Below are 56634 nucleotides of genomic sequence, written 5' to 3' on the forward strand. Positions count from 1 at the left end.
GAGCCGTCCGTCCTCGGCCAGGCTGAGCACGCTGACGCTGCCCGATGCGTAGTTCGCGGTCAGCACGTACCGCCCGTCCGGTGTCACACACAGGTGGGTCGGTGCATTGCCCTGTACCGCAACGATATTCGCCACCGTCGGCTGGGCCGACCGGAGATCGACCGCGGTGACCGTGCCCGCACCGTCGCCTTCGTTCACCGCGTACAGGGTGTGCCGGTCGGGCGAGAGCGCCAGATACGACGGATCCGCCACGTCCACAACACATTCCACCGTCGGCCTGCCGGTGCCCGGATCGATGGTGGCGACACCGACGCCGGATCCGCCTGCGCCACCGGAGGTATAGCAACCGAGGTACGCGCGCGTACCGGTCGCCGCGTGTGCCACCGCGGGGCGCGCCAGTCCGCCTGTCATCGCGACGCCGACGGCGCCACCCATCATCCCGAGCAAACGCCGCCGCCCGAGCTCACCACTGCGCATCGGATTTCTCCTTCCCTCCCGCGGTCGTGTCCGCGTTCGGGTCAGGATGACCCAAGTCACATCGCATCGCAACTGGCGCAAGAACTATTGCGCCAGTTGCAATCTCGAATGATCGTCGTTGCGTATTTCTCGTCTATCCGGTCAGTCCGCGCCGGGCGAGCAGCGGCTCGATCCGCGGTGCGCGGCCGCGGACGGCTGCGAAGGCGGCCATCGGATCCACCGCTCCGCCACGCGCCAGCAACTGGCGACGGAACGTCTCGCCCTTCTCCCGGATCGATGCCTCGCCCTCCTCGAACCACTCCACGGTGTCGGCGTCGAGCACTTCGCTCCAGAGGTAGGAGTAGTAGCCCGCCGCGTAGCCGCCGGAGAAGATGTGCGCGAAGTACGCGGTGCGGTAGCGCGGTGGGATCACATCGTTCGCGAGCCCGGCTTTCCGCAGCGCGGCCTCCTCGAACTCCTCGGCGTCGGTGCCGATCGGCGCGTCGGCGCCGGGGACGCGATGCCATGCCCAGTCCAGCAGTGTCGCGCCGAGGGATTCGACCGTGCGGAAGCCATAGCCGAACCGCCCGGACTCGGCCAGCCGCGCCACCAGATCGGCGGGCATCGGCGCGCCGGTCTCCCAGTGCTTGGCGTAGTTCGCGAGTATCTCCGGCCGCGACATCCACATCTCGTTCACCTGCGACGGGAACTCGACGAAATCGCGCGGCACCGAGGTGCCGGAGAAGGACGGGTAGCGCACTGCCGAGAACAGCCCGTGCAGCGCGTGCCCGAACTCGTGGAAGAGCGTCCTGACGTTATCCCAGGTCAGCAGCGCGGGTTCGCCCTCGGGCGGCTTCACGATATTGAGGTTGTTGACGACGACGGCCTTGGTGTCCATCAACCCGGACTGGTAGACCAGTTCGTTCATCCACGCCCCGCCGCGCTTCGACGGCCGGGCGAAGAAGTCGCCGAGGAACAGACCGAGACCGGCGCCGTCCCCGTCGAAAACCTCGAAGATCCGGACTTCGGGGTGGTATCCGACCAGGTCGGTTCGCTCGCGGAGGGTGATGCCGTAGACCTGCTCGGCGGCGAAGAACACCCCGTCGCGCAGCACCCGGTCCAGTTCGAGGTAGGGGCGCAGCGCCTCGGTGTCCACCGAGAATCGTTCGGCCCGAACCTTTTCCGACCAGAACAGCCAATCCCAGGACCGCAGTTCGGCGTCGGCGCCCTTGGCTGCTCGCATCGCCGCGGTGAGCTCGGCCGCCTCACGCTCGGCATTGGCGACGGCGGGCGCGACCAGCTTGCCGAGCATCTCCTCGACGGCGGCGGTGGTCTTCGCGGTCTGATCCTCGACCGCGTAGGTCGCGTGATCCGGATAGCCGAGCAGCGCGGCGCGTTCGGCGCGCAGCGCCGCGATCCGCACGGCGAGCTCGCCGTTGCGGCCGTCCGGTCCGAATCCACGACCGAGCGAGGCCGACATCATCCTGCGCCGCACGTCCCTGTCGACGAGTTCGGCGAGAACGGGCTGGTTGGAGACGTTTTGCAGACTCAATGCCCACATGCCGGGATGTCCGAGTGAGCGGGCGTTCTCGGCCGCGGCGGCCACCGCCGCGGGCCCGAGCCCGGCCAGCTGGTCTTCCTTGTCGAGCACCAGCGCGGCGGCATTGGCCGCGGCCAAATTGTTCTGGCCGAATTCGGTTGCCGCGGCAGCTAATTCGGCGTTCAGCTCGCGCAGCCGGTGCTGTCCCGCGTCATCGAGCCGGACCCCGGCGCGAACGGACTGTTTGTACTGCTCTTCGAGCAACCGCAGCTCCTCGGCGTCGAGGCCGAGCTCGTCGCGGCGCTCGTACAGCGCCTCGACCCGCGCGAAGAGGGCCCGATTCAACCGGTGCGCGTCATCGTGAGCGGCCAACTTCGGCGCGATCTCGGCCTCGATCGCCTGGGTACCGTCGGTGGAATCGGACGAGGCGATGTTGTAGAAGGCGTTGGCCACCCTGGTCAGCAACGTCCCCGTACGCTCGAGCGCCACCATCGTATTGGCGAACGTCGGCGCCGCATCGACCGCGGTGATCGCATCGATCTCGGCCAGGTGCTCGGCCATCCCGCGCTCGAACGCGGGCAGATAGTGCTCCTCGCGAATCTCCGCGAACGGCGGCAACTGGTAGGGCAGGTCGCTCGGCTCGAAGAACGGGTTGCTCGTCACCCCACGTACTCTAGGACGGAATGCGCCGGATGATCGGTCCTCGCACGTCACGGATGCGCGGTCGGGTTGGTTCGAGCCGCGCCGCCGCGGGTGCCGGGTTAGGACACGGCGGGCGTCACTCGGCGACGGCGACCGAGCGTTCGACCGTGCCGTCGCGCTCGCCCGCTGTGGCGTCGCCCCCGTCCAGGTTCAGCTGTACACCCGCTAGTTCCAATGCCTCGCGCAGCCGGGTGCGCATCCCGTCGCTCAGGTAATTGTGGTGCATATCAAGGGATTTCAGGTGACTCAGTGGTTGGCCGTCGAGCAGGGCCGCCGCGCCGTCGTCGGTCAGCACGCCCATGGAGATGTCGAGGGTGTGCAGCCGGGCCACGATGGGCGCCGAGGCCAGTGCGGCGCAGATGGCGTCCTGGAACTCGCTGTTGCGCAACGCCAGGTGCTCGAGGCTCGGCAGCCGGTTCCCCGCGAGGATGGGCGCCAGATCCGCCACCTCGCTGTTGCCGCCGTACTCGGCGGTGCCGAGCCACAGGTCCAGATGGGTGAGGGCGGGCAGGTCGCTCGCCGCGATACCGCGCACCACCTCCACGTGCAGGCCGCCGGTCTGCGCGGTGAGCTTGCGCAGCCGATCGTGGCGGAGCTCCAGGAAATCCAGCTCCTCGCCGCCGCGCACCCCGAACTCCTCCAGTGCGGGAAACTCTTCCAGCAGCGGGGTCACCAATCCCTGGTTGATCCTGGAGATTTCGGACTCCGCGTCGACGATGTCGCCGAGGAACAACCCGCGCAGCTCCGGCAGCTGATCCTTGACGGCGATCAGCGCCTCGATCACCGCGTCCGAGTTGGTCTCGTTCACGTCGTTCCAACAGCCGACGATCAACGCCCGCACCTGTTTCACGTCGACGGCGGCCAGGAACCGGCCGAAGCAGTCCACCCACGCCTCGTCCGCGTCATAGGACTCGACACCGATGCGCCACGCCACCGACTCCGCCGCGGGCAGCCCCGACAGCTCCTCACCGGCATCCGGAAAATCGAACGCGGGCAACCCGCAGAATTCCGTTAGGTGCTCCCCAATGGCCATAGGTGCCCCTTCTCCCTGTCCTGATGGTTGCCGACAGGTGAGTTCTACCAAGTCGCACCGACAGCGTTCCCGCCGGGACTATCCCCGCTCCGCTCCACCAGGCCACACCACGACCACCGGAACATCCCGCTCCCGTGCGCGCGCGACCGCGGCGCCGGAAGGCGGCGGAGCGGCAGTCGTCGCAGGTCGCGAAGCGGACCTAGATGATGGCTACCGATTGGAAGGCGGGTGCGTCGCCGCCGGTTGCGAGGGGGGAGTGGGGTACTTCGTGGAGGGCGCCGGACTGGTCGATGGCGAATCCGTAGATGCTGGATTCGGCGGTGGGGGTGGAGTCGTCGCCGGAGGTGTAGAGATGGCGGCCGTCGGAGGTGATGGCGATACCGACTTGTGAGGTGCCGGGTTTGAAGGGGGAGTGCGGGACCGGGGTGAGGGATCCGTATCGGTCGACGGCGAATCCGTGGATTCCACCCGCGCCGTCTTTTTGGCCTGCCGCGTAGACGAAGCGGCCGTCGGGGGTGGCGGCAACACCCTCGGGGAAGCCGGGGGCGCGGAAGGGGGAGTGCGGGACCGGGGTGAGGGTGCCATCGGATTCGATTCGGAATCCGTGGATTTCGTCCGATCGCTGGGCGCCCACGTACAGGAAGCGTCCGTTGCGTGGGATTGCGATCATCGCGCCGGACAGCCCGATCTCGATCGGCTTCCTGCTCAGAAGTCGCAGTGAGCCGTCCTGCTGCACGGCGAGCACGGTGAGCCTGCCCGGTTCGGTGTCCGGCATCGGCCTGCCGTGGCTCACGTAGACGAAGCGGCCATCGGGGTGGACCGCGATTCCGCGCGGGCTGGTGGCGCCACTGGCGTAAACCTTTGGCATGGCGGGGATGCCGTCGGGGCGCAGGGTGAATACGCTCACCGCGTTCGACGCGATGTCGGCGACGTAGAGCCATCGACCGTCCGGCGCGACGGCGAGCCCGAACGGATCGTCACCGCCGGTGGGGATTTGGGTGCCCAGGCAGCTCAACGTGCCACCCGTGCCGACCCGGTAGGCCGAAATGTGGTTCGCCCCAGTATCGGACACGTAAACCGTGCGCCCGTCCGGCGCGGCGACAATCGCGCGAGGATCGTCCCCGCATCCCACAACCGGGTCCTGCACCACGCTCAACGCACCCCGGTCTCCGATGCCGAACGCGGACACACTGTTCGACTCGCTGTTCGTCACGTACGCGGTGTGGAACCGATTCTCTTCGAACTCCGAAAATATATGTGCCACAACAGATCTCCCTGCAGCTGAGGTTGCAGATACCTCCATGCTGGCCCGGTGTGGGCCACAGGTCAACGCGCGTTCGACTCACCGAACCGCCGTTGTGCTCCCGGGCGCGCGACCATCAGGAACTCACGTAAGTATTGCCCGAGAGGTGAGTACTGACCTGATCACCGGCGATCCGGGTACGGTGGACGGGAGATGCCAACGACCGGGACTCCTTTGTCATGGCGATGATCGGACGCGACCACGCGGCACTGTTGCTGCGGGATGTGTTGCGCCGCACCGTTTCCAGTCACGGGGCGTTGGTGCTGGTCGCCGGCGAGGCGGGAATCGGCAAGACCACGCTCGTCACCGAGGTGGTCGGTGAATTCGACGAGCAGCGGGCGCTGGTGCTCACCGCCACCGCGTGGAACGGCACCGGCACGCCCGGGTTCTGGCCGTGGGTCCAGGTGCTGCGCGGGTTGCGGCGGGTGGTCGCGTCCCGGCAATGGGCCGACGTGGACGAAGCACTGGAAACCGCGCTGTCGATGCTGTTCGGCAGTGTCGAGCAGGAGGCGCGGACGGGCAGTGATATCACGCTGTTCCGTATCGGCGACGCGGTGACCGAGGCGCTGGTCGCCGCCTCCGCGCTCCGGCCGGTCTTCGTGGTGATCGACGATCTGCATCGGGCCGATCCGGAATCGGTCGAACTGCTCGCGTTCGTCGCGCGACATTCGTGGTTCGAGCGGCTCGCGATCGTCGCGACGGTGCGCGACACCGAGGCGCTCGCCGATACGCATCCATTGCGAGATGCGTTGGGCGAGTTGGCGACCGGCGCCAGGAGCATCGACCTGACCGGCCTGTCCGAAGGTCAGACCGCGACGGTGGTCGCCGCCGTCACCGGCCGCCGTCCCCCTGCCGAGGTCACGCGAACCATGCATGTCCTCACCGGCGGCAACCCCTTCCTCGTCGAACAGGCGGCGCGGCTGTGGGATTCGGGCAATCCCCTTGATGCGCTGAGCCCCGGCGTGCGGCACACCCTCGATGCCCGGTTGGCCGTGCTATCTGCCGCCGCGGTGGACGCACTGACCACGGCCGCGCTCCTCGGCCGTGAGTTCAGCGCACCACTCCTGGCATCGGCCACCGGGCAGGAGGTGAACGGCCCACTCGCGGCCGCCGCCCGTGCCCGGCTGGTGACCCAGCCCGACCCCGATCACCACGCGTTCGTGCACGACCTGATCCGGGAGGCGCTGATCTCCCGCCTCAGCACGTCGGAGACGCGAAAACGCCACGCCGCCATCGTGTCCGCGCTCGAGCGGCTACCGGTCGAGCCGGGGACCATGCGCGATCTGGCGCACCATGCCTATCTGGCCGCCGACGCGATCGATGCCGAGCGGGCACTGCGCTACCTGCTCGACGCGGCGGCCAACGCGTGCGGCAGGCTGGCCTCGGGCGAGGTCGCACAGCACTACCGGCGCGCGCTCACCCTCATCGAGGAAGATCGGACCGAGTTGCGCGGCGAGGTCGGCCTGGGTTTGGCCGCCGCGTACATCAGAACCGGCAAGCTGGCGACCGCGAGACACACCTACGAAACCCTGCTCGTCCAGGCCAGAAGTACCTGCGGGGCAGCACTTTTCGCGCGCGCCGTACTCGGATTGCACGACCTCGGACTGCCCGATCCCGAGCACGATGCCGAGCGCCAGACCGAACTGATGGACCAGGCGCACCGCATGCTGGTCGCCGAACGCCCCCACAGCGATCCGCTGGCAGTCCAGGTGCTTGCCGCCGCGACCCGGGTTCGGGTGCACACCACCACCGCTCTGCGCAGACCCGAGGTGGGTGAGATGAGCGCCGAGGTGCTGCGCCTGGCCAGGCAATCCGGCGACAACGACACGCTCGCGGCGGGCCTGCTCGCCCGGCACGACGCACTCTGGCGCCCCGGCACCGCCGCCGACCGGCTCGCGCTGAGCGAGGAACTCGTCGGGCTCGGCAGGATGGCACGGCGTGACGAGGTCGAATTACAAGGCGAGCTCCTGCGATTCGTCGCACTGCTGGAGCTGGGTGATCCGCGCGTGCACGCCGAGCTCACCGCGTTCAGCGTGCACGCCGACCGGAGCTCGCTGCCTCGATTCCGATTCGTCGCGCTGTCTCGCAGCGGTGCGTTCGATGCGATGCTCGGCCGGTTCGACGATGCCCAGACGAAGATCGACGGCGCCTACGCACTGGGTGAGCGGCTCGGCGAAGTGGACCGGATACCGCTGTGGCTCGAACAGCGGTGGGCGCTCGCGCTACTGATGGACGACCCGGTCGAAATGGCACGCCTCGTCGAGCGCTATCGCGAACTGGCGGGCGAATACACCGTGGTCCCCGATCTCATCACCGCGTGCCGGTGCGGCGATGTTGCGCGAATCATGCTGCTGCTCGGCGATGTTCAGGCCCTCTTCGGCAGATACCCGCGGCACTTCCGCGCCGGAATACTGGCGGCGCTCGCCCATGCCGCGATCGTGGTGGACGACCCGGAACTGCGAAAGTCGGTGCGGGAGTGCCTTATCCCGCTGCGTGGGTTATGGGCGGTGGTCGCGGGCGGCGGCGCGTGCTACGGGCCCTACGGCTACTGGCTCGGCCGAGTCGCCGCGGCGATGGGCGATCTCGACACCGCCGCCGCCGAACTGCGCGCCGCGGCGGAATCGGCCAAGTTGCTGCGAGCGCGCCCGTGGCTGTCCGCCGCCGAACATCAGCTCCGGCTGCTCACCCACGGTCGGCCACCACCACCGCCACAACGGGCTGTTCCGCTGCCCGACAATGAATTCCGGCTCGACGCGGCAGTGTGGACTTTGCGCTTTGCCGACCGCACTGTCCGGCTGCCCGACGCCAAGGGATTGCGCGACCTGCATGTCCTTCTCGGCCATCCCGGTTACGATATTCCCTCGCTCGAGCTGTTCGGCGCAGCCGACGCCGCGACGCTGCGCGCGGCCCGATCGCTCGGCGCCGATCCGGTACTCGACGAGCAGGCGAAGTCGGCCTACCGCCGTCGCCTGAGCACCCTCGACGCCGAGATCGATCGCGCCGCCGAACTCGGCGCCGACGATCGGGCCGCCGAACTCGACCGCGAGCGCACGGCCCTGCTCGACGAACTGCGCCGCGCCGCCGGACTGGCGGGCAGACCACGGCGATTGGGCGACGATGCCGAGCGGGCGCGCAAGACCGTCTCCGCGCGCGTCCGCGATGCCATGCGCCGGATCGACCGACTGCACCCCGAGCTCGCCGAGCATCTGCGCGCGAGCGTGTCCCTCGGTGTGGTCTGCCGTTACGCACCGCATCGCGAGGTGCGCTGGGCGCTGTGATCCGAACTAGCGGTGCGAGATCCGATCTCGCGCCTTCCCGGTGACGGCCGGGTGCTCCGGCCGCAGCGTCAGGAAGGAAGAGTCATGAGGCAAGTCGCCGCCGATCTCTGGGAAACCGAGACGGAGAGCCCGTTCCCCGGTCTCACCACGCACGCCTATCTGTGGACGACACCTGAGGGGAATGTGTTGTTCTACAACACCACACACGCCGCGGAGATCGATGCGATGGCCGAACTCGGCGGGGTGGCGCACCACTACCTGAGCCACCGCGACGAGATCGCGCCGTCGCTGGCCACCATCCGGGAACGCTTCGGTGCGAAGCTACATATTCACAAGGCCGATGCGGGCGAGGTCAGCCAGACCATGGTGGACGATGCGTTCGACACCCGGCACACAGCCGTCGCGGGTCTCGAGGTGATCCCGGCGCCCGGTCACACTCCGGGCAGCGCCCTGTACCAGGCCACCATCGGCGGACGTCGCTATCTGTTCACCGGCGATACGCTTATCCACACCGAAGCGGACGCATGGTGGCCCGGCTATCTGGAAGGCCATAGCAACCGCGAAACGTTGTTGTCCACCCTTGATCTGATGACCGGGCTCACCCCGGAAGTGGTCGTTTCCAGCGCCTTCCAGGGCGACTCCGGCGTCACCGAGATCGCCGGAGGCACCTGGGCCGATGGCGTCACCGCCGCTCGCCGTGCACTGGCCGAGGCGGCTGGCTGATCAGAGGCCGGTGGTCAGCTTGACCACCACCTTCTCCTGGGTGACTTCCTGCACGGTGATGTTGAGGCCGTTGGCGGGCTGGGTTTCCCCGACCGGCACGTTGACCTCCTGGCCGCCGACGCGGAGCGTGACCGTATTACCGTTCACGGCAACGAGTTCCGCATCGACGCCGAGGATGTTGGCCTTGGCGTTCACGCCGCGGGTGAAGGTGACCGTGCAACCGCTGACGGCGCAGTCCGACTGGTAGCCGGGGCCCTCAGCGGTGCATGCGGCCGCCACGAGCGGGGTGAGCAGGGCGAATGCGCAGAGGGCTACCGTCCGTCGGAAAGGCATGCGGCCCAGTGTAGAGCTCAGCGCGCATCGGGCCGGTGCGTCAGCCAGCGCGAGGTGCTCGGCAGGAAGGCCAGTATCAGCGTGGCCACGTTGAATGCGACGCCGATGATGGCGAGACCGGTCAGATCCCAGGTCACCGTGACCGTCGCGTCGGCAGGGGCGCCTGCGGTGGTGTGGTTGTAGTTGGCGATGCTGATGCCGATCGACGCGATCAGCGTGCCGACACCGCCGATGCCGATCAGCACGCGCGAGATCTTCTTGCGGGTGAGCAACAGGATCCCGCCGATCAGCAGCAGCGCCGCGAAGGCCACCGACACGTAGAGCGCGATCTGGATTTTGCGCCAGAACCCGCTCGGGTCCCACTCGGGATTGCTGTCGATCAGCGGAATGGCGATCGCGCCGAACAGGCCGCGCAGGCCGCCGAGGATGGACAGCACGGCGGCGAGGATCGCGGTGACCGCGCTCGGCGACGGCCGAAACGGCTGCTGCTGTGGATAGTTCGGCCGTTGTGGATAGTTCGGATACTGCGGCGCCTGTCCGTATCCGGGTGGCGGTGGATAAGTGGGACGATGGAATTGTGGGTCGGTCAACTACTACTCCCCATTGGATACCCGACACACATCCTGCGGTCTCGATGCGTCATCGAGTCGATGCGCTGATTCTTGCGATATTCGTTTCCCCGCGGCGCCGAACGACGATTCGGCACCGGACCACTGCCGCACCATGATCCACGCGGCCTCCAACCGCACAAGCACAGTGCCAGACGCCGATAAACGGCGAATATGCGGCGCCGCAACGCCAGTGGGCGGCACGCGCCCCCGCCATCCTCGAATCGCGAGGTGGCAGGGGCATTTCGCGGCTCAACGCCGAGCGTTCTCCGCTTGCTCGGCGCCGTCGGATTTCTCAGCAGCGCTGTCGGATTTCTCAGCGCCGTCGGATTCGTCGGCCGCATGCTGATCGCGCAGCAGCCACCACGCCGCACCTATCAGCGCGACCACACCGATGAACAGCAGCACCGTGGTGTTGGAGATGGCGTCGCCGAACTCCTTCACCTTGTTCTCCAGCGCGAATTCGGTATCGGCGCCGAGTAATCCTGGCAGCGCCGAAGCGCCGTCGTACCGCAGGAAGAGCACACCAAGCAGGATGAAGAACAGTCCGGAGACCAGCGAGGTGGTGTGCAGCTGGAGCCGGCCGACACCGATCGAACGCCCGCGCAGCCAGCGCTTGCGGCCGAGATCGAAACGGTCCCACAGCAATGCGAGGACGAACAGCGGCACCGACATCCCCAGCGCGTAGACGGCGAGCAGAAAGCCACCGTGCACGGGTGATCCGCCGACCGCCGCCACGGTGAGGATCGAGCCGAGAATCGGCCCGGCGCAGAATCCGGCCAGCCCGTAGACCATGCCGAGCAGGTACACCGCTCCGGCCTGCTCCGGCCGCCCTTGCCTGGCGGCGGCACGCTGCGCGAAGCCGACGGCGAAACCACGGCCGACGATCTGCAGCACACCCATCGCGATGATCGTCCAGCCGCCGATGGCCACCAGCAGGTCTCGATGGCCGACGAACAACTTGCCCGCGAAAGACCCTGCGGCGCCGAGCGGAACGAGCGTGGTGGCCAGGCCGAGATAGAACAATCCGGTGCGGGCGAACAGCTTTCCGCGCGAACTGAACGAGTACGCGAAGAAGCTCGGCAGCAGCAGCGCGCTGCACGGGCTCAGCAGCGCGAGCAATCCGCCGAGGAACGCGGCGAAATACCCGATGCCGCTGGTCATTTCCCGACCGCCTCGCCACCCTTGCGCGCGGCGTCGATGAGCGCGCGGAACTGTTCGATCGGCTGCGCGCCGAGCAGCGGCCTGCCGTTGATCAGGAACGCGGGCGTCGAGGTGACGCCGAGCTGATAACCCTCGGTCATATCGCGCTGCACGGCCGCCTTGGCCGCATCGGATTCGGCGTCGGCGCGGAACTTGGCGATATCGGGGACACCCGCCTGTTCCGCCAGTTCGGCGAGCCGGTCCGGCGTCAGCACCCCGGTGTTCTTCTTCTCCGGCCGGTTCTCGAACAGGGTCTTGTGGAATTCCCAGAACCGGCCCTGCTGCCCGGCCGCCCACGCGGCCTGTGCCGCGCCCTCGGACTCCTTGCCGAAGATCGGGAAGTTGCGCCATTCGATCCGTAACGCGCCCTGCTCGACGTACTGGGTGATCAGCTCGGGTTCGGACTTCAGCGCGAACTGCCCGCAGTAGGGACATTGGAAGTCGGAGTATTCGATCATCACCACCGGCGCGTTCGCGGGTCCGATGGCGAGGCCGTCGTTGCCGTCGCGGCGGGCCAGCTTGGCCAGCTCACGGAACTGGTCGTCGTAGGCGGAGGCGGCCGGTTTCGCATCCTCGGCGCGCTTGGCGTCGGAGCGGCTGTTGAGCTGGATGATCGCGAAGACGAGCAGGACGGCGGCCGCGAGCAGCGCGGCGGCTCCCGCCAGCTTCCTGTTGCGCGAATTGGGGCGTGGCCTGCGCTTTTTCGAGGGGAGACGACGGCGTGCGGAATCGACTCGACGGGACATGGGTGCTCCTGACGGCCCACTGCCGATGTGGCGCGGGCTAGATGTGCGAAAGAAGGACGACAGACGACCGGGATCCGGCCGGGTCGTCTAAATGCGCAGCACCGTCGTCAGATGTGGCGCGGGCACCGGGTGGGGCGACCCGGTGTGTCCCTCGTCGGCAGACAGCGACCAGAACACCTGGTCGGTGCCGAGCCCCTTGGCACGCAACGCGGCGGGCAGTTGCTGCGTATTGTCCCGCTGAGCGGCGGCGGGCAGGGTCGGTGTTGCGGCGTCGTTCGGTCCCTTACGGCAACTCGGCGAGCCCTCGATGGCCCTCGGCACATCGGGCGCCGGTGCGGCGGCGGTGATCGGCATCCGTGCGATTTCGGACAAGCCGGACAGCGGCGCGCCTTCCGTCGATACCCCTTGTGGTAGTAGGCATCCGAGGATCACACCGGCAAGGCCGAGCACGGCGAGCATAATGACACCCAGTCCACAACGGCGTGCCCGCGCGCGATCGCGCGGCGTCACATCGGGCAGGGAGGTCACGCCCGCACGATACCGGATGCTGCTGAACGGTAGTAACCGCACTATTGCTGATCAGCGCCGATACCGCTCAGCGCAGGCAGGTCGGTATGCCTGCGCAGTGCGTCGAGCACCATCGTGACGGCGGCGCGCGGCGGCGAGCCGTGCCGGACGACGGCGGTGATGCTGCGAGTGATCGGATCGGCGAGTTCGCGGATGGTGACGCGATAGCGGGGATCGACGGCGAGGCCGGGCAGCAGCGCGATCGAAAGACCCGCCTCCACGTGCTGCAGCGTCATCAGATAGTTGTTGAACCGGCAGACCACGCGCGGCTCGAAGCCGGACTCGCGGCAGAGGCGAGTGGCCAGGTTGGCCATGTAGGACTGTGGCATGTCGAATGCCCACGGTTCCTCGGCATAGGCGGCGAGATCGGCGGGGCCGCGGGCCGCCCGATCCTGCGGGAGAACAAGGACGATCGGGTCGGTCGTGAGCGCGACGATATCGACATCGGGCCCGAGCGGCTGTTCGACGAAGTCGGTGGTGGTGATGACGATGTCGGCAGCACCGCCCCGTAGCGCGGGCAGGCTCTCGTGCGGCTCCAGCTCCAGCAGTTCGACCTCCAGATGCGGATGCCGGTCCGCGAGCCAGCGCACCGCGGGTACCGCCATGGGGTGGATGGCGCTCTGGAACGCGCCGACCCGGACCAGTCCGACCGGCTCGTCGCCGAGGCTGCGCAGCTCCGCTTCGACGCCGTCCATGTGGTCGAGGATCGCCCTGGCCCGGCGGGCCAGTATCAGCCCGGCCGGGGTGAGCCGGACCCGGCGGCCGGTGCGTTCCAGCAGCTGGGTGCGTGTTTCCGCTTCCAGCACCGCGAGCTGCTGCGACACGCTCGACGCGCTCAGGTTGGCCGCCTGCGCGACCGCACGGACGGTGCCGAGCGAATCGAGTTGGCTGAGCAGCCGCAGCCGCCAGGGGTTCAGCATGCCCCCATTGTTGTACGGCTCAGCCGAACAGCACAGCCGGAATTGTGAGATGGACGTGATGCTCGCGGCGCCCTTACCGTCGAAGACATGGCCGCTCCCATCGCTTCCTCCGCCACCGCCACCGAGGCCTTCTGGGCCGACGCCGATCGTCATCTCGTGCGCTACTCGGGCGCGGGCGATTTCACCCGCGAGATCATCACCCGCGCCGCGGGCAGCTTCGTGTACACCGAAAGCGGAAGGGAGATATTGGATTTCACCTCCGGTCAGATGAGCGCGATTCTCGGACACGCACATCCGGAGATCGTCGCCACCGTGCGCAGCCAGGTCGGCGAACTCGACCACCTGTTCAGCGGCATGCTGAGCCGCCCGGTGGTAGACCTCGCGCGCAGGCTGGCCGAATCGCTGCCCGATCCGTTGACGAAGGCGCTGCTGCTCACCACCGGCGCCGAATCTAACGAGGCCGCGCTGCGAATGGCCAAGCTGGTCACCGGGAAACACGAGATCGTCTCGTTCGCCCGCTCCTGGCACGGCATGACCCAGGCGGCGGCGAGCGCCACCTACAGCGCGGGACGCAAAGGTTATGGCCCGTCGGCGCCGGGCAACTTCGCCATCCCGGTCCCCAACGCCTACCGGCCCGACTTCACCACGGCCGATGGCGAATTCGACTGGCGCCGCCAGCTCGACTACGCCTTCGACATGATCGACGCCCAGTCGGTGGGCAGCCTGGCCGCCTGCCTGGTCGAGCCGATCCTCAGCTCGGGCGGCGTTGTCGAACCGCCGCGCGGCTATTTCGCCGCCCTGCAACAGAAGTGCCGCGAGCGCGGCATGCTGCTCATCCTCGACGAAGCGCAAACGGGCCTGTGCCGCACCGGATCCTGGTATGCGTTCGAGCGCGACGGCGTCGTCCCTGACATCCTCACCCTGTCCAAGACGCTCGGTGCCGGACTGCCGCTCGCCGCGGTGATCACCAGTGCCGCAATCGAACAGGAGGCGCACGAGCGTGGCTTCCTGTTCTTCACCACTCATGTCTCGGACCCGCTTGTCGCCGCCGTCGGCAACACCGTGCTCGACGTACTCACCCGTGACCACCTCGACGAGCGCGCCACCGAGCTCGGCCGGTTCCTGCGCGCCGGACTGGAGCGAATCGCCGAGCGGCACAGCGTGGTCGGCGATATCCGCGGCCGCGGCCTGCTCGCCGGCCTCGAACTGGTCGTCGACCGCGAAACCAAGCGGGGCTCCGACGAGCTCGGCGCACTGGTCACCCGCCGCTGCCTGGAATTGGGCCTGCACATGAACATCGTCCAGCTTCCCGGCATGGGCGGTACCTTCCGCATCGCCCCACCCCTCACCGCCACCGAAGACGAACTGTCCATGGGCTTGGCCATCCTCGACCAGGCGATCGGCGACGCCGTCATCAAGCTCTGACACGTTTTGTCACACAGGGTTTCGCGTACTTGCACGCGGTGCCGGTAGCGGGGAGCATGGCCATGTGGCTGCCACGCCGATCCCCGGTCCCCACGTCGACGGCGACGGCCTCGCCGACATCGTGGCCGCAGGCGGGCTGCACAACTATCAGCTGAAGCTGCACGCCGAGTACGGCCCAGTGGTTCTGTTCCGGCTGCCCGGCGCGGAGACGGCGGTGTCGATCGCCGACCCGGTACTGCTCGAGGCGACGGCGAAGCTCGATGAGCGACCACGGAAGCTGTTCGAATTCCTTGCCTCGATGCAGGAGTCGGGCAACCTCCAGACGATCCCCGCGCAGGAGCACACGCCGTGGCGACGGGTGCTGCTGTCGGTTCTGGCCGGACGTCCTTCGCACGAGGCGCATTTCGGCCGGTTCGTCACGCTCACCCGCGAACTCGCCGATGAGTGGGCCGACGCGGCGGCGTGCGGCCCGATCGCGTCGCAGCAGAGCCTCTCCGCGCTGTCGCTGCGTATGATCTGCGACTACGCGCTCGGCAGCGGTATCGGCTCCCCGGAACAGGCGGGGCGGATCGTTGCGGCGTTCGAGGACGTGCTCACCGAGCAACTGGGGCGGCTGTACGCGGCGGAAGCGCCGGGCACCTACGAGGAACGCGAGGACCGCGCGCAGCGGGCGCTGACGTATTTGCGGGCCACCGTGGACGATGTGCTCGCCACGCATCGGGTGGGCGATGGGCAGCCGAGCGAGGGTAGCGACCTGATCGCCGCGCTGGCCGCGGCGGGCCACTCCCCGCCGCGCATCCGCGATTCGGTGCTGATGACCATGCTCGCCGCGCACCACACCACCGGCGTCGCCGTCTCCTGGACGCTGTACCTGCTGGCGCTGCACCCCGACGCGGCCGACCGCGTCGCCGAAGAACTCGTCCGCGTCCTCGGCGACCGCCCCGCTCCCGACTACGCGGACCTGAAACACCTGACCTACCTGACTACGGTGCTCGAGGAATCGATGCGGCTCTACCCGCCGGGCCCCTACGGTGCACGCGAAGTCACCGAAGACCTTCGCGTCGGCGAATACACGATCCCCGCCGGAGCCACCATCTTCTACCCCATCTGGGCCGTGCACACGAACCCCGAATACTGGCCGGACCCCACGGTTTTCCGCCCTGAACGGTTCGCCACACACCCGAGCCCCGAACGCCCCAGGCTCGCCTACATCCCCTTCGGATTCGGCCCACGCAGCTGCGAAGGCGCCTCCCTCGCCATGGTCGAGGCCAAACTGATCCTGGCCGTCCTGGCCAAACGATTCCGCTTCGAGCCGGCCGACGATCACCCGGTGATCCCCGTCGAACGCTTCGTCCTGTGGGCCGCCGACGACATCCATCTGAACCTCACACAGCGGCGGATGCTCGACACCTGAATGTGCGCGGGCGGTGCACCCTCACCGGCCACGGTCGCGGAAGAACTCGAAATCGTTGGCGCTCACGATCACCGCCGCAACACGGGTGGCGCATTGCATCGGGTCGCAGTCCTCGTGGAAGAGCATTGCCCGTTCGGCGTTGCGTCGGCTCGACACCGGAAAGTGGGGGTTGTCGTGGCGCATCTCCGCACGAATGACCGGCGTCTGCATCAACCGGGCAAGACTGCCCTCCACATCGAACTCGACCGCACCACCAGGGCGAACCAGCGCCGTCGCGCTACCGATCCGCCGCCGCGCGAGCACGTTTGGGTGGGCTTGCTGGACAACAGGTTTCGGTCTCATCGCCACCCCTTCACGTCATCGCTGGCAGGCAGCTCGAGACCGGGAGGATGGTGTAACTCACCGGCCCCGAGCGCCAGATCTGAGGCTAAGGAGCAGAGGTCCCTGCCCACCACGATGTTTCTCGACGTTTCTCCAAGTCCTCCAATTCGTTGACCTGGTACTGCTGATTCATCGACGATTAGGGGCGGAGAAAACCCGCGCAACCTGCTGGACTGGAGGCGCTCATGATGCGTTTGAAGTTCCTCGGCAAGAACACGACCGGAACCCAATCACCCACGCTGTACATCACCGATAGGGGGACGTACGTCGTTCAAGGCTGGCGAACGCTCGACCACCCGGGCGTGATCGAGATTCCCCATCCCCTCCTCGCGTTCCTGGAGCCGGGAACCTGTCTCGGTGCGACACTGACCGATACCGGACACGGCACCTTCACCCTTTCCGGCGAGCCCGTGACAGACCCCGAGACACTTGGCCAGATGGATCTTCCCGCCTACGAAGCGGGTGTCGAAGTCCCTGTGGGACAGGAGATTCGACCCGATGCTGTTGCATCACGGTGAGGATGCCAACCGCCTGTTCCGCAGGGAATGGGCGGTTGCGGTCCACCTCGAACTTCAGGACACCTACTCGACACCGGAGGAGGACGAACCGTTTCGCAAGTTCCTAGCCGACGAACACGACGACTACGCCTGGTTCGCGGGCTGGTGTGCCGTCGTTCGACAGGCAACAGACCAGGGGAAGACCGTTCGTCGGGTTCGTGTTGTCACCGAGCCCCACACGGACTACACGCGTTTCGCTCTCGCCGTCGCGCCGTTGAATATTGCGGCCGGAGAAGACATTCGATACATACCCCGTCACACAATCGGCGGTGAATTGCTCAGTGGAGACGACTGGTGGATCTTCGACGACGATCTGGTCGCGTTCAGTGTGTTCACCCCTGAAGGCGCTGGCGCTGGACTCGCGACGACGACCGATCCTGTTATCGCCGAACATATCCGACGAGTACGGGACCAGGTGTGGCCGTTGGCAATCCCGTATGCCGACTACAGAGCGGTAGCTGCCGAGCAGTGACCGGCCCTGCGCAGCAGTCACGGGAGGCCCTTGGCGGTCAGTTACGTGAGATTCGGAAGGATGCCGGACTGACTGCCAGGGCGCTCGCACTTGTCCAAGGCTGGCCACCTTCGAAGGTTTCGAAGCTCGAACTCGGGAATCAGACACCCAGTGAGAACGACATCCGACTGTGGTGCGATTCCTGCGGTGCGCAACGTCAAATGCCTGACCTGATCGCGGCACTACGCAACCTGCAGGCCGCGTACGTCGAGATCAAGAGAATGCGACTTCCCCACAGACAACGACAGTCGATTACCTGGGAAGCCGACACCAAGCTGATGCGTTGGTACGAGCCGTTTCTGGTGCCAGGGCTTCTCCAAACACCTGCATATGCGCAAGCGATCCTCGGTCGGGTTCTGGACTTCTTCCACGGCACACGCGACGACCTGGAGCCCCTGCTGGCGGCGCGCCTGGAACGGCAGCAGGTCTTGTACCTGGGCGATCATCGGTTCAACTTCGTGATAGCCGAGCAGGTCCTGCACACGACCGTTGGCGACAACGGCACGATGATCGGACAACTGGACAGGCTCCTGATCGCCATGGCCCTGCCGCGCGTGGTGCTCGGCATCATCCCGAGAGACACCGAATTCGTGGTGCCCCTGTCCAACTTCTGCATGTTCGACCGCAAGCGAGTCCTGGTCGAAACCATCACCGCCGAGCTGACCATCACCCGGCCTCGCGAGATCGTGCTGTACGAGAAGAACTTCAAGGCACTGGCCGATCGAGCAGTACGGGGCGACGCCGCACGGGACTTGATCAAAGCGGCCCTGGACCAGCGACAACAGCGAGAAGTCCAGCTTCCGGGCGATCGATGACGCCGCGGTATGGGGTTGATCAGGTGCGGGTGAATGCTTCGGCGAGTATGGTCGCGGCGTCGTGGCGGGCTTTGGCGCTGTCGTCGAAGGGGTGGCGGAGGAATTCGTGGATCATGCCTGGGTAGCGGGTGATGGTGGTGGGGACGCCTGCTTCGGTGAGGCGGTGGCCGTATTGTTCGCCCTCGTCGCGTAGGGCGTCGTATTCGGCGGTGATGATGTGGGTGGCGGGGAGGCCGGTGAGGTCGGGGGCGAGGAGGGGGGAGACGCGGGGGTCTAGTTTTTCGCGTTCGGTGGTCAGGTAGTTGTCCATGAACCAGTGCTGGCCTGCGCGGGTGATGTTGCCGTATTTGCCGGCGAATTCGGTGATGCTGACATTCGTTCGGCGGAAGTCGAGGTCGGGGTAGATGAGGAGTTGGTGGCGCAGGGGCGGGCCGCCCTGGTCGCGTGCCATTCGGGCGACGACGGTGGCCAGGTTGCCGCCCGCGCTGTCGCCCGCGACGGCGATGCGGGTGGCATCGCCGTGGAATTCGGCGGCGTGATCGGCGGCCCACTCGGTCGCGGTGAAGCAGGCGTCGGGTGCTGCCGGGAACTTGTGCTCCGGTGCGCGGGGGTAGTCGACGGCGACGACGAGGCAGCCCGCGCCGTTGGCGAGGCTGCGGCACAGGCCGTCGTGGGTGTCCAGGTCGCCGAGCACGAAGCCGCCGCCGTGGAAGAACATCAGGAGGGGGAATGGTCCGTCGCCGTGCGGGGTGTAGATGCGAACCGGTATCGGTCCGTCGGCGCCTGGAATCGTGCGGTTTTCGACGTGGGCGACCGGTTCCGGTTCGGCGAGCATGGCGATCTGGCGGTGCCAGCCTGCACGGGCCTGCGCGGGTGTAAAGGTATGCAGCGCACCCACATTGGCTTGGGCGAGGCGGTTCAGATAGGCCTGAACCTGGGGGTGCGGGATGGCTTGATCTTCTGGTGTTCCACTCATGCGCCTATCCTCTGACTTGAAGCGTGCTTCAAGTCAAGGAGTTGTTCGGAGATGGTGATGCTCGATATCGCGGAGGTGGCCGAGCAGTCGGGACTGGCGCCCTCGGCGCTGCGGTACTACGAAAAGCGCGGGCTGATCGAGTCGGCGGGCCGCAATGGTCTGCGGCGCACCTTCCGTCCCGATGTGATCGGGCGGCTTGCGCTCGTATCCTGTGCGCGCGCAGCGGGTTTCACTCTGACGCAGATCGGCCGGTTCCTGGTCGCCGCACCCGAGGACACCGAACTGCGCGGTCACCTGGCCGAGAAGGCACGCGAAATCGACGCGGACATCGCCCGCCTCACCCGCATGCGCGACAGCCTCCGGCATGCCGCCGTGTGCACGCACCGGCCGCTCGTCGAATGTCCGGATTTCAAACAGGCCTTTGCGGAGTAGGGATCCGGGGCTTATCGTTGCGTCGACCGAGACGCGAAATCCCTTGACCTAATTTGACATTCGTTGCAAATCGAGCATAGGGCGAATTCTGCGGTCGGCGCCGCATTGCGTCGCCGCTACACCCTCATGATGCTGGCGCTCCTCGCGATTTCCGGCTGTAGTTTGTCCAGTGCCGCGCCGGTCACCAAAGTGGTCGCGTCGCACTGGGATTACGGTGCGGAGGGGCCGGAACACTGGGCCGAGCTCGACAGCAGCTATCGGGTGTGCCGATCGGGCCACGCGCAATCCCCGATCGACCTGCCGAGCCGGGCCATGCTCGATCCGGCCGATCGCATCGGTATCGAATACGGCCCGATTCCGTCGGTCGAACTGGTGAATACCGGACATACGGTGCAGGCGAATCCACCCGCGGGCACCGGGAATCGAATCCTGGTGGACGGCATGCCTTTCGAGCTGGTGCAGTTCCATTTCCACCTACCCGGTGAGCACACCGTCGACGGCGTAGGCGCCACGATGGAGCTCCATCTGGTGCACCGCAACGCGGCAGGCGCGCTGGCGGTGCTCGGTGTGCCGATGCGGCAGGCGCCTGGGCCGTCGGCCTTCGCGCCGATGCTGGCGAACGCACCGGGAAAGCCGGGCGCGAAAGTGACGACAGGGCCGATTGATCCACGTACTTTCCTGCCCGCCGATACCGGTCAATTCCGGTACGTGGGTTCGCTGACCACGCCGCCGTGCAGCGAGGGCGTGCGGTGGATCGTGCTGCGGCATCCGGTCGCGGTCACACCGGAGGAGGCGGGCCGCTATCTGACGCTGTTTCCGCACTCGAATCGGCCGACCCAGCCGCTGAACGGCCGCGTCGTCGCGGTATCCGGGAGCTGAGATCAGTCCTTGAAGTACACCAGCTGATGGCTGGTTGCGAGCATGGCGCCGGAGTCGGTCCACAGCTGGGCGCTCTGGTCGAAGAAGCCGTTGCCGAAGTGCTGCGAGCCCGCGGTGGCGAGCACGGGGCGATCGGATTGGGTGGCGAGCAGCTGCTCGTCGGCGTGGAAGTAGACGGTCATGGAGACCGTGCCCGCGGGCACGATGCGGCCGAGGCGCTGCATCACCCTGGGGAAGAAGACATCACACAGCGCGGTGAGCGCCGGATAGTCCAGCGGGCGCGGCGGCAGGTCGCGTACCCAGAGCGTACTGGTCGAATTGGCTTGTGCGCCGGTCTGACTGGGCAGGCCACCCTGGACGAAGCGCATCTCGTAGTTGTGCGGCCAGGCGAGGAAGTCGGGAATCCGAACGGGTGCGATGGTTTCCGCGGGCGGTGCGGCGGGCGCGTTGACCTCCGTGGCCGTCCAGGTCTGCCTGCGGTTGCCGAAGACGGCTGTGGCGGTGGTGGTTACGGCGCCGTCCTGGATCAGCGATACGGTCCAGTGCTGGGTGCTGCGGTTGGTCCTGGTCGGTTGTGCGGCGATCTCGAAGGGGCCGTCGGTGATCGGGCCCGCGTAGTTGACGGTGAGCGAGATCGGCTCGCCGAGGCGTTGCGGATGCCGCTGGATCGCGCGGAGCGCGGTGGCCGCGGTGATGCCGCCGAACGGGCCGACCATGTTCGCGTACGCGGGCGTGGTGTGCGCGGCGAAGCTGCCCTCGCCGATCGGCTCTAGCTCGATGGCGGCGTCGAACGGGTGGTGCGGGAGCAGCGTTCCGGTCACAGCAGTCAGCGTAGAGGCACTCGTTAGCACACGAAAGCAGGGTCCGGCGAAGGTAATTCACCGGACCCTGCTCGGCGTGTCGGTGGTTGGCGCCGACCCCTCCGCGGCGCCAACCCGCCGGTCACGCGGCCGGGACGATCGTCGGCGGCTCGAGCATGCGGGCCGGGTCGTAGGTTGCCTGCTCGTCACGCTCGAGGATGCGGGCGTAGAGCCGGAGGAGGGTTTCGGCGAGATCGATGCCGAGGCCTGCGGCGCGGAAGGCGGCGATTTCCATGGCAATCACCTGGTCGTCGAGGTGTGGATCGCTGAGGGTCTCGTCGAGGATCATGCCGCTGACGGCCTGCTCGTGGGTGAGTGCCACATCAGGCAGCCAGCTGAGCATCCAGTGGCCGCCCCCGGCGGTGTGGACGTGGCGGGCGGTCTCGGGGGTGATGTCGCTGGTGATCAACCGGTCGTGCAGTTCGAGTGTCATGACCCCTCCCTCGGTCGAGCGGAGCCACCTGCCCCGGATCTGTTGGCGTGCTGTCTATTCCGGTTGCGGTGTGGCTTTGACAACAATGCTATGGATAGCCACTTCGGGATGTCAACTAAGCATTCGTGCTATCTTGTGATATTTGAAAGTCAAAGATGCTTGAATCAAGGCAGATTGAGTACTGTTGATCTCTAATCTGCTCCGCGAGAGCGAGATTGAGTGGATCAACGCCTCGATAGATCTGAAAACGCGCTTGCCCAGGCTCGTCGAAGCGCGGAATACCTGTACATACGTACAGGTTTCAGCGATCACTCAGAGAACGGAAGTTGTCTCGATCGGCGTCCCGTGACTTGACGTGACTATGATGACGGCGGATGACACACAGTGAGCATCGGCAACCCAAGCGCAGGATGGAGGCGCGGTTATGGCTGGCTCGGGGCCGGACGATGAGCAGGTCGGCGACCTGGTCCGCAGGCTCAGGACGGAGCGTGGCTTCACCCAGGCCACGCTCGCGGTCAAAGCCGGCTGTTCGCGCAGCCTGATCCAGCAGATCGAGAACGGGACCAGGATCCCGCCGCTACCGCTGCGTGAACGGCTGAGCCTGGCACTGGGTGAACAACTTCCGATGGACGACGGCGCCGCCGACAGCGACCCCACCGGCGGTGCCTACTACGACCTGCGGATGCGTTTCAATGTCCTGCTCGGCAAGGACCCTGAACTCGTCGAGCGCGCGCTCGGCATCGCGCAGAGCCTGATCGACGCGACGGGAGCGCGCGCGGAGATCGAACCGCTGCGGCTGATCGCCGACCGGCAGCTCGAACGCGCCGAGGAGATACTCGCTCAGATCCCCTCGCGGAGCGCGACGGTGTGGGAGTGGAACACCGTCAGCGACTGGCTGACCATCCTGGAGCAGGCGACCCAGTCGGTGCGCGCGATCCACACCGCCGATCTCGGCACCATCGGCGGTGACGTGGGCGACGACTACCATGCCGCGATCGTGCGCCTCGCGGACAAGGCGCATCCGCCGCGAATCGATGTGCGACGGATGTATGTTCTGGACACCATCGAGGACGTGTGGCCCTATGACGACAAGCTGTGGAAGCAGGTGCGCTCCGGGGTGGAGAGCATCCTGGTCAAGCGCGAGCACGCGCGCAACGCGCAGAGCATGCTCGTCGTCGACGAAAGATACGTCGCCGTCGGGGAATACGACTATTCGCGGCAGGCGCGCGTCGCGACCCGTTTCTCGGCGCTGAAGCACGACGTCGCGTTCGCGGTGCGCCGGTTCGAGCGTCTCTACGAACTCAAGCACGCCGGATCGGCCATCGTGGTCAACGATATCGCCGCGATGCCCGCGCTCACCGGTTTCGAACGCCTCACCGACGGTGACGGCCGTGCGCTGTTCCGCGCCGCGCTGGAGCAGCGCTGGCGCGAGATGACGGAGCCGGGGGAGTCGCCCGTCGAAGGGGCGGCGCCGTGAGCTCCGGTCCGACGGTGCTGGCCCCCGGCCTCGCCGCCCTCACCAATCGCTCCGAGGAACGCAAACGCGCGGTGCGCGCCCACCTCGGCGCGGAGCCCTGGTTTCCCGGTACCGCGCAACGGCATTCGGGCTTTCTCGACGCCTATCACGGCGAAACCGGCCTGGCGCCGGATCCGAACGCGGTCGCGGCGCTCGACCGGGCCTGGCGGGAGCTGCTGCACGGCGAACAGCCGGATACCTATCGGGACGGCAAGCTCTACGACAAGCGGCAACCGCAGATCCTGCGAAATCTGGCGGCGGACAAGCTGTTCGGGCGGCTGTCACAGCCGATCGACGGCGTGCCCGGTGTGCGGGTGCGGCCCGAGGAGGTCATCGTCTGCCCGTACTCGAGCACCATGCTGCTCGAGGAGGCGATCGCGACGCTGGCCGAGCCGGGAGGCGGAGTGATCGTCTATCCCGAAGGGCTGTACAAGAGTTCGGGCATCCACCTGGAGAAGTACGGCCTGCGCCCGGTGGCCTGCCCGGTCGGGCCGGACGATTCCTTCAAGATCGATCCGGAACTGCTCGCGCGCTGCCTCGATCACTACGCCGAGCGCGGCGAGCTGCGCGGGGTGCTGCTCACGCTGCCGGGAAATCCGGTGTTCACCGACTATTCGGTGGAGGAGATGCTGGCGATCGGGCGGGTGCTGCTCGACCGCGACGTGCCGATCATCTGCGATATGGCCTTCGATGCGATGGTGGCGCAGCACATTCCGGTCGCGTCGCTGGAGATCGCCACCGATACCGGAGTGCGGCGGCTGTACGACAGGGTGCTCACGATCACCGGAAACTCCAAGGGCTACAACGCGTTCGGTCCGTGCAAGCTGGGCGCTGCCTGCTCCGGCGATCGCGAGTGGCTGACGCGGATCAGGCACCGGCTCACCATCTCGTTCCAGCGGGAGTCGACCCACTTGGCCCAGGCGATCATCGCGCACACGCCCGACAGCTACTTCGCCGGGAATCGCCTGCTGATGCTCGCGCAGCTGGATCGCGCGCACGGGCACATCGCCGCGATCAACGACCGATTCGGCGCGAAAGTCCTACGGCCCCTCGGCAGTAGGCAGGGGATGTTTCTCACGATGGTCTTCGACGACGATGTCCTCGATATGGCGGGTATCGGGACCGGTGCGGAGCTGGAGGACCTTCTGCTGACCGCCGCCGGGATCGATTGCGTCGGACTGGATCGCGCCGGATCGGACCGCCGCGGGGTGCGCTGCAACGTGCTCGCGCCACGAAAAGCGGTGGGCCGCACGTCGGATGCACTGCTCGATGAGCTGTTCGACCGGCTCGAACAGCTGCTGCGCGATATTCACGCCGGGCTCACCTACCGCGACGTACTCGTTCGGGTCGGCCTGGCCGATCTGGAACCGATTGCCGCGCAATGATTATCGGAGTGCCGCGCGAGACGGCGGCCGGTGAACGACGCGTCGCGCTGATACCCGAGGATGTGCGCCGGCTCGTCGCGGACGCGGACGTGCTCGTGGAACACGATGCCGGGCGGCTCATCGGCCGCACCGATGCGGACTTCCGTGCGGCCGGAGCCACGGTGGTCGACCGTGCGACGGTATTCGCCAGGTCCGATGTCGTCGCGTGGGTGAAACCGCCGGTATACGAGTTGGATTCGCTGATTCGTCCCGGAATGACCCTGCTCGGCTTCCAGGATCCGATCGTCCGCCGAGAGGTGATCGCCGGATTCCGGACGTGCGATGTCGAATCCGTCGGCTTCGAAACCGTGCCGCACGAGTATCCCGACATCGATGCGCTGTCGGCGATGAGCAGGATCGCGGGCGCGGTGGCCTATGTACAAGGGCGGCAACTACTTCCGGCCGAGGCGCGGGAGCGCCCGGTGCGGTCCCTGATCCTCGGTTGCGGGCAGGCCGGTCGTGCCGCCATCACCGCCGCGGTCGAGGCGCGGGACGAGCCACCGACCGCGTTGGGCAATCATCGGGAGCAAGAGGCGATCGCGATCCGGCACGGTGCCAGGCGATTTCTCCTGAGTCCGGCCGGTGCCGAATTCCTCGACCACCTGGCCGCCGAACCGCCCGATCTGATTATCGGCGCCGCCGTCCATCGCGGCTCGCGTGGTCCGGTACTGATCGACGAGGAAGTCCTGAACGCGTTGCGCCCTGGCACGGTGATCATCGATCTCGTCGGCAAGTCCGGCGGCAACTGCGTCGCCATGGTCCCGAATCGGACCGTGACACTGCCGAACGGCGTCATCGTCACGCACTGCTCCAACTATCCGGCGATGCGCCCGGTGGAGGCCAGCCGGGCCTACAGCGCGGCCGTCGCCGCCATGATCAAGACGCGGATTCTCGCCGCTTAGTCTCCGCCGCCAGGTCGATCAGGCGGGCGCGGAGGACGTCGGGGCGTTCGTCGGGGACGAAATGGCCGCAGCCGGTGACCGGTTCGAAGGTGTAGTCCTCGGCACGGGCGGTTTCGGCGGCGGCCATGGAGTGGTGGACGGCGGCGTCGTTCATGCCGAAGACGGCGCGGATGGGGATGGTGGGGCGGCGGCGTTCGGGATTGCGCGCGGCGGCGGGGATTTCGCGTAGCCAGAAGGTGCGGTAGGTGTCGGTGGCGGCGCGGGCGCAGACGGGATCGCGGAAGCGGTCGGCGAAGACGCGGATGACGGCGGGGTCGGCCGCGCTGCGGTCGGTGAAGGCGGCGGAGATCATCCGGCGCAGGAACGTGGTTCGCTGTTGCAGCGGGACACCGGCGATGGCGATCAACGGCTGGTAGAGGAGGAAGCGCCACAGGTTGCGCAGCGCCGTCCCGGTCGGCACCCACGGATGCGCCATGTTCATCACCAGATAGCCGTCGAACCGCGCGGATTCGCGCAGCACCATCCGGTACCCGATATAGCCACCCCAGTCGTGTCCGACCAGCAGCACCCGCGGCAACTCCAGCACATCCAGCAGCGCGAGCACATCCGAGGCGACATCGTCCTTGGCCCACCGATGCGGCGGCGCGCCCGACCACCCGTACCCCGGCAGATCGGGTGCGATGATCCGCAGCCCCTCCGGCGGATCGGCGAGCAGATCCCGATACGCGTAATGATGCTGCGGCCACCCGTGCAACACCACCACCGGCCGCCCATCCACCGGCCCCGCCTCGGTCACATGAAACCACACCCCACGCGCCTCGACGAATGACCGTCGCACCCCAGGAATTACGGGTGGCTCGGAAAGTGCGGTACTGCCGGTATCAGACATGCGATCACGATAATCCGCCGACCCCGGCCGAACCAGTGCCCGAAATCATCTGGACCCGGAACGCGCGCCTGAACCCGGCCGCTATTTCAGGTCGAAGCCCTGGTTGTGGAAGGTGGTTCGGATGTGTTGGCGGCCGTGGAGGCTTTCCTTGGTGGAGATTCGGCCTGCCAGGCGGTTCTTCACCCAGTCTTCCGGGAGTTCCTGTTCGCGGTAATAGGTGTTGATGCGGGTCAGGTAGTCGGTGACGGCGGCCTCGGTGGGTGGGGTGTAGGTGTTGCGGTGGACTACTACGTTCTGGCCGTAGCGGGGTTTGATGTCGGCGGGGTCGGTGGGGTCGGGGAGGCCGATGGCCATGCCGTACACCGGGAAGGTCCACTCGGGGAGGTGGAGCAGGTCGATGACGGCGTCGATATTGTTGCGCAGGGCGCCGACGAAAGTGATGCCGTAGCCGAGTGATTCGGCGGCGATCGCGGCGTTCTGGGCGGACAGGGTGACGTCGATGATGCTGGAGAGCGCGCTGTCGAGGTAGGACGTGGCCTCGATGGTGTGGCCGTTGGCGCGGGCGAGCTCGATGTTGCGGGACCAGTCGGCGATCCAGACCAGGAATACCGACGCGTCGAGCACCAGCCGCTGCCCGCCCGCCAATTCGGACAGGCGCGTGCGCACTTCGGGGTCGTCGATGACGACGACGCTGGTGAATTGGAAGTTCGCGGAGGTCGAGGCCGACTGGGCCGCGGCGATGATGAGCTGGAGTTCGGTCTCGCTCACCGTGGCGGGCAGGTAGTTTCGCGCGGTGCGGTGGCGAAGCAGCACCTCGAGCGTCGGGTTCGCGGCATCACCGGCGACCGGTGCGTCGGGGCCGTAGCGCTTGTCCAGCTGCTGCTGCAGCACATTCGTGATCGTCTCGGTCACAAAGGGTTCCTGTCTACTCGGTCGGTGGCTCGGCGAAACTGGCCGGAAGGTCTGGGGTGCTGGTGAATTGGGCGGCGGCGTGCCGATAGCCGCGCCAGTCGTCCTCGTCCCACCACGCGCGCAGCACGAAGACGAGTTTCGGATTGTGCTCCTCGTCCTCCAGCCAGGCGCGGCGCGCGATGACGTCGAATTCCTCGGTGGCGTACGCGGAATGGTCGGTGCCATCGGCCGGGTACAGGCCGTCGAGTTCACGCAGTTTGCGCGCGGCCGGGATCTTGGACTCCGCGGCGGCGATGATCCGCGCGCCCGCCCAGTAGAGGTCGTAGATCGCGTCGGCGGCCTCGGTGCTGAGCTTGTCGATGACGATCTCGAGTGCGAACAGCGAGGTGATCAGGTGCAGCACCACGAAATCGCCGGGCGCGGCGAGGTAGAGCAGCGTTACCGCGCGGCGCACCCGATCGCGGCGCTCGGTGCCGTGCAGCGCGTCGAGCCAGGAAGGCGTGTCGGACAGTTCGGGAATGCCCGCGAGGGCGACACCCGCGACCCGTGCCTGCAAACCCGAGCGGCTCAGCTCCGGATGCAGGTCGGTGAACGAGTTGGTATCGGTCACCACGGTATCGACCGCACCGCGGAAGGCGGCACTGTCCGCCCAGCCCTCGCTCAGCCGCACCAGCGCGGCGATCGGATCGTCGTCGGAAGCGACGCCGGGCGCCGTGGAGCGCACGGGCACATACGAGAACGCCAGATAGGCAAGGCTTTCCGCGACCATGCCGGGATGATCGGCCCAGATCGCCCAGCCCAGATGGATGGTGGCGTGGGTGAACGCGCCGATCCAGCCGTTCAGCAGGTACGGCGCGTATTCCTCGACCGCGCCCGCGATACCGGCGTGGGCCACCTCGCCGTCGAAGAACGCGCCGTAGGCGCTGAAATGCGCTCTGTCGCCGAGGAAATCGCGCCAGTTGCGCGCGTCGATGACCTGCGTCGACGCCCGTGCGGGTTCGAGCGGAAACCCGTACGGCGTGAGCTCGCAATAGTTTTCGTGATAGGCGCGGATCACCGAATCCGGCGCGCCGATGCCCGCCAGCGCGATCACCGCGTGTTTGACGTGATTGGTCAGATGACCGTTGAACTCGATGTGATAGCTGCGGTCATCGAGCAGATCCGCTACTCCGTGCACGGCCTGTGCCGTCATGTCCTGGCCTCCTGTTGTCTGTCGCGTGGACGTCGCCGCGCGGCGAGCCCGGCCACCGCCTGCGCCAGCGCCGTCGCGAGCAGCGCGCTGAGCGGTAATGTCCAGCCGTCGCTGAGCTGCCGGAACACCCCGATGGCGTACGGGCCGATCGCGGCGATGAGATATCCGACCCCCTGTACCGCGCTGGAGAGCAGGATCGCCTGCTCCGGGGAGCCGGCGCGCACCGTGATCACCGTCAGCGCCAGCGAGAACACCGACAGCCCGGCGCCGAGCACCATCGACCACAGCAGTGGCGCCGCGGCGGGCGCCACCAGGAAGCCGAGCACGCCCGCGGCGCTGAACAAGCTGAAGCCCGCCAGCCAGCGCCCCTGATGCGCCGACCTGGCCACTATCGGTGGCACCACGAAGCTGATCGGCACCGCGACACAGGTCAGCACGCCGAGGTAGCCGCCGGCGAGCTCCGCGCTGACCCCCGCGTCCCGCAGCACGGACGGCAACCAGCCGATGATCACGAACGCGACCAGCGCCTGCAAGCCGAAAAACGCGGCGAGCCCGACGGTTCCGGTGCGACGCAAGAAGGTGAGCGGATTGACCGGCGCCGACGCGATGCCCGCACCCGTCGATGCCGACGCGCCGGGCGCGCGCCACAGCGCCGCCGCCCCGATCGGTGCGAGCACCGCCCAGATCGCCAGCGCCCATTGCCAACCGCCGACGACGTGCGAGATCGGCACGACGGTGGCGAATCCGAGGGCGGCACCGGCCTGCAGCGCGGTCGTGAACGCGGCGACCAGCGGCCCGGTACTGCCGACGGCCCTGATCAGAGCGGGCAGCAGCACGCCGATGAGCCCGATGCCGACCGCGGCGGCACACGTCGCGACCACGAACAGCGCGAGACCGCCCCACGGCCGCACCGCGAGGCTCACACCCGTGAGCGCCAGCGCCCAGTACAGCCCGGCACGCAGCGAGATCCGCGCCAGCACAAGCGGAGTCGCCAGGCTCACCACTGCGAAGGCGACCACCGGCGCGGCGGTGATCACCCCCGCCGCCCGCGCGCCCGCACCGAAATGCGCTGTCACGACGTCGAGTTCGGGGCCGACGGTGGTGATCCCCGGCCGCAGGTTGATCGCCACCGCCGCGGTGACGGCGATCAGCGCCGCGAGCCGGGCGGTGCTCCCCGTGCGCGTGGTGATCAATAGCCCGGCGTGCGCAACAGGGTCGTCTCGGCCGCACGCTCGGTGATCAACGGGCGGTAGACATCCTCGGTCCACCGCGCGGGGTCGACGGTCTCCAGGCCGATCGATACGGCGCCGTCGGTGACCTCGAACGCCTGGGTGATCGCGTCGACGATGGCGCTCTCCAGCCGTCGCGCCGCGTCCTCGGACAGCTCGCGCGGGTAGTGCCAGATCTCTACGTGCGGCATATCAAACCAACTCCCGATCCAGGGTTTCCCGTGCGACCGCGGCAGCGACATCGGCGGCGCCGGCGGTCACGATCTCGTAGTGGTGATAGGGCAGGTTGCTGACCCGCCCGCTCCGCAGTCGCAGTGGTGCGACCGGGATGTCGGCGAACGACGGCCCGTCACCGCGCGCCCGCAGGAACAGGCTCGCGTCGAGCAGCTCCGGATCGACGCCGCTCGGCCGCGCGCGCAGCCGGTAGGTGTGCTCGACCACCGCGACGATCCGCTCGACCACCTCGCGCGCGAAGCCCGGCTCGTTGGCCACGATCAGGTCGACGAATTCGGCTCGCCGCTCGACGCGCTTGTCGAGATCGAGCGCGTAGCCCGGATCCACTCGCCCGCTGAACACCGAGGCGAGCACACGCTTGAAGTAGCGGTTGCGATAGCCGACTTCGGCTGTGTCGTCGGTGATTCCGGCGATGACCGGTGATCCCGGTGCGATCAGCACCAGCTGGTCGACGCGGTGCCCCTGTGCCGAAAGGCGCTGTGCCACCTCGGCGGCGACCCGTGCGCCGAACGAATAGCCGATGATCCGCAGCGGCCCGGCGTGGCCGAGGCCCAGGAATTCCTCGACATCGTCGGCGATCAGCGCGTCCAGGCTGTCGTGCGGCCGCTCACCGGAGTTGATGCCGCGGGCCTGCACGCCGTACACGGTGTGACCGTCCTCGGCGAGCTCGCTCGCCAGCGCGCGCAGGCTCATCGGGTAGCCGCCGAGTCCGGGCCACAGCACGGTGGTACCGCTGCCGTCACCCTCCGCGAGCCGCAGGAAACGCGGTGTGCGTGCGGAATTCGGGGTGGTGTCGATGGTCGCGGCCGCCAGCTGTGCGAGCGTCGGCGCGCGGAAGATCGTCTGCACGCCGAGCGTCGTGCCGAGTTCCTCGTCGAGCGCACGGATCAGCCGCAGTGCCGAGATGGAATTGCCGCCGCGCGCGAAGAAGTCGTCGGCGCGGTAGACCGGCTCGTAGTCGAGCACTCTGGACCAGATCGCGGCGACCGCGGCCTCCCGCCCGGCCGTCGGCGGCTCGCTCGGTTGCGCGTGCCGCGCGTTGAGCTCACCGGCGAGCCGCACCAGCCCGGCCCTGTCCTGTTTGCCGTTCTGCGACAGCGGTATCCGATCGAGTACGTGGATGGTCGGCGGCACCATGTAGTGCGGGAGCACCGCGCGCAGATCGTCCTTGAGCAGCTCCTCCGGCCCCTGCATGTGCAGCGCGTCCTCGGCCATCCCGGTCGCGCCGAGCTGTTCGGCCGATACCGGTCCGGCCAGTGCGAAGTAGCTCAGCGAATTCGCCAGCGGCCCTTCGTCGGCGATGGCGCGGAAGCGGCGCGCCGACGGCAGATCGCGCCCGGTCAGTGAGGAGTATCCGGCGGACATCAGCCCGATACCGGCGCGGGCGCCGAGCTGTTGCAGGTGGGCCAGCGCGCGACCGAGTTCGGTGAACCCGTCCCAGCCCGCGTCCGCGTCGGTCGCGAGCAGGATGCCGAACGAGGACTGGTCGTAGGAGCGCTGATTGATGGCGATCACGTGCCGCCGCTCGATCTTCTGCTCGGTGACGAATTCCAGTCCCGCGCCGGTGAATCGGTACAGCCCGTGTCGTGCGTCGCCGACCTCGCCGTGCACCTGAACGAATACGGTGACCGGCAGCGGGCACCGCCGCTGTGCCGGGGCAGGCGATTCCGTCACCGCCACCGTCGCGACCACGACGCCCTTGTCCAGGCCGTCGACGAGCCGCATACACGCGGGACGCACCTGCCAGCCGTATTCGGCGCTCACCTCGTCGAGCACGCCGAGGATGTGCCCGGCCTCGAAGTGCAGCACCTCGCGGACATTCGTCGAGTACACCGATTCGATGACCTCGGGCAGGCCGACCAGGTGCACGTGCAGGCCGCCGCGTGCGGCGTCGCCGACCCGGAACAGCGAGTGGCGCAACGGATGGAAGTAGTACACGCCCGCGTCCAGGCCGGGCAGGCCGGAGGTCTCGAGGTAGATGCGGGTGGCGTTGAGCGCGCCGGGGGAGGCGTAGGAGTACTTGGGCAGCAACCGATCCGGGCTGTGGAACGGCCCGAACCAGCGCAGCAGCTCGCCGATCCGCGCCGCGGACAGCGCGCGACCCGAGCTGCCTTGGTGCTCATCGTATTTCGGCAACCGGCGCAGCAGCGCCTCGATGTCGCCGAGGTCGATCGGCGCGTCGGTGAACGTCCGATAGGTCTTGCGGGCGAAGACGCGCCGCCGCTGCTCGGCGGTGGGCGCCGCACCGGCGAGCGGGATTTCGGGTTCGGTGTCGAACTGCCGGATCGCGAGGTCCGACAGCTGCGCGGTGACCTGGGTGCGGGTCGACTTGGACCGGTGATGCCGTCCGGCCTGGCCCTGGTCCATCAGCGGCGCCTCGTCCGGGTCCAGCTCGATGAAGCCGGCGAGCTGGGTCACGCCGCGCTCGGACAGCCACGGCACCACCGCGGCCGCGCGGACCCAGTGGTGCTTCTCGATGGCCACCCGCACCTCGTTGGTCTCGACCCGATGACCGTTGACCTTGACCTGTTCGTCGTCGCGGCCAACGAATTCCAGGATGCCATCCGCGCGGCGGCGCACGAGATCGCCGGTGCGATACCAGCGTTCGGTGCTGTCGAAGGTGAGCTCGGGGAAGCGCTCCGCGGTGGCGTCCGGCCTGCCGCGATACCCGTCGGCCAATTGCACACCGCTGATGAGCAATTCACCGACCCGAGCGTCGTCGATGCGGCGACCGTCTTGATCGACCACCACCGTGCGGCACCCGTCCACTTCGGTGCCGATCGGGACGATGACGGCGCCGGAATCGTCGGCGGCGGTGAAGTCGAACCAGGTCGCGTTGATCGTGGCCTCGGTCGGCCCGTACAGGTTGATCTTGCGTGGTCCCGGCAGTACCGCGCGCAGGCGTTCGGCGAGCGCGGACGGCAGCGCCTCGCCGCCGCTGACCACCGTGTGCAACGTGCCCGCCGTGCCGATATCGGGCAGTGCGGCCAGTTCGGACCACATCGTCGGCACGCATTGCAGCGTCGTGATCGCCTCGCGGCGTACGTAATCGAGGATGGCCTCGGGGCTGGTGTGCGTACCCGCCCGCGCCACGACGACGGTCGCGCCGCAGGCGTTGGCCAGCAACTCCCACTGGGCGGCATCGAAACTCACCGGCGTCTTCAGCAGGATTCGGGTGCCGGGTCCGAGGCCGAGTTCGGCACCGAGCCAGATCATCTGGTTGACGATGGCGCGATGGGAGATCACCACGCCCTTGGGTGATCCGGTGGTGCCCGAGGTGTAGATCGTGTACACCCTGGCCGCACCGGACGGCACGGTATCGGGGGCCCAGTCGGTGGACGTTGCCTCGGGCACACTGATCGCCGAGATCCGGGCGGGGAGTACGCGTACGTCGGCGTCCTGGTCGGTGAGTACCACGCGAATGTCGCTGTCGGTGGCCATGTAGGCGATGCGCGCCGCCGGATAGTCCACCGCCAGTGGTAGATACGAAGCTCCGGCACGCAAAACGGCCCATACCGCGACGACCAGATCGACCGAGGGGCTCAGCAGGATGCCGACGGTGTTCCCGGCCACCACACCGGCCGCCCGCAGCGCACCGGCACCGGCGGCGGCGCGCTCGGCCAGCTCGCGATAGCTGAGCGCCCGTGAATCATCCACGCAGGCAATGGCATCCGGATCGCGCCGGACCTGCGCATCGAGCAGGTCGAGCAGGCTGCGCGCTACTTCCACGGGTGCGCGCACCTCACCCTCGCCGGAGCGTGCCATGGAATCGGTCCCCGAAATCGCCGATACCGGGCGACATGAACGCCTCGTCGGTGAGTGTGTCGTCGATATGTGAGGTGACAATGCGCAGGTCGGGCCGCCGGGACAGGACCGTCGCGATGGCCTCCGGGCAGGTGAGCACGTTCACCACCACGATCCGGTTCTCCTCGACGCCCGCGGCGATCAGCTCGTTGACCGCGGTCAGCAGCGTGCCGCCGGTGGCGATGGTCGGATCGAGCAGCAGCACCTCGTTGCCCGCGATATCGGAGGGCAGCTTGCGGAACAGCAGCGTCGGCTGTTTGGTCGTGGTATCGCGCTGGATCAGGATCTTGCCGAGGCGCGCGTCCGGCCTGATCTCGCGCAGCCCGCTCTCCAGCGCGTCACCGGCCCGTGGGACCGAGACCGCGTAGAGCGTCGGCTCCGCGGGCGCCAGCCCGTCGAATACCCGGCCCGTCGGTGTGGTGACCGCGCGCGGCCGGTGTTCCAGGTGCGAGAGCGCGGTTTCCAGCAGTAGCCGGATGATGCGCTGGGTGCTGCGGACGAATCGCTCCTGCCCGGTGTCGGCGTCGCGCGCCTCGGTGTGCAGCGCGATGAGACCGGGCAGCTTGGGTAGTTCGAAGACGTTGACACCCAGGTAGCGGGTGATGTCGGCGGCGTCGATCGCCGGGCGAGTCCATGTGGTCATGGCCGTTGGTCGCTTTCCAGTCGGGTGAGGACGGTACGTGTCACGTCGTCGAAGTGGTGCGCGAGGAAATCCGGTGTGGTGGCGGCGATCTCGTCGGCCGAATAGACGCCGTAGCCGACCCCGATCGTGAACGCGCCGATCGCCTTGCCGAGTCCGATATCGCCCGAGGTGTCGCCGATGACCGCTCCTGCCGGGCCGACATCGGTCAGGCCGATGCCGCGCAGCGCGGCATCGGCGCTGTCCCGGTGCGGTTTCGGATGCGCGACATCGTCGGCGCCGATCACCACGGCGAAGTGGTCGCGGATACCGGCGGCCGCCAGGATCAGCTCGGCGCTCTCGTGCTTCTTGCTCGTCACGATGGTGAGGATCAGTCCGGCATTCGCCAGCCGGTCCAGGCCGTGGCCGACGCCGGGGTACAGCAGGCCGGCCGCCTTCGGCACGATCAGCTCGCGAAAGCGCGCCACGTAGTCGGCCGAAATCGCCTGTGCGGTGGCCGATTCCGGGTCGGTGCCGGACAGTGTGCCCGCCATTCGCTCCAGCGGCGCGCCGATCAGTCTGCGCGCCGCGTCCAGGCCGGGGTGCACCCCCGTGATCGATTCGACGGCCGCCGACATCTGCTCGGCGATCGCGCGTGGCGTATCGAGCAGGGTGCCGTCCAGGTCGAACAGCAGGGCCGACCGGGTTGCCTCAAACGGCATGTGTTGCTCCGTATTCTATTGCGGCGCGCGCTGTTTCGATTTCCGCCGCGGCCTGTGCGGTGCTGATCAGTACGGCCCGGTTGGCGGCGGCGGCCGCACCGCCGGTGGCCGCGTCGACGGCCCTGAGCACGAAGGTGGTGTTCGCGGGCCCGGTGACGCCCTCGACGCGTGCCCGCTCCAGCGCCTCCTGGATCGCCACCTCGACGGCGTCGCTGTCGAGTGCGGCCTCGACCGGGATCGGCTGGGTGACGAGCACCGAGCTCGCTCCGGCGAATCGCCAATGGAAGCGCGCGATGTCGGCGATCTCGTGCGGATCGTCCACGCGCAGTTGCGTATCGAACCCGCTCTCGCGGCAGTAGAACGCCGGAAACGGCAGGTACTTGTAGCCGATCACCGGGGTGCCCTGCGTTTCCAGGAATTCCAGGGTGAGCCCGGCGTCGAGAATCTTCTTCACCCCCGCGCACACCACGATGAGCTTCGTTCTGGCCAGTTCGGTCAGGTCCGAGGAGATATCCATCGAGGTGGCCGCCCCGCGATGGACGCCGCCGAGCCCGGCCGAGGCCACCGTGGCGATGCCGAGCTTGTTCGCGATGGCCATGGTGGCCGAGATGGAGGTCGCGCCGAGCCTGCGCCCGGCCAGCACCGCCGCGATGTCGCGGCTCGTCGTCTTGGCGACATTCTTCGCGGTGGCGAGTTTTTCGAGCTCATCGCGATCGGCGCCGACCACGATCGCGCCGTCCGCGATCGAGATCGTCGCTGGCACCGCCCCGCCCGCACGCACGGCATCCTCGACCTCCTGCGCGACGGCGATGTTCTCCGGCCAGCGGAAGCCGTGCGCCACGACATTGGATTCGAGCGCGACGATGGGTCTTCGTTGTGCGAGCGCGTCCCGCACCTCATCGGAGAGGCGGAACAGTGACGACTCGTGCTCGACGACAGCAGACACGTGAATGAGTCCGTTCGTGTAGGCGAAAGAATTCCAGACAAGTCCCCCGGTCCGCCATGCTGCGCGATTTGCCCTGTGCGGTAAACATTTTCGACCAGCGTGAACCGATGTCTTTGTCCCGTGGGCACCGCGACGTAGATTTCGGCGCGGTCCGCGGGCGCCGGGTCTTCGAGGGGGATCCTTGCCGCGCCTCGGGCACTACGACGAATGGAGTTCCGATGGCCCCCATCGACGATCTAGCGCAACGTCTCGAGGTGATCGCCGAGGTCACCGCAGGGCTGGCCGCCGATTCGGCCGCCAGGGACGCCGAGCACAAGCCGCCGACCGAGCAGTTGACGCGGCTGCTGCTCGCCGGTGCCGGCGCGCTGCGGGTGCCGGTCGAGTACGGTGGCGCCGATGCCTCGGTGACCACGCTCGCCGACGTGCTGATCGATATCGCCGCGGGCGATTCGAATCTCGCGCAGGTCTTCCGCGGCCACCTCGGCCTGACCGAGATCTTGCGCTTCGCCGCGCCGGGGACCGCGCGCGATACCCTGCTGCGCGCGGCCGCCAACGGCTCCTTCTTCGGACCGGCGGGCGCGGAGCTGAGCACACCCAACCTGACGGCGCTGGCAACCAGCCTCACCCGCGTCGACGGCGAGTACCGGCTGTCCGGGCGCAAGTACTACACCACCGGCAGCCTGTACGCGGACTGGCTCAATGTGCTCGTGGTCGAGGACGAGGAGTTCCTCTCCGTCATCGTGCCGAGGCACAGCGCGGGTATCACGATCGAAGACGACTGGGACGGCTTCGGCCAGCGGCTGACCGCGAGCGGCACCGCGGTGTTCGACTCGGTGCGCGTCGACCCGGATTTCATTCTGCGCCACCATGATCCGCTGGCCAACGACTATATGGAGGCCTTCTACCAGTTCGTACTCTCCGCGGTGCAGGCCGGGATCGTGCGGGCGGCCGCCGACGATCTGGCCGCGCTGGTCCGTGGACGCACCCGTTCCTATCCGCTGGCGCCGACACCGGATCCGACCGCCGACCCGCAGGTCATGCAGACCGTCGGCGAGGTGCACAGCAAGGCCTATACGGCACGCGCGAACGTCCTGCTCGTCGCGCGCGCACTCGATGAATTTCGCGCCGATCCGTCACCGCGCCGTGCCGAGCGGGCACTGCTCGATTCGGCGGCCACCCAGGTGGCGAACACCGAAATACTCGGCGCCGCGACATGGCAGCTGTTCAACGCCGGTAGCGCGAGCGCGCTGAAGTCCGAGCTCGGCCTCGACCGGCACTGGCGCAACGGGCGCACCGTGTCGTCCCACAATCCCGCCATCTACAAGGCGGCGCTGATCGGTGAGCACGCGGTGCACGGCAACCCGCCGCGCAGCTTTCTCAACAGCGTGGCCGAGGCCAGGGCGCGCGCCCGCGACGGTGAGGCGGGCGAATGATGTCCTCGCACAGCACATATCGACGCCACACCGTACTGGCCGCCGTGCTCACGGCGGTCGCGCTGCTCGCGGGCGCCTGCGGCAACGGCGACGCCGAGGACGAGGTGCGCACCGCGAACGGGCAGCGCTTCGATCTGTCGCCGCAGCAGCAGACCAGGGTGCGCGCGCAGAAGGTCGACGCGCTCGCCGCCACGGTGCCGCAGGCCATCAGGGACCGTGGGACGCTGATCGTCACCGGCAGCCCGGATGCCGGTGCGCCGCTGCGCTTCTACGCGACCGACGACCGGACCATCATCGGCTCGGAGGTCGATTTCGCCTACCTGGTCGCCGACATACTCGGGCTGAAGGTCGAACTGCGCGCCGCCGACTGGACGCAGAATTTCGTGCGCGTCGATTCGGGCGAGGTGGACGCGTTCATCTCCAACGTGACCGTCACCGAGGAGCGCAAGGAGAAGTACGACTTCGCCACCTACCGGCTCGACAACATCGCGCTGGAGGTCGCCAAGGACAGCGGATGGACCTACACGGACCGTAAATCGCTGGCGGGCAAACGGATCGGCGTCGGCACCGGCACCAACCAGGAGCAGCTGCTCGTCCAGTGGAACGAGCGCAATGCCGCCGAGGGACTGGCGAAGATCGATATCGCCTACTACCAGCAGACCACCGACTACTACCTGGCGCTGGCATCGCACCGGCTCGACGGGTTCCTCGGCCCGAATCCGGTGGGCGTCTACCACTCCGCGACCTCGGGACAGACGAGGATCGTCGCCACCTTCTCCGGCGCGGGCGATGCGCTCCAGGCCGAGATCGGTGCGCTCACCAAGAAGGGCAACGGGTTGATCGGGCCGATCAACCAGGCGTTGCAGTACGCGATCGACAACGGCAGCTATCAGCAGGTGATCGAACGCTGGGGGCTGCAGAGCGAGGTCGTCAAGGCCTCGCGGATCAACCCGGTGGGATTGCCGAAGAAGGGATGACACCGATGAAACGACCACTGATCCTCCTGAGCGCGCTGGCGGCGACCGCCACGCTGGTGGGCTGCGGCGCCGACGGCGGCACCAACGCCACCGACGGTCCGCCGCGCCCGGGCGGCACGCTGCGCTACGGGCTCTCGCTCGCGCCGACCTGTTCGGATCCCGCGCAGGCCAGAACCAACCAAACCATTTATGTGACACGGCAGATCGTCGACTCGCTGACCGATCAGGATCCGGCGACCGGCGAGATCAAGCCGTGGCTGGCCGAGAGCTGGCAGGTGGGCCCGGACGCGAAGTCATTCACCTTCCAGCTGCGTGACGGTGTCACGTTCAGCGACGGCACTCCGCTCACCGCGACCTCGGTGCAGAAGAATTTCGACGCCATCGCCCGCGGGCTGGCCGCCAAGGCGCCGCTCGCGGCCAGCTACCTGGCCGGATACACCGGCACCACCGTGCTCGATCCGCGCACCGCGCGGGTGGAGTTCGCCGCGCCGAATGCCCAGTTCCTCCAGGCCTCCTCGACGCCGCAGCTGGGTCTGCTCGCGGATGCGAGCACGGCGAAGCCGGCCGAGCAGCGCTGCCTCGGCGACAATATCGGCAGCGGGCCGTTCACCTATGCCGAGTACAAGCAGGGCGTTTCGGCGACGCTGGCCAAGCGTGCCGGATACCGCTGGGGCTCCGCCGTTTTCGGTCACCAGGGCGAGGCGTACCTGGATCGCATCGAATTCCGGGTGCTGCCGGAATCGGGCGTGCGCACCGGGAGCCTGTCCTCGGGGCAGCTCGACGCGATCAGCGACGCACTGCCGCAGGATGTTCCGCAGCTCACGGCGGCGGGCGCCAAGGTGCAGGTGACCTCGAATCCGGGTCTGCCCTTCGGCATTCAGCCCAATGTCACCCGCGGCCCGCTGCGTGATGCCGCGGTGCGCGCCGCGCTGCTGCCCGCGATCGACCGCAGGGAGCTCGTCGATACGGTGCTCGGCCCGAACTTCACGTCGGCCACCGGGCCGCTCGCGGTGAAAACGCCCGCGTACGTCGATCTTTCGAACAAGCTCGGCTTCGACGCCGAGGCCGCTCGCCGCCTGCTGGATCAGGCGGGCTGGGTGCAGGGTGGTGACGGTATCCGGGCCAAGGACGGCGCTCGGCTGTCGTTCGGGGTGATGTTCACCCAGGCCTTCGCGGGCAATCAGGCCATTCAGGAGCTGATTCAGCAGCAGCTGCGCAAGATCGGCGTCGAGGTGCGGCTGGAACCGGTCAGCGATGCCGAATACACCGCGCGCCAGAACGCCAAGGACTTCGACGCCGTCTACTACAACATCACCCGCGCCGACGGCGACGTGCTGCGCAGCGTCTTCGGCCTCGACGGCCAGAACTTCAACTACCGCGGCCCGATTCCGGCGCTCGATCAGGCACTGACCGGCCAGCTGAGCGCGGCCGACACCGCGGCGCGCGCCGAGCTGATCGGTGACGCGCAACGCGAGATCCTCGGCAACGGTCTGTGGATTCCCACCATTGAACTCTCCCAGGCGATCGGGGTCTCCAGCGCGGTCGCGGAGCTGAAATTCGAGGCGTCGGCCCGCCTCCAGTTCTACGACACCTGGCTGCGTAACAGGTGATCAAGTTTGAGCGAGTTCGCCTGTGGTGAAATGGGTTTCGCCCTTGACGAAACCGCTATGAGCGGACGGTGCCCGGCGCGCAGGATCGGTGCGTTCGACACCGTCTCCTCACCGTTAGGACACCGTCAATGAGTGCAACCGTCGACACCGTGGGCCAGAAGAAGGTCCTGGTGCTCGCCTCCAATCCCAGCGTCTCCGAGCAGACCGGCTGGGATATCGGATTCTGGTGGTCCGAACTCACCCACGCCTATTGGGAATTCGTCGAAGCCGGATATCAGGTCACCATCGCCAGCCCGGACGGCGGTGCGCTGCGGGCGGATCCGTGGAGCGATCCGCGCGACGAGTCCGAGTACTCCGCCGAGGATCTGCTCAGCCTCGGCTTCCTCAATTCCCCCGAACACCTTGCGCTGGTGCAGCATACACCCGCCATCGCCGATCTCGCGACGGACGAGTTCGATGCGATCTACCTGGTCGGCGGTCAGGCGCCGATGTACACCTTCGTCAATGACAAACGGGTCCATGAACTGGTCGCCCACTTCTACGAATCCGGCCGCATCGCCGCGGTCGTCTGCCACGCCACCGCGATTCTGCTGCGCACCACACTGTCCGACGGTTCGCTGCTCGTCAGCGGTAAGACGTGGACCGGATTCGCCAATTCCGAGGAGGACTACGCGGACGAGTTCGTCGGCAGGCGCATCCAGCCGTTCCGCATCGAGGACGAGGCGCACAACCTGCCTGGCACGAACTTCATCGTGCAGAGCCGCTTCCGCGCGCACGCCGTTCGCGACGGCCTGCTGATCACCGGCCAGCAACAGTATTCCGGCCGCGCCGCCGCCAACCTCCTCATCGACGCGCTCGGGCACTGATTCACCGGGAGGTCGGCTACTGGGACTTACGCATTCCGGCCTCCCTGCCCCAGCGGCTGATCCGCAGTTCGAGGGGGCGCAGGCGGTCGAAGTAGATGTTGCTCAACTGTTCCCGGGCCGAGGGGCGGGTGAGGTCGACCTCGTCGACGGCGAAGGCGATGAGGGCGAGGTCGGCCAGGAATTCGTCGCGCTCGGCGGGCAGCTTCGCTTTGTCCTGCGTCTCGAGCCGCGAATCACGGCTCAGCTCATCGTATTTGCGGCGGATCATGGTGTCGGTGCTGGCGATGCGGGCGTGCAGGCCGCCATGCCAGGCGCTCGGAGTTGCCCGCATGACCCGGATCTCGCGGATCTCGGGGATCTGCAACAGCTCGCGGATCAGATCCTCGACCTTCTCGTTGACCCGCGGCCAGGTGACGAAATCGCCCGCGTCGTAGGCGGCGCGCGCCTCGCTCACCAGGGCATCCATCCGGACACGGTAGGGCAGCGCCTCGGCGGGGTCGTCGCGCTGCAGCAGCAGGATGAGGTCGGTGAGTTCGTCCAGGTTCTCCTCGAATTCGGCAAACGGCGGCTCCATGTAGTCCTCGGGGCCCTTGCTTTGCAGCAGGCCCTGCAGGATGGTTTCCGCCTCCAGCAGCAGATGGTGCGCCTTCGCCTGGTCCTGCGCTTTCTCGACCAGGGTGTCCAGCGCGGCGAGCCGCTGCTCGACCTCGGGTTCGGCCTTGGCGGCGTCCGCGTGGTGCACCTCGCGGCGCACCTGCCGCCAGTCGGCCCTGGCGCGTGCCGCGCGCGTACCGATCTCGGCCCAGTCGGCCACCTGCCTGACCGGGATGTCGATGACCGCGGTGGCGGTCCGGTCCAGATGCGGCAGCCGCACGGCGGCGTGAATGGTCCAGCCCGCGGCGAATTCGAGGGTGAGCTCCACCGCGGTGCCCGGTGCGACATCCTGCGGCAGATCCCTGATCCGTACCGTGCCGATCGGAATCCAGCCCTCGTACAGCCGCACCGCCAGCGTGGTTCCCCTGGTCGCGGTCTCCAGCCGCTGATAGGCGCGGTGCGGAATCTTGGTGCCCGCCTTGACGATCAGGCTCAGCTGCCGGTCGAGCAGCTCGACCGAGAAGTCGTGGGCGAGGATGTCGCCGACCAGATCGGGGACGCTCGCGCGGGTTTCCTGCTTGCGCACCGCGAGGCGCTCGGCGGCGACCTCGCGCCCGTCGGCGAGAACCAGCACGGTGAAGGCGCTTTCGCCGTCGTCGCCGAGTGGCACGTCGATGAAGAGGAAGGAACCGTCGTCGCTGGTGATCCGCTCCCTGACGGCGGTGCCGTCGGCGCTGCGCAGCACGACGTCGATCTCGACTCCGTCGGTCATCGGCAGCAGCACCCGGCCGGCGATATCGACCGACGTGCCGTCGGGTACCGGATTTTCGAGCTCGAGCAGGCTGCTGCGGGTGCTGAGGCTGCCCGCCTTGAGCGCGGCGCCCACCGCGACGACCAGTTCCGGGTGTGACAGGCGCGGGGTGATGCCGAAGCGCTCCGCCAAAAGGCTTGCCACCAGCGGTATCCGGGACGAGCCACCGACGAGCACGATCTCGTTCAGCTCCGCGGGGGTGAGCTTGGCCTTGGCCAGCGCCTCGGCGCAGTGGTCGAGAGTCCCGCGCAGATAGCCGTCGATCATCTGGTCGAAGTCGTTGCGCGTCAGCGGGAGATTGATGTTCATCGGCAGCCCGGTGCGGTCCTCCAGGTCCTGGCTGATGATCTCGGTCGCGGTTTCCCGCGACAGTTCGTGCTTGGCGGTCTCGGCGAGCGCGAGCAGCCGCGCCAGCCGCTCGGCATCCATCCGGTCGCCCGGTGCGAAGCGCAGATCGTAGGCGGGCAGCTGTGCGGTGACCCAGTCGACGATCGCCTGATCGAAGTCGTAGCCGCCGAGGTAGCGGTCGCCGTCGAAGGAGCGGCTGGTGAAGCCCTCCTTCGGATCCCAGGACACCACGGAGGTGTCGAAGGTGCCGCCGCCGAGGTCGTAGATGAGGAACCGGCGCGGCCCGGCCGTGAGCCGCTCGTCGTCGTGCATATGCGCCAGCGCGGCCGCCACCGGTTCCATCAGCGTCTCGGCCACCTCGAGCCCTGCCTCGGCGCCCGCCTGGGTGGTCTGGGTCTTCGCGCTGGTCTCGAAGTACGCGGGCACCGTGATGACGGCGCGGTCGATCTCGACGCCGAGCGCGTCCTGCGCCACCGTGCGCAGGTGGCGCAGGAGATGCACCGAGGCCTGCAGCGGGGTGAGGGTGGCGTGGCCCGCGGTCACCGGCTGGTCGGTGCCCATATTCCGTTTGAAGAACATGGCGGGCGGCGAACCGGGCAGCCGCGCTTTGCGTTTGGCGAGGGCGCCGACCAGCGGCGTGCCGTCGGGGGAGATCCAGACCGCGGACGGGGTGGTCAGCGACAGGTCGGGATTGGCGACGATCAGCGCACCGCCGAGCGGGCGCAGCCTGCGGCGCTCGATGAGTGCCTCCCGGTCCGGGATATCGGCGTCGGCGGGCACCGCGACGCAGCAGTTCGTGGTGCCGAGGTCGATACCGGCCACGATGCTCATTCTTTGTTCTCCTGAGGTGGCGCGAACCCGACCGGAGCGGGGAGCAGCGCGGGAAGTACGCGGTAGTCGAGCGTCAGCTCGGAGGTGGTGGCCGATTCGGCGGTGCCGACCGTGGATTCGGCGTCCAGGGATTCGGCGAGCTCCAGCAGTTCGGCGAGATCGGCCAGCTCGGTGTCGTCGGGGCTGTCGGCCTCCGGCCGGTGCGTGAGCAGTTCGGCGGCCAGCCGCGTCGGCGGCGCGTCGAGCTGTTCCTCGGCCGCGTTGATCTGCGCGACGCTCAGTATCTCGCCGAACAGCGGAAACCGTTTGGCGTCGTAGGAGATCCGTTTGCGGCGCGCGGCCACCCGGTTGCGCACCGCCGCCTTGTCGGCCGTCGGCTCGATATCGAGGATCTGAAAGGCGGTCGCGCAGTAGGGATTGCTGTCACGCCATGCCCAGGGGTTCACCACGGCGACTCCTAGAAGAATCCGACGACGGGACCCTGCAGCGATCGCTCCCATTTCTGGGCGTTCACCAGCAGGGCACGCGCCTGGTTGTACGGTGCGATGGTCGGCAGGCGCAGCGTCACCGCGATGGTCAGATGTGCTGCGGCCGAACGGAATACGGTGCGCCGGAAATCGGGGTCGAGCCCGTTGTCCTCGGCGGCCGACACCAGCAGGCAAGCGCCCGCCCAGAACTCGTATCTGGCGAGCTTGCCCGCGAATACCTGTGGGTCGCCCTCGGCGGCCGGATCCAGCCGCCGGGTGGCCGGATTGGCGAGCTGGCGTGCGGTCAGGCCGAGCAGGCCGCGGATCGGTTCCACCATCGATCCGACGCGGTCGAGCACAGGCCTGCAGTGCGCGGTCCATTCCTTCTCGCGCTGATGGGCCGCCTCGACCGCGTCGATGCCGACGTCGAGTGCCAGCTCGGCCAGCGGGATATTGGCCACGTCGATCCGCATCCAGGCACCGGCCTCGTCTAATGCCTGGTCGAATCGGCCCTCGCGGGCGAGCCGCCTGACCTGGCCGCCCACATCGCGCAGCAGCTTGCCGCGCGCCCGCGCCACATCCTCCGGCGGGAACGGCGCGGCGCGGATCAGCTCCACGTGCGCCTGTGCGCGCGGAAGTTGTTTCGTGCCGAGCTGTTTGACCCGCGCGACATGCGGATCGAGCAGATGCGACGGCAGTTCGGTGCGTGCCTCGTCGATGGCGAGCGCCACCTCCGCCGGTGTCGCGTCGGGCATCATCGCGGTGAGATGGGCGCGCATCATGTCCCAGAAGTTCGCGTCGCGGTGCAGCCGCGACCAGTACCGCAGCGCCTGTTCCCAATGCCCGAAAGCCGCGTCGTCGCCGCCGAGTTCGAGCTCGTAGGCGCGGGCGTGCTGGGCGATCGCGAGATGGTGCAGGCTGCGCGGATCGCTGTCGGATTCGGCGTCGCGCTCCTGCCAGACGTGAACCGCGCGGGGTGTCCACGGGTAGGTCACGCCGTCGCGGCGCAGTGCGGCGAAGGCGAGCCGGTCGAGCGGCCGTTCCAGCGCGGCGCTGTCGAGCCGCTCGATGATCTCGCCGATCCGGACGGCCTTGTCCCGCAGCTGATCCGCCTCCTCGCCGGTGGTGCCCTCGAGCAGCAGGCGGCCCTGCGCGAGCAGGGGGCGCGACTCGTCGAATCGCGAAAGCAGCGCGGCCCGTGCGGCTTTCGCCAGCACACCGCGTGCCGCGGCAACGCAGAGCGGATCGAGCCGGTTGGTCGCGTCGCCCGCCTCGCGCCGCGCGGCGACGGCCAGTTCGGGCAGCAGCGCGGGCGCACCGCGCGATACCGCCGTCAGCACGGTCAGCGGCTCGAGCACAGCGTGCTCGAGCCAGCCTTGTCCGTGCCGATCCAGCAGCGTACGCGCGCCCGCGGCGAGGAGATCGTCGTCGCCGTCGAGCGCGCCGAGCAGCAGGCGGGCATTGGCGGCCAGGTCGTGATCGGTCGGTGCGATCGCGGGGGCGTCGAGCACCTGACGCAGTTTCTCCCGCGCGGTCTTCGGATTGCCGTCCTTCAGGCGCACAAGCGCCGTCACGAACAGGACGGCGGGCTGGATCCACGGCTCGGGTTTGACGCGGGTGGCATTCGACAGCGCGACACCGGCGGGCGTTCCGCGCAGCACGGCCGACGCCGCGGCGAGCAGATGCCGGTACGCGCTCGTGGCGCCGGTGTCCTTCACCTGATCGGTCGGCAGTCCGCCGCGCAGCAGTGCTCGGTAGGCGCTGACATCCTTCAGCCGGGTGAGCCGAAGTTTGGCCTGTGCGCCACCGAACCGATCCGCGACCTCGTAGCGGTGCACCGCCGCGGTGTAGTCGCCGCGCTGTGCGGCGCGATCGCCGAGCAGGCAGAACCAGTCGGCGCGCGCGCTCGGACCTAGCGCGTACAACATCTGCCAGGTCGGTGAGGACGGGCCGCTGAACTCGTACTGGTCGAAGTGCGTGTCGACCAGATCGGTGAGGTGCTCGGTGGCCAGCCGCCGGAATTCCGGTGACACATCGGGATCTTTCGCCCGCACCGCGCCGGTGATCGAGGCGTTGAGGCCCGCGGGCCCCGCCTCGAACAGGTCGACGGCGGCGCCCCACGTCGGCACGAACGACTCCGCGTCCGGCCTGCGCAGCCACTCGCGCAGCACGGTGCGCATGACACCCTCGTTGGCGCCGCACTCCTGAACCACCCTGGCCAGCAACCGAACCGCGTCGGCGGGGAAGACGGTCGCGGCATCGGACACCCGCGATTGCAGCAGCAGCCGGTTGCGTGAGATCTCCCCGCCACTGCTCGCGTGCTCGAGGAAAGCCCCGATCGCGTCGAGCAGCACCCGCGCTCGCGCCGCCGGATCCGGCGCCAGGTCGGCGTGGCGCAGCGCCTCGTGGAAAGCGCGCTCCGCCGGTGGCGGCTCGTCGGCGTCCTGCGGTCGTCTGATTCTCACCTCGCCGCTCCCGTCATCGCGAGAGCGCGCGGCCCGATCTGTGTGCCCATCATGCGAATTCCCACCCTCGTGCACGCGCGGACGCATGCCCCAGTGGCTTCGAGAATAGCGGTTATCATGGTCGGGCACGGGCCGGATTCGAGGAGTGCGGCGATGTCGGAATTGCGGATGCGGTTCGGCGTGCTCGGGGCGGTCCGGTTGACCATCGACGGCCTCGTCCAGCCACTCGGCGGCCCGAAACAGCGTGCGGTGCTGGCCTATCTGGTGATCAACGGCAATCGGCCGGTATCGGTGGACGCGCTGGCCGAGGCGGTTTGGGAGGGCGCGCGACCCTCGGATATCCGGGTGAGTCTGCACGCGATCGTGTCGAATCTGCGCAAACCGCTGCGCGAGGCCGGATTCGACGCGCGCGCGGTGCTCGCGCAGGAGGGGGCCGGCTACCGGATCACGGTGCCCGACGGCGCGTGCGATGTGCACCTGTTCCGCACGCACAAGGAGGCGGGGCTGCGCGCGCTGGCCGCGGGCCGGTTCGATACGGCCAGCGAGTCACTGTCGGCGGCGCTACGGCTGTGGCGCGGGCCAGTGCTCGCGGATCTGCGCGGGCTCGGTTTCGCCGACGCCTACGCCGCCGCCGTCGACGACGAACGGATCGGCGTGATCGAAGCGCGCGCCGTCGCCGATCTGGCGCGCAATCGGCCCGATGCGGTGGTCGCGGAACTGGCGCTGCTCGTCGGCGAATATCCACTGCGCGAACGGTTGTGGAAGCAGTTGATCACGGCGCTGTACGTGGACGGGCGGCAATCGGACGCGCTGGAGGCGGCCCGGCGGCTGCGCGCCACGCTGGCCGAGGAACTCGGCATCGATCCGAGCCCCTCGATCCAGGTGCTCGAGGGCCGGATCCTGCGTCAGGAACCGCTCATCGTGCGCGCGGCGGGCACCGAGGTCGAGCAGACCACGATCGTCGGCGAGATCTCTTGCGGGCGAAGGGGATTGCTGCACGATCCGGCCGGGCACAGCTATGTGATCGCGGGCCCGATCACCCGGATCGGGCGGCTCGCGGACAACGACGTGGTACTCGATCACGGGATGGTCAGCCGCCGCCATGCCGTCATCGTCTACAACGGTGCCGCCTTCGTTATTCGGGACCTGCTGTCCGCCAACGGTGTTCACGTGGGTGGCGTGCGCGTCGTCGATCATGCGCCGCTCACCGACGGCTGCGTCATCCGGATCGGCGACGTGGAGCTCACCTTCACTATCGAGTAGCCGCCGTTGGTCGCTCGTTGGAACACCGTTGGTGCCGGTCCGCAGAGTGGAAGGCAGCCGAATCCCGGCTGACGAACACTCCTCGGAAGGACCGAAAGAACATGCTCACACCCGTTGCCCGCCACCTGCGCCGCGTGCTGCCGGTGGCCGTTGGCGCCGCGGCGGTGGCCGGCTTGGGTGCCCTGCTGCCTGCCCCCGCTTCCGCCCTGCCCTACGGCCCCTACACCTGCGCCCAGGGCTATGTCTGGCGCGACGCCTTCGACGGCGACCTGGTCTGCGTCACCCCGGCCGACCGCGATATCGCGCACACCGAGAACGCCCAAGCGGTGTCGCACCGCTCGCCCACCGGCGGCGCGTACGGACCGGACACCTGTAACCAAGGCTATGTCTGGCGTGAGACCCGTCCGTCCGACCACGTGTGCGTCGAGCCCGGCCGCCGCGACCGCGCCCGTGTCCAGAACACCGAGGGCATACTGCATTTCGCCGATCCCACCCAGCTCCCCGCGGGCGACGTGCACATCCGCACCGAGCTCACACTGCCCGGTGGAGCCATCTATCTCGACGGTGGCAAGGGACTGACCCCCAACGGCCGCATCGAGTTCTACGCTGTCGGCCTGAACACCAACAGCCCGCGCCCGCTCGGCAACCGTCAGTCCGACGGCAGCGGCAACCTGCCGAGGGAGTCGGCCGCCCTCGCCGACGTCCGCTGCGACCTGCCCCGCAACAAGACCGCCACCGTCATCGTGGTCGACATCCGCACCGGCACAGCCAAATCCGCGGGCACCACCTACGCGTTCAGCTGCTGAGGGCTAGGGCGCCAGGAACCGGTGGCCGGTTCCTGGCGGCCGGTGTCTACTTCTTCGCGGCCGAGATGATCAACTCCGCGACGGCAGCGGGCTCGGACACGGAAATCGCATGCGACCCTGCGACTTCCACGGTCGCTGCCGCCGCACGCTCCGCCATGAAACGCTGCGCCTCGATCGGGATGTTCTTGTCGCCGGTGGTGAGCATGGCGAACGCGGGGATCGTTCGCCATGCCGCCGCGGCCGCCGGTTCCTGGAGCGCGGCCAGCGCGACCGGGCGCTGGGTGATCGCCATCAGCTCGGCGGCCGGGGCGGGGACATCGCCGGCGAATTGTGCCGGGAATTCATCCTGCCGGATGTAGAGCTCGGTGGCGGTGCCGCCGCCAGGGAGCGGGTACTGTGCCGAGCGGGTGGTCGGCCCCAGGGTGGAGCCGGGGAACTTATCGGTCAGTTCCAGCGCGCTCTCGCCCTCGGCCGGAATGAATGCCGCGATGTAGACGAGCGCGGTGACATCGGTCTTGCCCGCCGCGGCGATGGAGATGACGCTGCCGCCGTACGAGTGCCCGACCAAGACGATCGGGCCGTCGATATCGTCGAGCACCGACCCGATGTAGGCGGCATCGCTGTCGAGGCCACGTAGCGGATTGGCGGCGGCGAGCACGGAATATCCCTGTGCGCGTAGTACTTCGATCACGCCGTTCCAGCTGGCGGAGTCGGCGAAGGCGCCGTGCACCAGCACGATGGTCGGTGTCGCGGATGCAGTGCTCATGAAGGTTCCTCGGAGTCGAAGGGTTGGTCAGGCGGAGTGCAGGGCGGCCCGCAGAACCGAAACGGCCTGGGCAACAGCGGCTTTGGCGGCGTTGGTGTCGTGCATCGAATTGACCATCACGAAGTCGTGGATGATGCCGCCGTAGCGCGCCTGGATCACCGGGACGCCCGCGGCGCGCAGCTTGCCCGCGAACGCCTCGCCCTCATCGCGCAGTACATCGGCCTCGGCCGTGATGACCAGCGCGGGCGGCAATCCGGCCAGCTGTTCGGTGGTGGCGCGCAGCGGCGACGCGGTGATCTGTGCGCGGTCCTGCGCGCTGGTGGTGTACTGATCCCAGAACCACCGCATGCCTTCGCGAGTCAGGAAGTAGCCCTCGGCGAACTGCCGGTACGAGCCGGTGTCGAAATTGGCGTCGGTGACCGGATAGAACAGCACCTGCTGGGTGAACGAGACATCGCCGCGCTCCTTGGCCATCAGCGTCAGCGCGATGGCCATATTGCCGCCGACCGAATCGCCGGCGACCGCGATCCGTGCCGGATCGAGTGCCTTCGCCGCACCGTCTGTGGTGACCCACTGCGCGACTCGATAGGACTGCTCGTTGGCCACCGGGTACCGCACGTCCGGCGAACGGTCGTACTCGGGGAACACCACCGCGGCATGCGCGCCGACGGCCAGATCGCGCACCAGCCGGTCATGGGTGTGCGCATCGCCGAAAACCCAACCGGCGCCGTGCGTATAGACGATCACCGGCAGCGTCTCCGTGACGCCCTGCGGCCTGACGATCCTGGCCCGCACCGATCCGGTCGGCCCGCCGTCGACGGTAACCCACTCCTCATCGATCTCGGGCTTGTCGATGGGCGAATCTTGCACCGAGTCGACGGCTTTGCGCCCCTCCTCGGGCGGCAGCTGATAGAGGAACGGCGGCTGCGATGTCGCGTCGACGAACTCCTGCGCCGCCTGCTCCAATGCGAGGCCGTGTGGGTTTCCGGTCATTGTGGTTCCCTTTCGGATGTGTTGCGGTGGTAGCGATTACGAGAGGTTCAGCCGAGTTCGGCAATGGCGCCGGTGATCACGGCGGCAACCTCGTCGGGATGGGTGCGCATGACCAGATGTGGTGCGTCGATCTCGACGATCGCGCGCAGTCCGGCCCGCCGATAGCCGAACCGCTCGACCTCGGGGTCGATGGTGCGATCGGCGCTCGAGACGATGCCCCAGCCGGGCTTGGTCCGCCACGCCGCGGCCGTGGCGGGTTCATCGAAGGCTGCCGCGGACAGCGGCCGCTGGGAGACCGCGAGCACCCGCGCCTCGGTGATATCCAGGCCCGCGGCGAATACCGCTGGAAAGGCGTCGATCTCGACCGATACGTCGGTGCCCTGCCCGCCGTCACCGATGGGGTACGGCGCGTAGACGAGGTGGGCGGCCAGTTCGGAATCCGGGAAGCCGCCTTGCAATCGGCCGAGGCTCTCACCCACCTCGAGGACGTAGCCGGAGACGAAGACGAGGCCGACGACGTTGTCGGCGACACCGGCGACGGTGATGACCGCACCGCCGTAGGAGTGTCCGGCGAGCAGGACGGGGCCGTCGATCCGTTCGACGAATGCCTTGATGTACGCCGCGTCGTCCGCCAGGCTGCGGTTGGCGACCGGCGGCGCGAAGACCCGGAATCCCTTGGCCAGCAGCCGTTCGGTGACCGGCTGCCAGCTGGACGCGTCGGCGAAGGCGCCGTGCACGAGAACAACTGTTGTCATGGCGATCAGTTTCCGTTGCGCCATTGGCAACGCGCCCCTCCGTGCGGGCCGTGAAAGCCTCCGATCAGGACACGGCGGCGGTGCCGGTCGAGCGGAAGTGCTGCTGGTATTTGCGCGGGGAGATGCCGAGCTTGGCGACGAAGGCGCGGCGCAGTGCCTCGCTGCTGCCGTAACCCGCGTTCATCGCGGCCTCGGTGACGCTGGAACCGGCGTGCAGCATGTCGCGGGCGACGCCGAATCGGATGAAGGCGACGTATTCGGCGGGCGAGCGCTCGAGCTCGGCGCGGAACAATCGGGTCAGGTGGCGGACGCTGACCCTGGCGTGGGTGGCCAGCGTCTGCACCGTGTGCGGCGACGCTGGATCCGCGCAGATCAGGTCGACGACCTTGCGTACCAGCGGACTCCGCGGCGCCGGTCCGGCCAGCGACGCAGAGAACTGCGACTGCCCACCGCCGCGCTGCATGTAGACCACGAGCAGTTGTGCGACCCGGCGCGCGATGTCGGGTCCGTAATCCTCCTCCACCAGAGACAGCGCGAGATCCATGCCAGCCGCGACACCGGCCGAGCTGTACAGGTTGCCGTCGCGCACGAAGATCGCGTCCGGTTCCACGACGATCGCGGGATAGCGCCGGGCGAGATCGGTGGCGAATTTCCAGTGGGTGGTCGCGCGCCTGCCGTCGAGCAGGCCGAGCTCGGCCAGGATGCACGCCCCACTGCAGATCGAGGCCAGCCGGCGGGTGCGCGCGGAAAGATGGCGCGCCGCGGCGACCAGTTCCGGCGTCATGAACTTCGCGGGCGGCAGTTCGCTGCCCGGAATTACCACGGTGTCGAAGCGCCCCGCGTCGGCGGCCGCGCCGTCTACCGCCAGTCGCGCGCCGATCGAGGTCAGCACGTCGCCGCCGTCGGCCGAGAGCAGGACCACCTCGTAACCGGGCACGGTCTGATTGGCCTCGACGAAGACCTCCGCGGGGCCGACGAAGTCCAGCGCCTTCACGCCGTCGAAGACCAGGATGCCCACCCGTCGGCGGGGCGGCTCGGTGAAGTTGGGGGCCATGTCAACCATTGTTGTGGAGGCACGCCTCCAGAACAAGCGATGTGGGCCGGCTCGCACAGCGGTTGGTACGGTGACCGCATGGGCAGGCCACGGCAATTCGACGAATCGGGCCTGCTCGACGCCGCTGCCGACCTGTTCTGGAGTAAGGGTTTCGACGACACCTCGGTTGAGGATGTGTCGCGCGCCACCGGTGTCGGCAACGGCAGTATCTACGCCGCCTACGGCAACAAGCGCGGCCTGTTCCTCGCGGCCTTCGAGCGCTACTGCGAGCAGCGCGCCCGATTCGTGCGCGATGTCCTCGCTGCCACTCCCGGGTCGGCGCGTGCCGCGGTACGCGCCCTCTTCGCGGCGATCATCGACGACTGCGCATCTCAGCCCGATCGCCGCGGCTGCCTGATGCTCAACAGCATCGCCCAGCTCGGCCCGCGCATCCCCGAGGTCGCCACCCTCGGCGCCACGACGACCGCCGCCATGGAAACCGTTGTGGCCGAACGTCTCCGCTGTACCGCCCCCCTCGACGATGCGGCCCTGTCCGCCCACAGCGCCAACATCGTGGTCGTAGCCCAGGGCCTGATCCAGCTGAGCCGCATAGGAACTCCGTCACGGCGGCTACACGAGGTCGCCGCCGTCTCCACCGGCGCGCTCCCCGCGGCCTGGGCGGATCAGATCGGAACACCAGCGCCACGCCGCCCGGACGCGCCGATACAGACTTGGACAGCCGATCATCAGGAACTGACGTAAGTAACGTGCGAGAGGCCGGTTACCTGAGTTCCTGATGATCTTGTGGCGCGGCGCGGCGACTCCGCTATGCGGGCACGGATCGCCGGTGCTCGGTTGTCTCGAGGACGTCCGCGAGTGCTCTTGCCTCCGTGACCAATCGGCTGGAGCCGCCACGGGCGATGATCGCGTCGAGTCCGGGGATATCGCCGGAAGCGCCGGTGCGGCGGGCGGTTTCGGCGGCGATGGCGAGGACGTCGACCAGGCCGTTCGTCTTGGTAGCGGTGAGCAGGACCGGAAGCATCGGTTCCAGGAGTTGCCAGGTGCGGTGGGCGCCGAGGGCGATCAGGGTGTCCTGGAGGGAGCCGGCCAGGCGTTTGCCGGTGAGTGGGAGCTGGATGGACCTGGCCAGCAGGTCGGGGCGGAGTTCTTCGCGGGACACCAGGATGACCAGGGCGTCGACGGCCGCTGTGCGATCGGAGGCGGAGTCGCTGGTCAGCTTGTCGGCGATCATCCGATGCACCGCAGGGCCTTTCCTGCCGCGCAGTTCCACGATGCGCAGCAGGTCGCGCCTGTCGCCGCGGAAGTGCCACTCGACGAGGATTTCCGGGATCGGTACGAGTTCGATGCACCGGCAGGATCCGCCATAGTGCCACAGGGAGTCGAGCATCGGGTGTACCTGCTCCGGCAGGGTTTGCAAGGTGTGCTCGGGCGTTCGCAGCCACGTGGCCAGCCGGGCGCCCTCGGGTGAGCCGAGGCTGTCCGCCGCGGTGAGCACCGTGGGATCGGTCGTCGGCACTACCCGCAGCAACGCCTGTGCGAATTCGGCTCGGCCAGGCCGGATATCGAGTTCTTCGAAGCGGCGCATGCGGTCGATCAGGTCGAGCGCGTCGATCTGCCCGTTGTCGAAGGTGGGGGTGGCCAGGGCGAACGGCGGCAGCGGCGCGCCGGCGAGCACCAGGTTGCCCCACTCGGACATGCGTTGTTCGGTGATCCCCGGATTGTCGGCGATATGCGGATGATGGCGCAGGACTCCGATGGCCACCGCGGCCAGGGTGATGATCGACCAGTCGTACCACGGCCGCAGCCACTGCCGCTGCCACCACCGTGGCCCGTTCTGTTCTGTGGCCGTCTGGATATCCTGATCCACCAGTGCGGTGAGCGCCGCGGTCAGTCCGGCGCGATCCTGGTAGGTGTACCGGCTGATGCTGTCGAAGAATCTCTCCTCCTGCAATACGTCGCGCAGGTGCGGTGTCATGTACCAGCGGTAGAGCTCGGCCGTTTCGGCCGGGGTGTTCGGCAGGTCGAGCCGACCCGGTGGTGCGGGCGCGGGCAGCGGGAATTCGGCGTCGACGGGGCTGGTCGAGTTCGCCAGCTCGGCGATCGTCGCATCGTCCGCCACGTGGCCGATCATTTTCCCGATGCGCTGGCGAATCGTGGTGTCCTGCATCGTTTCCCCGGCCGCCGACAGGATCGGAACCGCAGCGGGGCGGCAATCCGGCGCATCGCGCAGTACCCGATCGAGCCAGCCGAGCTGAGCACGGACCAATTTCTTCTCCGGTCGCGCAAGCACCTCCGCGGAGAGGGCGACCACCTCGTCGGCAGGCAGTAGTTCCGCGCGATACAGCTCCATGAGCACTTCCTGCGCGTGGCCCGCGACGGTGGATCTGGCCTCGGCGGCGAGTCGCTTGTAGGCGTCGACTCGGCCTGCGCACTCCGCGGGAGTCGCACGGATCGCGGTCAGGACGCGCAGTCGGAAGCGGGTGTGGAATTGGGCCGCGTCGACGCGCGACAGGGCGGTGAGCGCGGAATCGTGCAGGGCATCCCGATCGATGACGCCCTCGGCGGCGAGGGTGGCCAGCGAGTACGACCACGTCGTGTACGGATCCCGGTCGTCGTCCTCGTAGACGGCCGTCTGCTCGGCCTCGAGGTAGGGCTTCATCAGGGTAGGGAAGAAGGGATCGGCCCGCAGGCGCTCGAGCAGGTTCGGCGCCTGCGGAAGTTGGTGGCGCGCCCAGTCTTCCGGAATCCGGTCCCGCCCGTCGTTCATGCGGTCGATCGCCCAGGTGGCCACGAATCCGTTCGTTTCCGGTATCGGACACCCCGAGGTGCGAATCAGGTGCACCATCAGCGGGAAGTAGGGCAGTTCGTCGCGCCACCGATCCATGCGCCCGGCGGCCAACAGCGCGACAAGCTCGCCGCGCCATACCGCGTCGCGATCACCGGCCTCGAGGCATTCGATGAGCATCCACGCGGGCGTCTCGGCATTGCGGGTGCGCCCCGCCATCAGCCACTGCGCTACGGCCTTGGCGGCCGGTAGGCAGCCGAGCCCCCAGAGTTGCACGCGCACCAGCTGTTTCGTCGGCTCCTCCCAGCTGCGTCGCGGTGGGAGCGCGGCGCGGGCACGCTTCAGCGCGGGCACCATGGCGCGGCGTTCGGCCGCCGTCATGGCGGCCACCCGAGCGGGGATCTGCCACGTGGCGATGCGCAGTTCGGCGTCTGGGGCGATCTCGATCACAGCGTTCCTCACTTCTCGGTATTGCGGACGATGCGGACCGCGAGGGCATGGCTGCACGGACCGCGCCGACCGCGGTGCTCGGCCCACCATCGACAGGTGCAGGTGTACCGGTTCGCGGTATCCAGCCGCACCCGGTGGTCGCCGAATTCGGTACGGACGTCGGCGAATTCGGGGCTCGCGGGATCCAGCCGCACCGCACCCGCCGCGACCAGCTCCCTGGCCGAGCGCAGCCGGGGATTGTGCCGCTCGGCCCGCCCGACCGCATAGGGGAGTTCGCGGTGGTAGTAGGCGGCTTCGGCGATGTCGTAGCCGATCCGGCCGTCGACCCCGAGCCGGGTGAGCGCGGCCCTGGTGCGGGCGGGGGTGAGTCCGGATTGAACGGCCAAGTCGCGCACCTCGATTCGGGGATCCCAGGCGAGCAGGACGGACAGCAGCTCCGCGTCGGATTCGGTTTCCGGATCGCTCAGCGCCGCCAGCACCGCGCCCTCACCGGAGAACCCGCGCCCCGCCTCCGGTGACAGTGTGAGGGTGAGCCGCATGCCGGGCAGCGCGATCTCCCAGGCGGCGGACTGCAATTCGCCGTCGGCGGTTGGACCGTACAGCCGCAGCGAAAGAGCATGGCGCAGTACCTGATGCAGCGCGCCGAGCCGCTGCGGACCCGGTAGGCAGACGGCGCCGGGGACCGGTCTGGTGGTGATCCGCAGCTGCCCGCCCGCGGCGACGACCCACTGTCCGCCGCGCGCACCGGTCCGCCCGCGGGGCAGGCCGCGCAGAAAGCGGACCGCCTCACCGGCGCGGACCTCCGCGCGCAGCTCGAATTCCGCCGCGATGACCTGGGTTTCGGCGAATCCGCGCAGCCAGCGCTCGGGCAGCGGC

Annotated in this window: 51 protein-coding genes and 1 pseudogene (2 of these 52 cut by a window edge); 20 read left to right on the forward strand and 32 right to left on the reverse strand. The window is 68.1% G+C overall.

Annotated elements, in window-relative coordinates; genetic code table 11:
• The 4 genes from ACIG5A_RS30775 to ACIG5A_RS30790 all read right to left on the reverse strand — a co-directional run.
• Positions 1-477, reverse strand: the start of a protein-coding gene (locus tag ACIG5A_RS30775; protein WP_397246422.1) for a lactonase family protein. 663 nt of this gene lie to the left of the window's left edge; 477 of the gene's 1140 nt are visible here — the first part of the coding sequence; its start codon is at positions 475-477; the stop codon falls past the left edge of the window.
• A 133-nt stretch (positions 478-610) separates the two neighbouring features.
• On the reverse strand, positions 611-2659 hold the full coding sequence (locus ACIG5A_RS30780) for a M3 family metallopeptidase (protein WP_397246424.1): 2049 nt from the start codon (positions 2657-2659) through the stop codon (positions 611-613).
• A gap of 115 nt (positions 2660-2774) precedes the next feature.
• Positions 2775-3731 carry an STM4015 family protein gene (locus ACIG5A_RS30785; RefSeq protein ID WP_397246427.1) on the reverse strand — a complete coding sequence of 319 codons (957 nt, stop codon included), beginning with the start codon at positions 3729-3731 and terminating at the stop codon, positions 2775-2777.
• A 199-nt stretch (positions 3732-3930) separates the two neighbouring features.
• Positions 3931-5034: a lactonase family protein gene (locus ACIG5A_RS30790; protein ID WP_397246430.1), complete on the reverse strand. Its 1104-nt coding sequence runs from the start codon at positions 5032-5034 to the stop codon at positions 3931-3933.
• A 179-nt stretch (positions 5035-5213) separates the two neighbouring features.
• Between ACIG5A_RS30790 and ACIG5A_RS30795 the strand changes: the two genes are divergently transcribed.
• Positions 5214-8312: an ATP-binding protein gene (locus ACIG5A_RS30795; protein ID WP_397246433.1), complete on the forward strand. Its 3099-nt coding sequence runs from the start codon at positions 5214-5216 to the stop codon at positions 8310-8312.
• Between the two features lie 84 nt (positions 8313-8396).
• Positions 8397-9035: an MBL fold metallo-hydrolase gene (locus tag ACIG5A_RS30800; protein WP_397246435.1), complete on the forward strand. Its 639-nt coding sequence runs from the start codon at positions 8397-8399 to the stop codon at positions 9033-9035.
• Here the strand turns inward: ACIG5A_RS30800 and ACIG5A_RS30805 are convergent, their stop codons facing one another.
• The 6 genes from ACIG5A_RS30805 to ACIG5A_RS30830 form a co-directional block, all read right to left on the reverse strand.
• Entirely contained in the window at positions 9036-9368 is a 333-nt protein-coding gene (locus ACIG5A_RS30805; protein ID WP_397246438.1) for a hypothetical protein, read from the reverse strand.
• 17 nt (positions 9369-9385) lie between these two features.
• Complete coding sequence (locus ACIG5A_RS30810; RefSeq protein WP_397246440.1) at positions 9386-9958, reverse strand: hypothetical protein; 573 nt, start codon at positions 9956-9958, stop codon at positions 9386-9388.
• A 270-nt stretch (positions 9959-10228) separates the two neighbouring features.
• Positions 10229-11140, reverse strand: coding sequence for a cytochrome c biogenesis CcdA family protein (locus tag ACIG5A_RS30815; protein WP_397246442.1), 912 nt, complete (start codon positions 11138-11140; stop codon positions 10229-10231).
• Positions 11137-11925 (reverse strand): DsbA family protein, encoded by a 789-nt coding sequence (locus tag ACIG5A_RS30820; protein WP_397246445.1) that lies wholly within the window; start codon positions 11923-11925, stop codon positions 11137-11139. The genes ACIG5A_RS30815 and ACIG5A_RS30820 overlap by 4 nt, the downstream gene beginning before the upstream one ends.
• Before the next feature lie 87 nt (positions 11926-12012).
• Positions 12013-12453, reverse strand: coding sequence for a hypothetical protein (locus ACIG5A_RS30825; protein ID WP_397246447.1), 441 nt, complete (start codon positions 12451-12453; stop codon positions 12013-12015).
• 41 nt (positions 12454-12494) lie between these two features.
• Positions 12495-13412: a LysR family transcriptional regulator gene (locus ACIG5A_RS30830; RefSeq protein WP_397246450.1), complete on the reverse strand. Its 918-nt coding sequence runs from the start codon at positions 13410-13412 to the stop codon at positions 12495-12497.
• An 87-nt stretch (positions 13413-13499) separates the two neighbouring features.
• On the opposite strand from ACIG5A_RS30830, the gene ACIG5A_RS30835 reads away from it, so the two are divergent.
• A complete protein-coding gene (locus ACIG5A_RS30835) occupies positions 13500-14837 on the forward strand; it encodes an aspartate aminotransferase family protein (protein ID WP_397246452.1) in 1338 nt (445 codons plus the stop codon).
• Between the two features lie 64 nt (positions 14838-14901).
• A complete protein-coding gene (locus ACIG5A_RS30840; RefSeq protein ID WP_397246455.1) occupies positions 14902-16251 on the forward strand; it encodes a cytochrome P450 in 1350 nt (449 codons plus the stop codon).
• Positions 16252-16272: 21 nt separating this feature from the next.
• On the opposite strand, the gene ACIG5A_RS30845 is transcribed toward ACIG5A_RS30840, so the two are convergent.
• Positions 16273-16593 (reverse strand): hypothetical protein, encoded by a 321-nt coding sequence (locus tag ACIG5A_RS30845; protein WP_397246457.1) that lies wholly within the window; start codon positions 16591-16593, stop codon positions 16273-16275.
• A 224-nt stretch (positions 16594-16817) separates the two neighbouring features.
• Here ACIG5A_RS30845 and ACIG5A_RS30850 point away from each other — a divergent pair, with 224 nt between their 5' ends.
• The 4 genes and pseudogenes from ACIG5A_RS30850 (at position 16818) to ACIG5A_RS30865 (ending at position 18515) form a co-directional block, all read left to right on the forward strand.
• A complete protein-coding gene (locus tag ACIG5A_RS30850) occupies positions 16818-17150 on the forward strand; it encodes a hypothetical protein (protein ID WP_397246460.1) in 333 nt (110 codons plus the stop codon).
• Positions 17131-17661, forward strand: coding sequence for a DUF6879 family protein (locus ACIG5A_RS30855; protein ID WP_397246462.1), 531 nt, complete (start codon positions 17131-17133; stop codon positions 17659-17661). The genes ACIG5A_RS30850 and ACIG5A_RS30855 overlap by 20 nt, the downstream gene beginning before the upstream one ends.
• Positions 17658-17849 (forward strand): annotated as a pseudogene (locus ACIG5A_RS30860) (helix-turn-helix domain-containing protein); the annotation flags it as partial. The gene ACIG5A_RS30855 and the pseudogene ACIG5A_RS30860, both read left to right, overlap by 4 nt.
• A 12-nt stretch (positions 17850-17861) precedes the next feature.
• Complete coding sequence (locus tag ACIG5A_RS30865; RefSeq protein WP_397247955.1) at positions 17862-18515, forward strand: DUF5753 domain-containing protein; 654 nt, start codon at positions 17862-17864, stop codon at positions 18513-18515.
• A 19-nt stretch (positions 18516-18534) separates the two neighbouring features.
• On the opposite strand, the gene ACIG5A_RS30870 is transcribed toward ACIG5A_RS30865, so the two are convergent.
• Positions 18535-19491: an alpha/beta hydrolase gene (locus ACIG5A_RS30870; RefSeq protein ID WP_397246464.1), complete on the reverse strand. Its 957-nt coding sequence runs from the start codon at positions 19489-19491 to the stop codon at positions 18535-18537.
• Between the two features lie 51 nt (positions 19492-19542).
• On the opposite strand from ACIG5A_RS30870, the gene ACIG5A_RS30875 reads away from it, so the two are divergent.
• Entirely contained in the window at positions 19543-19923 is a 381-nt protein-coding gene (locus ACIG5A_RS30875) for a MerR family transcriptional regulator (protein ID WP_397246466.1), read from the forward strand.
• 63 nt (positions 19924-19986) lie between these two features.
• Complete coding sequence (locus ACIG5A_RS30880; protein WP_397246468.1) at positions 19987-20802, forward strand: carbonic anhydrase; 816 nt, start codon at positions 19987-19989, stop codon at positions 20800-20802.
• 2 nt (positions 20803-20804) lie between these two features.
• Here the strand turns inward: ACIG5A_RS30880 and ACIG5A_RS30885 are convergent, their stop codons facing one another.
• Together ACIG5A_RS30885 and ACIG5A_RS30890 are read right to left on the reverse strand one after the other, a co-directional pair.
• On the reverse strand, positions 20805-21623 hold the full coding sequence (locus ACIG5A_RS30885) for an acyl-CoA thioesterase (protein WP_397246470.1): 819 nt from the start codon (positions 21621-21623) through the stop codon (positions 20805-20807).
• A gap of 121 nt (positions 21624-21744) precedes the next feature.
• Entirely contained in the window at positions 21745-22095 is a 351-nt protein-coding gene (locus ACIG5A_RS30890; protein ID WP_397246472.1) for a hypothetical protein, read from the reverse strand.
• A 424-nt stretch (positions 22096-22519) separates the two neighbouring features.
• Between ACIG5A_RS30890 and ACIG5A_RS30895 the strand changes: the two genes are divergently transcribed.
• From ACIG5A_RS30895 to ACIG5A_RS30905, 3 genes are read left to right on the forward strand one after another with little or no spacing between them, the layout of a single operon-like run.
• The gene (locus ACIG5A_RS30895) at positions 22520-23572 is read left to right on the forward strand and encodes a multiprotein-bridging factor 1 family protein (RefSeq protein ID WP_397246474.1); all 1053 of its coding nucleotides are present in this window, start codon (positions 22520-22522) and stop codon (positions 23570-23572) included.
• Positions 23569-24996 (forward strand): pyridoxal phosphate-dependent aminotransferase, encoded by a 1428-nt coding sequence (locus tag ACIG5A_RS30900; RefSeq protein ID WP_397246476.1) that lies wholly within the window; start codon positions 23569-23571, stop codon positions 24994-24996. Before ACIG5A_RS30895 ends, ACIG5A_RS30900 begins: the two co-directional genes overlap by 4 nt.
• Before the next feature lie 8 nt (positions 24997-25004).
• Positions 25005-25937: a hypothetical protein gene (locus ACIG5A_RS30905; protein ID WP_397246478.1), complete on the forward strand. Its 933-nt coding sequence runs from the start codon at positions 25005-25007 to the stop codon at positions 25935-25937.
• On the opposite strand, the gene ACIG5A_RS30910 is transcribed toward ACIG5A_RS30905, so the two are convergent.
• The 9 genes from ACIG5A_RS30910 to ACIG5A_RS30950 all read right to left on the reverse strand — a co-directional run bounded on the left by ACIG5A_RS30910 (position 25912) and on the right by ACIG5A_RS30950 (position 36484).
• On the reverse strand, positions 25912-26826 hold the full coding sequence (locus ACIG5A_RS30910; RefSeq protein ID WP_397246480.1) for an alpha/beta fold hydrolase: 915 nt from the start codon (positions 26824-26826) through the stop codon (positions 25912-25914). The two genes, ACIG5A_RS30905 and ACIG5A_RS30910, sit on opposite strands and share 26 nt — an antisense overlap.
• 81 nt (positions 26827-26907) lie before the next feature.
• Complete coding sequence (locus ACIG5A_RS30915) at positions 26908-27738, reverse strand: nitroreductase family protein (protein ID WP_397246482.1); 831 nt, start codon at positions 27736-27738, stop codon at positions 26908-26910.
• Positions 27739-27751: 13 nt separating this feature from the next.
• Complete coding sequence (locus ACIG5A_RS30920) at positions 27752-28930, reverse strand: questin oxidase family protein (protein WP_397246485.1); 1179 nt, start codon at positions 28928-28930, stop codon at positions 27752-27754.
• Positions 28927-30123, reverse strand: coding sequence for an MFS transporter (locus tag ACIG5A_RS30925; RefSeq protein WP_397246487.1), 1197 nt, complete (start codon positions 30121-30123; stop codon positions 28927-28929). Before ACIG5A_RS30925 ends, ACIG5A_RS30920 begins: the two co-directional genes overlap by 4 nt.
• Positions 30120-30350 carry a hypothetical protein gene (locus tag ACIG5A_RS30930; protein ID WP_397246489.1) on the reverse strand — a complete coding sequence of 77 codons (231 nt, stop codon included), beginning with the start codon at positions 30348-30350 and terminating at the stop codon, positions 30120-30122. Before ACIG5A_RS30930 ends, ACIG5A_RS30925 begins: the two co-directional genes overlap by 4 nt.
• A gap of 1 nt (position 30351) precedes the next feature.
• Positions 30352-34158 (reverse strand): amino acid adenylation domain-containing protein, encoded by a 3807-nt coding sequence (locus ACIG5A_RS30935; RefSeq protein ID WP_397246491.1) that lies wholly within the window; start codon positions 34156-34158, stop codon positions 30352-30354.
• Positions 34136-34840 (reverse strand): uracil phosphoribosyltransferase, encoded by a 705-nt coding sequence (upp, locus tag ACIG5A_RS30940; protein ID WP_397246493.1) that lies wholly within the window; start codon positions 34838-34840, stop codon positions 34136-34138. The genes ACIG5A_RS30935 and upp overlap by 23 nt, the downstream gene beginning before the upstream one ends.
• Complete coding sequence (locus ACIG5A_RS30945; protein WP_397246495.1) at positions 34837-35538, reverse strand: HAD family hydrolase; 702 nt, start codon at positions 35536-35538, stop codon at positions 34837-34839. The genes upp and ACIG5A_RS30945 overlap by 4 nt, the downstream gene beginning before the upstream one ends.
• Complete coding sequence (locus tag ACIG5A_RS30950) at positions 35528-36484, reverse strand: pseudouridine-5'-phosphate glycosidase (RefSeq protein WP_397246497.1); 957 nt, start codon at positions 36482-36484, stop codon at positions 35528-35530. Before ACIG5A_RS30950 ends, ACIG5A_RS30945 begins: the two co-directional genes overlap by 11 nt.
• A 218-nt stretch (positions 36485-36702) precedes the next feature.
• Between ACIG5A_RS30950 and ACIG5A_RS30955 the strand changes: the two genes are divergently transcribed.
• The 4 genes from ACIG5A_RS30955 (at position 36703) to ACIG5A_RS30970 (ending at position 41370) form a co-directional block, all read left to right on the forward strand.
• The gene (locus tag ACIG5A_RS30955) at positions 36703-37917 is read left to right on the forward strand and encodes an acyl-CoA dehydrogenase family protein (protein WP_397246499.1); all 1215 of its coding nucleotides are present in this window, start codon (positions 36703-36705) and stop codon (positions 37915-37917) included.
• The gene (locus ACIG5A_RS30960; RefSeq protein WP_397246501.1) at positions 37914-38894 is read left to right on the forward strand and encodes an ABC transporter substrate-binding protein; all 981 of its coding nucleotides are present in this window, start codon (positions 37914-37916) and stop codon (positions 38892-38894) included. Before ACIG5A_RS30955 ends, ACIG5A_RS30960 begins: the two co-directional genes overlap by 4 nt.
• 5 nt (positions 38895-38899) lie before the next feature.
• Positions 38900-40504, forward strand: coding sequence for an ABC transporter substrate-binding protein (locus ACIG5A_RS30965; protein WP_397246502.1), 1605 nt, complete (start codon positions 38900-38902; stop codon positions 40502-40504).
• Positions 40505-40632: 128 nt separating this feature from the next.
• The gene (locus tag ACIG5A_RS30970) at positions 40633-41370 is read left to right on the forward strand and encodes a type 1 glutamine amidotransferase domain-containing protein (RefSeq protein WP_397246504.1); all 738 of its coding nucleotides are present in this window, start codon (positions 40633-40635) and stop codon (positions 41368-41370) included.
• A gap of 16 nt (positions 41371-41386) precedes the next feature.
• Here ACIG5A_RS30970 and ACIG5A_RS30975 read toward each other — a convergent pair whose 3' ends face one another.
• The 3 genes from ACIG5A_RS30975 to ACIG5A_RS30985 are packed head-to-tail and all read right to left on the reverse strand — an operon-like array spanning position 41387 to position 46886.
• Positions 41387-43954, reverse strand: a complete 2568-nt coding sequence (locus ACIG5A_RS30975; protein WP_397246506.1) for an Hsp70 family protein — start codon at positions 43952-43954, stop codon at positions 41387-41389.
• Positions 43951-44403 (reverse strand): hypothetical protein, encoded by a 453-nt coding sequence (locus tag ACIG5A_RS30980; protein ID WP_397246508.1) that lies wholly within the window; start codon positions 44401-44403, stop codon positions 43951-43953. The genes ACIG5A_RS30975 and ACIG5A_RS30980 overlap by 4 nt, the downstream gene beginning before the upstream one ends.
• Positions 44404-44411: 8 nt before the next feature.
• Positions 44412-46886, reverse strand: a complete 2475-nt coding sequence (locus tag ACIG5A_RS30985) for a hypothetical protein (protein ID WP_397246509.1) — start codon at positions 46884-46886, stop codon at positions 44412-44414.
• A 153-nt stretch (positions 46887-47039) separates the two neighbouring features.
• On the opposite strand from ACIG5A_RS30985, the gene ACIG5A_RS30990 reads away from it, so the two are divergent.
• Together ACIG5A_RS30990 and ACIG5A_RS30995 are read left to right on the forward strand one after the other, a co-directional pair.
• Positions 47040-48149 (forward strand): BTAD domain-containing putative transcriptional regulator, encoded by a 1110-nt coding sequence (locus ACIG5A_RS30990; RefSeq protein WP_397246511.1) that lies wholly within the window; start codon positions 47040-47042, stop codon positions 48147-48149.
• Positions 48150-48250: 101 nt separating this feature from the next.
• On the forward strand, positions 48251-48955 hold the full coding sequence (locus tag ACIG5A_RS30995; RefSeq protein ID WP_397246513.1) for a hypothetical protein: 705 nt from the start codon (positions 48251-48253) through the stop codon (positions 48953-48955).
• Positions 48956-49001: 46 nt separating this feature from the next.
• Here ACIG5A_RS30995 and ACIG5A_RS31000 read toward each other — a convergent pair whose 3' ends face one another.
• The 4 genes from ACIG5A_RS31000 to ACIG5A_RS31015 all read right to left on the reverse strand — a co-directional run bounded on the left by ACIG5A_RS31000 (position 49002) and on the right by ACIG5A_RS31015 (position 52523).
• Positions 49002-49721 (reverse strand): alpha/beta fold hydrolase, encoded by a 720-nt coding sequence (locus ACIG5A_RS31000; protein WP_397246515.1) that lies wholly within the window; start codon positions 49719-49721, stop codon positions 49002-49004.
• Between the two features lie 27 nt (positions 49722-49748).
• Positions 49749-50714, reverse strand: coding sequence for an alpha/beta hydrolase (locus ACIG5A_RS31005; RefSeq protein WP_397246517.1), 966 nt, complete (start codon positions 50712-50714; stop codon positions 49749-49751).
• Positions 50715-50761: 47 nt separating this feature from the next.
• Complete coding sequence (locus ACIG5A_RS31010; RefSeq protein ID WP_397246519.1) at positions 50762-51469, reverse strand: alpha/beta fold hydrolase; 708 nt, start codon at positions 51467-51469, stop codon at positions 50762-50764.
• A gap of 64 nt (positions 51470-51533) precedes the next feature.
• Positions 51534-52523 (reverse strand): GlxA family transcriptional regulator, encoded by a 990-nt coding sequence (locus ACIG5A_RS31015; protein WP_397246521.1) that lies wholly within the window; start codon positions 52521-52523, stop codon positions 51534-51536.
• Positions 52524-52601: 78 nt separating this feature from the next.
• Between ACIG5A_RS31015 and ACIG5A_RS31020 the strand changes: the two genes are divergently transcribed.
• The gene (locus ACIG5A_RS31020) at positions 52602-53264 is read left to right on the forward strand and encodes a TetR/AcrR family transcriptional regulator (RefSeq protein WP_397246523.1); all 663 of its coding nucleotides are present in this window, start codon (positions 52602-52604) and stop codon (positions 53262-53264) included.
• Between the two features lie 64 nt (positions 53265-53328).
• Here the strand turns inward: ACIG5A_RS31020 and ACIG5A_RS31025 are convergent, their stop codons facing one another.
• On the reverse strand, positions 53329-55758 hold the full coding sequence (locus tag ACIG5A_RS31025; protein WP_397246525.1) for a hypothetical protein: 2430 nt from the start codon (positions 55756-55758) through the stop codon (positions 53329-53331).
• 8 nt (positions 55759-55766) lie between these two features.
• On the reverse strand, positions 55767-56634 hold the 3' portion of the coding sequence (locus tag ACIG5A_RS31030) for an SWIM zinc finger family protein (RefSeq protein ID WP_397246527.1). Its footprint extends 497 nt past the window's final position; only the last 868 of its 1365 coding nucleotides appear in the window; its start codon lies beyond the right edge, outside the window; it ends in the stop codon at positions 55767-55769.

Origin of the sequence: Nocardia sp. NPDC052566, from assembly GCF_044547285.1 — a bacterium.
Lineage (GTDB): Bacteria > Actinomycetota > Actinomycetes > Mycobacteriales > Mycobacteriaceae > Nocardia.

What these genes read in the sequence shown, in the direction of transcription:
- ACIG5A_RS30785 (WP_397246427.1), bottom strand. Translation starts at nt 3,731, where the DNA reads ATGGCCATTGGGGAGCACCTAACGGAATTCTGCGGGTTGCCCGCGTTC.
- ACIG5A_RS30790 (WP_397246430.1), bottom strand. Translation starts at nt 5,034, where the DNA reads ATGGAGGTATCTGCAACCTCAGCTGCAGGGAGATCTGTTGTGGCACAT.
- ACIG5A_RS30795 (WP_397246433.1), top strand. Translation starts at nt 5,214, where the DNA reads ATGGCGATGATCGGACGCGACCACGCGGCACTGTTGCTGCGGGATGTG.
- ACIG5A_RS30800 (WP_397246435.1), top strand. Translation starts at nt 8,397, where the DNA reads ATGAGGCAAGTCGCCGCCGATCTCTGGGAAACCGAGACGGAGAGCCCG.
- ACIG5A_RS30805 (WP_397246438.1), bottom strand. Translation starts at nt 9,368, where the DNA reads ATGCCTTTCCGACGGACGGTAGCCCTCTGCGCATTCGCCCTGCTCACC.
- ACIG5A_RS30815 (WP_397246442.1), bottom strand. Translation starts at nt 11,140, where the DNA reads ATGACCAGCGGCATCGGGTATTTCGCCGCGTTCCTCGGCGGATTGCTC.
- ACIG5A_RS30820 (WP_397246445.1), bottom strand. Translation starts at nt 11,925, where the DNA reads ATGTCCCGTCGAGTCGATTCCGCACGCCGTCGTCTCCCCTCGAAAAAG.
- ACIG5A_RS30830 (WP_397246450.1), bottom strand. Translation starts at nt 13,412, where the DNA reads ATGCTGAACCCCTGGCGGCTGCGGCTGCTCAGCCAACTCGATTCGCTC.
- ACIG5A_RS30835 (WP_397246452.1), top strand. Translation starts at nt 13,500, where the DNA reads ATGGCCGCTCCCATCGCTTCCTCCGCCACCGCCACCGAGGCCTTCTGG.
- ACIG5A_RS30845 (WP_397246457.1), bottom strand. Translation starts at nt 16,593, where the DNA reads ATGAGACCGAAACCTGTTGTCCAGCAAGCCCACCCAAACGTGCTCGCG.
- ACIG5A_RS30850 (WP_397246460.1), top strand. Translation starts at nt 16,818, where the DNA reads ATGATGCGTTTGAAGTTCCTCGGCAAGAACACGACCGGAACCCAATCA.
- ACIG5A_RS30855 (WP_397246462.1), top strand. Translation starts at nt 17,131, where the DNA reads ATGCTGTTGCATCACGGTGAGGATGCCAACCGCCTGTTCCGCAGGGAA.
- ACIG5A_RS30865 (WP_397247955.1), top strand. Translation starts at nt 17,862, where the DNA reads ATGCCTGACCTGATCGCGGCACTACGCAACCTGCAGGCCGCGTACGTC.
- ACIG5A_RS30870 (WP_397246464.1), bottom strand. Translation starts at nt 19,491, where the DNA reads ATGAGTGGAACACCAGAAGATCAAGCCATCCCGCACCCCCAGGTTCAG.
- ACIG5A_RS30875 (WP_397246466.1), top strand. Translation starts at nt 19,543, where the DNA reads ATGGTGATGCTCGATATCGCGGAGGTGGCCGAGCAGTCGGGACTGGCG.
- ACIG5A_RS30890 (WP_397246472.1), bottom strand. Translation starts at nt 22,095, where the DNA reads ATGACACTCGAACTGCACGACCGGTTGATCACCAGCGACATCACCCCC.
- ACIG5A_RS30895 (WP_397246474.1), top strand. Translation starts at nt 22,520, where the DNA reads ATGGCTGGCTCGGGGCCGGACGATGAGCAGGTCGGCGACCTGGTCCGC.
- ACIG5A_RS30910 (WP_397246480.1), bottom strand. Translation starts at nt 26,826, where the DNA reads ATGTCTGATACCGGCAGTACCGCACTTTCCGAGCCACCCGTAATTCCT.
- ACIG5A_RS30920 (WP_397246485.1), bottom strand. Translation starts at nt 28,930, where the DNA reads ATGACGGCACAGGCCGTGCACGGAGTAGCGGATCTGCTCGATGACCGC.
- ACIG5A_RS30930 (WP_397246489.1), bottom strand. Translation starts at nt 30,350, where the DNA reads ATGCCGCACGTAGAGATCTGGCACTACCCGCGCGAGCTGTCCGAGGAC.
- ACIG5A_RS30935 (WP_397246491.1), bottom strand. Translation starts at nt 34,158, where the DNA reads ATGGCACGCTCCGGCGAGGGTGAGGTGCGCGCACCCGTGGAAGTAGCG.
- upp (WP_397246493.1), bottom strand. Translation starts at nt 34,840, where the DNA reads ATGACCACATGGACTCGCCCGGCGATCGACGCCGCCGACATCACCCGC.
- ACIG5A_RS30945 (WP_397246495.1), bottom strand. Translation starts at nt 35,538, where the DNA reads ATGCCGTTTGAGGCAACCCGGTCGGCCCTGCTGTTCGACCTGGACGGC.
- ACIG5A_RS30955 (WP_397246499.1), top strand. Translation starts at nt 36,703, where the DNA reads ATGGCCCCCATCGACGATCTAGCGCAACGTCTCGAGGTGATCGCCGAG.
- ACIG5A_RS30960 (WP_397246501.1), top strand. Translation starts at nt 37,914, where the DNA reads ATGATGTCCTCGCACAGCACATATCGACGCCACACCGTACTGGCCGCC.
- ACIG5A_RS30965 (WP_397246502.1), top strand. Translation starts at nt 38,900, where the DNA reads ATGAAACGACCACTGATCCTCCTGAGCGCGCTGGCGGCGACCGCCACG.
- ACIG5A_RS30970 (WP_397246504.1), top strand. Translation starts at nt 40,633, where the DNA reads ATGAGTGCAACCGTCGACACCGTGGGCCAGAAGAAGGTCCTGGTGCTC.
- ACIG5A_RS30975 (WP_397246506.1), bottom strand. Translation starts at nt 43,954, where the DNA reads ATGAGCATCGTGGCCGGTATCGACCTCGGCACCACGAACTGCTGCGTC.
- ACIG5A_RS30990 (WP_397246511.1), top strand. Translation starts at nt 47,040, where the DNA reads ATGTCGGAATTGCGGATGCGGTTCGGCGTGCTCGGGGCGGTCCGGTTG.
- ACIG5A_RS30995 (WP_397246513.1), top strand. Translation starts at nt 48,251, where the DNA reads ATGCTCACACCCGTTGCCCGCCACCTGCGCCGCGTGCTGCCGGTGGCC.
- ACIG5A_RS31000 (WP_397246515.1), bottom strand. Translation starts at nt 49,721, where the DNA reads ATGAGCACTGCATCCGCGACACCGACCATCGTGCTGGTGCACGGCGCC.
- ACIG5A_RS31005 (WP_397246517.1), bottom strand. Translation starts at nt 50,714, where the DNA reads ATGACCGGAAACCCACACGGCCTCGCATTGGAGCAGGCGGCGCAGGAG.
- ACIG5A_RS31010 (WP_397246519.1), bottom strand. Translation starts at nt 51,469, where the DNA reads ATGACAACAGTTGTTCTCGTGCACGGCGCCTTCGCCGACGCGTCCAGC.
- ACIG5A_RS31015 (WP_397246521.1), bottom strand. Translation starts at nt 52,523, where the DNA reads ATGGCCCCCAACTTCACCGAGCCGCCCCGCCGACGGGTGGGCATCCTG.
- ACIG5A_RS31020 (WP_397246523.1), top strand. Translation starts at nt 52,602, where the DNA reads ATGGGCAGGCCACGGCAATTCGACGAATCGGGCCTGCTCGACGCCGCT.